Consider the following 51,867-nt stretch of genomic DNA (forward strand, 5'->3'; position numbering starts at 1 on the left):
GGGCGGGACGTGGCGAGCCCCGTTCCGCTGGTGCTCGGCGGTGCGGCCTTCGTCGTGAGCCTCGTGCTGGCTCTTGTCGAGGTGGCGGATGCCAGGGCATCCGATCTCGGATTCGTGACGCTGCCCGTGATCGAGCCGCGCCTCTGGTGGGTGGCCCTGCTCGGGTATGTGTTCACGCCGATCGTAGTGATCGTCGCCGCGGGGCTCGACCGGCTGTGGCAGCGCTCCGGCCTTCGCGACCGGTACTTCACGCCCAAGCCGCTCTACGGCAGGGTGCTGCGGCTGCTCACCTGGGCCGGCCTCGTGCTCGCGCTGTGGCACGTCGTGAACCTGGCGGCGGCTCTCTCCGACCTCTGGAGCAACCCGTGATGCGCCGCATGCTCGGCATAGCGCTCAGCGCCCTGCTCGCCATCGGCGGGGCGGCGACACTGGGTGGCGCTGCAGCTGCGCCGGCAGCCAGCCTCCCCGCAGTGTCGGCGGCTGCGGCCGCGGGCGACACGGCCCTCGACAGCACCGGCCAGGCGGCGATCGACGACGTGCGACGCTGCATCGCCTCGAACAAGCAGCTCAACGTCTTCTACCTGATCGATGCTTCGGGCAGCCTGTTCGAGTCGTCGGAGGGCGACAACGCGACCGATCCTGATTTCGTGCGCGCCGACATCCTGGGCAACAGCCTGCGGCAGCTCGCCGGGCTCGGCAACGGTGTGCAGGTGAACTACAGCGCGGGCTTCTTCGGCTCGACCTACAAGCCCGCGGCCGGCTGGTCGACGGTGACCACGGAGACCGCCGACGCGGCCGCCGGGTCGCTGGCCCAGAGCATCCGGGACCAGCCCTCGCTGAACAACACGGACTGGTCGGCCGGTATCGCCGGTGCCCAGGCGGCGCTGGCCAGCCAGCACGCCGCCAACAACGGCTGCCAGATGATGGTCTGGCTGACCGATGGCGCGCTCGACCTCGGTGGCAGCGACGCCGACAATGCAGCGGCGATCAACACGCTCTGCGGCAACGCGATCGACGGGTCGAGCCAGCCGGCCGAGGGGCTCGGGGCTTTCAACACCCTGCGCCAGAACGGCGTCGTCGTGGTCGGCGTTCTGCTGTCGGTGCATCCCGAGCAGAGTGGGGCGGCCGACCGCCAGTACATGAGGCCGCTGGTCGAGTCGTCGGGCCAGGTCAACGGCACAGCTGTGACCTGTGGGCAGTCCCCGCCGCCGAGCTCGTCGGTGAACGGTGCCCTGGTCGAGGCGAACGACCCGAGCCAGTTGGCCGTGGTGTTCGCGCAGCTGAGCGTGCTGATCAACGGGGGGTACCCGCATCCGTTCGACGCAGACGGCGGCTTCCAGGTCGACCCGGGGGTCGCGAGCTTCACCGTCATCACCTCGGACTCGGCGTGGGTGCTCACGCCGCCCGAGGGGTCGGCGCTGGCAGCCATCTCGGGCTCGGCCGCCTCAGCCGACGCGGCGGTCACGACCACGGGCGGGGCGATCCAGATCGACGTCGACGTCTCCCGTTCGGATCTCGAGGGGCGGTGGATGCTCGCCACTCCGGGAGGCGGAGACCGCCAGCTCTACTACTACAGCGGCCTCACGATCACTCCGGCGCCGGCGAACCAGCTCGTGGCGGGCCTGGCGGGCACCGTGGGCGGGCAGCTCGCCTCGACCAGCGGGCGAGCCCTCGACCTCGGCGACTACGCACAGCCGCTCGAGGTGGCCGTCTCGAAGGTTCCCGCCGACGGTTCTGCTGTGCAGTCGATCGGCACCGTCGCCGTCGCAGCGGATGGCTCGTTCAGCCTGCCGTACACGCCGGGCGCCGACGACGGCGGAGCGGTGAACCTCGAGTACACGATCGACCCGCTCACGACGGCGGCGAACGGGATCGGGCTCGCGCCGGTGAGCGCCCAGCAGCAGGTGGTCGTCACGATTCCGGCCAACTACCCGTCGGTGACCCCGTCGGCGCTGGCACTCGGAACGCTCGAGGGCGCCAAGGGCAGCGCGACCGGAACGCTGACGCTGACGGCGCCCGCCGACGGCTCCGCCGGAAGGGTGTGCTTCCCGAAGGGAGCGACGCCGACGGTCGTGACCGACCCGGCGAACCGCACAGACTCGTGGCAGTGGAGCAGTTCGGCAGCTCTGACCGACGGGTGCGTTGCGCTCGCGCCGGGGCAGAGCGTCGGCGTCGAGCTGGCGGCCTCGAATGCCGTGGCGGCCAACAGTTCGGTGACGGCGACGCTGCCGGTGACGCTCACGAGCGCCGCAGGGGAGAGCCTGCCGCAGACGGTGACCGTGTCGTTCGAGACGACCCGGCCGGTGAATGCCGCGGCGTTCAACCTGCTGGTGCTGGTTCTCGTGCTGCTGGGGCTCGCGATCGCGGTGCTGCTGCTCTGGCTGATGAACCTTCTGACGTCGGGTATCGCGCACGGGCGGCAGCTGCTGCGCGCGTCGTTCCCGGTGACGGTCGACGGTGAGCACGGTGTGGTGGGTGCGCGAGGCGTCGACCTGATGGCGGCGTCGCTCGACGACTTCAGGTACCAGGCGCCGCTCGAGACGGTGAAGACGCACGTCGACCCGGAGCTCGGGGGGCTGCGCACGCATGCGGGGCTGTTCCAGGTGCGGTACGAGATCACGGCGCCGGCGGGGTGGCGGGTGTTCACAGCGCTGGGTGCCGGGCGTGTGGCGGGCGGCGGTGCGCTCGCGGGCGCGGGGCGCGCTTCGGGCGGGCTCGGTGCGCGACGCCGGCGGCTCGTCGAAGCGGGGCACGTGGCCCCGATGCCCGAGCAGCTGAACCGGCTGTGGGCCGTCGTCGTTCGCGAGAACGACCTCGCCGCCGGTGAGCCGGGCAGCGCCATCCCCGGCCGGCTCGTGGTCTACAAGCGCAACGAGCCGAACCGGGCCGACCAGTTCGTCGACCGGATGCTCGACATCACCCGGGACCAGGCGATCTGGCCGCGACTGGCCCGCGCGCGGGCGCTGCTGATCGAGGAGCGCGCCGCGACCGGCGCGGAACGGGCATCCGGAGACCGCCCGACCGTGACGACGCCGAGCGGGCCGGCGCCCTCGCAACGGGGTGGTGACCGGGTCGCGCCCTCGTCTGCGCCGTCATCTGCACCGCCGCCCGTCACCCGCTCGCCCGGGAGCCTGCCGCCGCCTCCGCCACCCCGCGGCGCCGGCGATGCGCCGCCCCCGGCGCCCCGCCGCTGACCCGGCCCTCGACCTCACAGACCCGACCACCTGCCCAGGAGGCACACATGCTCAGACCGTTTCTCATCATCGGCGTCGGCGGTTCCGGCGGAAAGACCCTGCGCGGGCTCCGGCACGCACTCGAACTGCGCCTCCAGCAGGCCGGCTGGCAGGAGGGCCTGCCCGCCGCGTGGCAGATGCTGCACTTCGACACCCCGATCGCGCAGGACGGCGCGGACTACCCGCAGCCCTTCATGCCGCCGCAGAACTACAAGGGGCTCGTGACGGGCGGTGGAGCCTACGAGAGCGTCTTCGGCGGCATCGTGCACGGCAAGAAGATCGCCAATCAGGCGATGGACGACGTCGTTCGCCAGCTTCCCGACCCCAAGAGGGTTCCGGTCGACGTGACGAAGGGCGCGGGCCAGTTCCGCGCCGTGGGGCGAGCCGTCGCACTCTCGAAGCTCTCCGACATCGCGAAGGCCGCCTCCGAGGCGATCAACACGATGAGCGACGCTAAGGCGCTCGGGCAGCTGCGCACTCTCGGTGATGTGCTGAAGGCGAAGAGCGACGGCGGCGTGACGCCGAACCCCACGGTCATCGTGGTCTCCTCCATCGCGGGCGGCTCCGGTGCCGGCCAGTACATCGATGTCATCGAGGCGATCAAGGCGACCGCCAAGACGCAGCCCTGGGCGTACCAGTTCTTCAGCCTGCTCTTCGCGCCCGACGTGTTCGACCAGATCAAGGGCAGCGGCGGCATCCCGAGCAACGCGCTTGCCACCGTTGCAGAGACGATGAACGGCTTCTGGACGACGAACCCCTCGCAGTCGACCATCGAGCTCTTCAAGAGCAAGGGCCTGACTCCCTCGTACGGCGGTGCGCGCGACAAAGTCGGCGGTGCGTACCCGTTCATCATCGGTCGCCAGAACTCGAAGATCTCGTTCGACAACCAGGGTGAGGTGTACTCGGCGCTCGCGACGAGTGTCGCGGCCTGGATGACCGACGACAAGGTGCAGGGCGACATCGACGAGTACGCCACCGGCAACTGGACGGCGAACGTCGGCGCGAACAAGCTCAGCGACGAGTCCCGGTTGATGCGGCCGATCGACCAGTCGCCGCCGTTCTCCTCGCTCGGCTTCGGCCGGGTGACGCTCGGGCGCGAGAAGTTCCTCGACTACGCCGCCGAACGCTTCGCCCGATCATCCGTCGACCGGATGCTGCACTGGCACGCCGAGAGCGACCCCCTCTTCAAGGAACGCACCCGCGAGGAGTGGATCGCCCTGAAGGCCTCGTGGGCCCTCACCGGGTTCATCAGCGCGGCCGGTCTCGACGAAGAGACCGAGGAGCGCAACGACGTGACCGACGCGCTGCGGGATGCACCGGCCCAGCAGCTGCTGCAGCTCGCCTTCGAGAAAGACGTGCTCGACTCGGCCGGTGCCGAGAGTTCGCTCGACCGCACCGGGGGGCTCGACATCTCGATCTGGCAGGAACGCCTGATCGCCGAGCACCGCGACAGGGTCGGGCGCTACCTCGACCGCGACACGGCCAATCGGCAGGCGAAGCTGAACGAGTGGATCGCGACGCAGCCCGACCATATTCTCGCCACCGTCGAGCAGGCGATCGCCGAGCACGGCCTGCCGGTCGCCGTAGAGGTTCTGAACCGCACCGGCCGCGTGCTGAAGAGCGCGGGGGAGTCCCTGCGGCAGGAGGCCGAGCAGCGGCGCGGCTGGGTGGCGCAACTCGACGGGTACATCCACAGTGAGCTGAGCCAGGCGCCGAGCCAGAACTCGATCCGGCCCGAGCAGGATCCCGTTCAGACCGCTGTGCAGCGTGTCGGCCAAGCGTTCGAGTGGGAGTCGGAGGCCCGGCTGCGCGAGAGCACGGCGGCCCTGCTGCACGAGTTGCAGCGTGACTTCCTCGATCCGCTCCGCAGTCACCTGGCGAGCAGTCTCGCCGCTCTGCAGTCGCGGGTCTCCGAGCAGAACCACTCCGACGGCCGCGTCAACGAGTACGAGTTCTGGCCACGCCAAGACGACCAGACCGTGCCGCGCAAGTACGCGCCGGCGCCGAACGAACGGTTGCTGGTCGAGGTCGCCGAATACCCGCGGGAGTTCGAATCCCTCGTCTCCTCCGCCGCGAACGGCGTGCAGTTCGGCGACGCGATGCCGCAGGTGATGGGCACGATCCTGCTCGGCACGATCGGCGACGAGACGGTCACCGATGCGAACCAGCGCTGGCGACTCATCCAGAGCACCCGCTCGTGGAAGCCGGTGGTGACCGCCGAGGCGACCCACGTGGTGTCCGCACCCCAGCTGCCCCGGTTCACCTTCGCCGACCAGCCCGAGGTCTACGTCGAGCGCGCCCGCATCTGGATGCTGCGCCAGGGCACGGCCTTCCAGAGCTACATCACCGAAGACCTGCGCACCTACTTCGACGAGCAGCACGTCGACCCGTCGCTGTTCAAGCGCCGGAAGGACAAGTTCACCGAGCAGCTGCGGGCGGCCCTCGGGTCGAGCGAGCCGCTGGTCAAACTGAACCCCGCGCTGCTCAGCGAGGTGCACGGCAAGTCGGTCGGTGAGGGCACGCGGCTGGTGTTCAGCTCGATCCCCTTCGAAGCGGGAACCGAGATGTACGAGGTGACGAAGCACGCCCTCGTCACACAGGGCGTGTGGGACGACACCGTCTCGAAGGGCTGGTTCCAGGATGCCCGGGTCGACGGCATCGAGATCTTCGCCATGTCGGGCTTCCCCTACCAGCCGTTCGTCATGGACTCGGTGATGGAGCCCATCGCCCGGGGCTGGCTCGCCGAGTCGAACAACGTGAACTCGCGCGCCGCCTTCTGGAAGTGGAAGCGCTCGCGACTGCTGGCCGAAGCCGTGCCGGCCGACCCCGAGGTGATCGAGTCGATCATCCGCGGCTGGTACGTGGCGAAGGCGCTCGGCCAGCTGGCCGTCGACACGAGCGACGACGCCCGCGGGCCCGCCCTCAGCGTGTGGGACGCCGAGCACCGCTCGTACGCCTCGTTCCCGCATCCGCTGCTCTACCCCGGCATCGCCCCCTCGAACGACTACCCGGGCATCGTGCTCGAGTCGCTGATCGTTGCGATGGCGCTGATCAGCTCGCAGGCCTCGCTGCAGCCGCTCTACGCGTACCACGCGCTGATGGAGCTCGGCGGGGCGCCGGGGCAACTGTCGCGCCCGCTCTCGGAGTGGATCCGGTCGGGCGAGCTCGGCGGAGGCGCACCGGTTCCCGATGCCGAACGGGCCGGGGGAGCATCCGCCCCCCTCGCCGCTCGCCAGAGCGCACTGCAGACCTTCCTCGAGAGCGAGCTCGACGACTTCCGTGCCGAGATCGTGACGCAGGATGCCCGCACCAGCGTCTACAACTACCCGGTGAGCTGGGAGATCCGCGACCTGGTCACCCGCGTGCTGGGCGATCTGCGTGACGGGGTCGTCGAGATCAAGGCCGCGAAGTCGGGTATCTAGTGGCAGCTCAGGGAATGTGGCCGAACGGCGCGGTGAGCATCGTGCTGCTGCCGAGCGGCGAGCAGGGTGCGGCGCTGTTCGACCTCGCCCGCGACTGGGTCGGGCTCTCTCTGCTCGCTCCGGCCCTCTTCGTGCGGCCCGAGCGGGTCAGCATGCTGCCCGACAGCCCGCCCAGCGTGCGCGCGTGGGTGATCGGTGTCGACGGCAATCGTGAGGTGCAGCAGATCGATGTCGACCTCTTCGAAGCCCTGGCCCGGGAATCGCTGTCGCTCGTGCGGCTGATCAAGGTGCGTTCCGCCTCGCCGAGCCGCGAGAACGACGAACTGCAGGATGCGATCGGGCAGAGCGTCAGCGACTACATCTCCCTCTCGCTGCCCTCGGTGAACCCGGAATACTCGCACCTCGCGGCCAGAACGTCGCTGATGAAGGTGAGCCTGATCGCGGCGCCCACCGAGTTCCAACTGCGCGAACGAGTCGAGTGGGCAGAGAACGACCAGGGTGTGACGCTCGTGGCGTCGCCCGAAGACCGGTCGAGCCCGTGGGCCGGTGACGCCTTCGTGCGCGACAACGCGCGGTTCGTCGGCTTCACCCTGATGCACATCGCGACGGTCGGCGGGCTCTGGAACGGCGTGCCGACCGGGTCGCTCGAACTGATGCAGTCGTCGGCTCCCTCGGGCGGAATCTGGATGCCTCGGGTCTTCGTCAACGGCGTGATGACCGACGGTCTCGCCCGACGTGTGGCGGCGCAGGTGCTCGACCAGGCGTCAGACCCGCACTCGGCGCTGATCGACCCGTCGCGTGGGGTGCCCGCGGAGGGCACGAGCGCGATCCCCGACGAGCGCATCGACGACTACGTCGGAGCGATGGTGGATGCCGCGTTCCAGCTCGACGACAAGAAGCTCGCCTACCGCGCGCCCGCGTCGATCGGCTCGCTCGCCAAACCGCGCGTCGGGGCCTTCCGCCAACTCGGGCTCTTTCTCGCCTTCGCGGCGGAGAAGATCCTCTGGATGCCGTACTGGTTCGTCGCGTTCTTCCGCGACGGCTTCGCCGCTGCGGTGCAGCGACTGTTCCAGGGCGCCAAGGGGCGACTCGAGGTGGGCGCGGCGACGCGGGTCGACGCGCGCGACCGGATGCTGCTGGCGGCCCGCTCTGCGCTCGTCGAGGCCGAGGCGACCGCCCAGGAGACCCTGCGCTCACCGGCAGCCGCGAGTGCCCTCCGTTCGACCCCCCGCCTCTGGACGGGGCTCCGCGAACTCGTCTTCGGCTCGCTCGACGGCAGCGCAGACCTCGAAGACCGCGGGTTCACGCCCATCGAAGACAAGACGCCGGTCTTCGGGCGGGTCAGCGACGTGCTGCCCGACTCCACGGATGTGTGGCAGTTCCCGGCGTCACCGGTTCCGCCCGGGTTCCCGGCCAGCGTCGGGTCGCAGAACCTGCACGAGGGTACAGAGCTCCGCGAGAAGCTCGGGCGGGCGATGCACGAGACGCGGGTGCTCGCCGAGAAGGCCGACTCCGACTACGACGACGCGCAGGCGGAATACGTCGCGGCATCCGCCCGACACGAGACGCTGCGAGAGTACCTGCTCGCACAGGGCGCGATCGCGCCAGAGGGGGGTGCCGGGGGTGACGGCGGTGCCGGAGGTGCGCCCACGGTGTTGGTGCCCGATGCGTCGCTCGCGGCATCCCTTTCAGAGAACCTGTCGTCGTCACCCGGAGCGGTCTCGGAGTCGGCGGTCGACGATCCCTTCGCGTCGCTTCGACCGTATCTCGCCGAGTTCCTGGCCCTGCCGGCCCGCCTGCAGGCGCTCGAGCTCGCGGGCTCGACCCTGCGCGACACGCAGAACCAGCTGGCGGAGCGACTCACCACCTACCGCGCGGCACTCGACTCGTTCGAGACCTGGCTCAGCCAGCGCGAGCGGTCGTTCCTCTGGCAGATGCTCGCCCGCATGAACCGGGCCCGTGACACGGCCCGCTCCGACCTCGACGGGTTCACCCGGCGCATCTCGGCCACCGAGCTGCCCGAAGACGGCACGCTCGTCAGGCTGCGCCAGACCTTCCACGGGCGGGTACTCACGTCGACGTCGATTCTGCTGCTGATCGCGCTGGTGGCGGTTCTGCTGCCTCGCGCCGTGCAGATTGTGCGCGACTGGCGGTTCTATCCAGACGATTGGATGATCGTCACCTGCGTTGTCGTGCTGATCGTCATATTCCTTCTGGGCTATCTGGCGAGCTACTACCGCGGCTGGTCGGAGTTCGACCGAACCGTGAGCGAGACGATCGACGAGCTGCACCAACTCGGCCGGGCGACGACCCAGGTGCGGAGCGAGCTGCACCGCCTGTCGAGCCTGCACACGCAGAGCATGGACTGGCTCGAACTGCTCGCGGTCTCGCTGTACCGGCCGTGGGCGGTGCGGCCGGCCTGGCTCGACTCGGGGCTGAGTTCGCTCGACACCCTGTCGATGCCGTTCGCGATGCAGGTGGCGCAGGCCTACGAAGGCACCTCGTCGGAGTCGATCCGGCTGCAGCACGCCGCGGCCCGCAGCCTCGTGCGTGTGGGGTGGCGCGCCCGCGCGTTCGAAGAGATGCTCACGGCGATCGGCGCCCGCCTCGGCCTCTCTGCCGAGCAGCTCGGGCTCGACGCCCTCGACCACGACCTGCCGCACGCCTCGAACAACTCGCGGCGCATCGTGCGCGACAACATGACCGACGACGTGCTGCTCGAGTCGGTTGCACGCCTGCACCTCGGCGAGCTCATCCAGGCGGTGCAGAGCGGGGCGCTCTACGAGTCGAAGCCGCGCGTGCGCCGCATGGTCTCCGACCCGCTCGCTGCGCTGCAGGCGGATGCCGCGGGAATCGACCGGGGAGTCGAAGACCTCGAATGGGGAGCGTTCCTCACCGGGGCCCTCGGCGAGGAGAGCGACCCGATCACGCCGCTCAGCGCCCTCGGCATCGCGCCGTTCGAGCTGCAGGACGGGCACCACATCGAGCCCTCGACCTACATCCTCGGGCCCGCCCGCATTGCGTCGTCGCTCGCGTCGCGCCCACGGGTGCACGTGTCGTCGTACAGCGACGCGGTCGCTCGGCCGCTCGATGTCGTGCTGCGGGTGGACCTCGCGGGGCCGCTGCCGCTCGGGGCGGTGCACCTGTGGGGCGACAGCCGCAGGCGGCATCCGCAGCTCGCGCCGCAGCCCGGTGCCGGTGGCGCTGCCGCTTCTGCGTGGGTTGACGGAGGTGCGGGCGCTGGCGCTTTCTCGCCGCGCTGCCCGCGCTGCGGCAAGACGACGTGCCCCGGCGCGGCATCCGGTCGGGCATCCGACTGCGTCAACTCGGGAATCTAGCCCCGGGTCGCCGCCTGTCCCGGGCGGTTCCCGTGACTCGCTAGGCTGGTGCGAACATCTGGAGGAGGTGCGTATGGCCGACGTCGTGGCCGTCTGCGTCGTGCATGCGCTCCGCCCCGACGACGGATCGATCGGCACCACTGCCATCGACAAACGCCCCGTCGACGGCCCGGTACGCGTCAGGCCGTACGGCCTGCACGCGGATGTTCAGGCCGATCGTAAACACCATGGCGGCCTCGACCAGGCGATCTACGTCTACGCGCAGGCCGACGCCACCTTCTGGGAGGGCTCGCTCGGGCGCGACCTGCCGCCCGGCTGGTTCGGGGAGAACCTCCGCGTCGACGACATCGACGTATCGGGCGCCCCGATCGGTTCGCAGTGGCAGATCGGAGCATCCGTCGTCGTCGAGGTCACCTCCCCGCGCACGCCCTGCCAGACCTTCGCCCGCTGGGTGGGCGGGCCGGATGAACGGGGGTGGGTGAAGCGTTTCGCTGCCGCCGGGCGCCCCGGCGCCTACCTCCGCGTCGTGAAGCCGGGCACGATCGCGGCCGGCGACCCCATCGTGGTGCTGTCGTCGCCGCCGAACGCGCCCACCATCGCCGAGGTGTTCGCGGGCACCCGCTCTGTGGGCTAATATGGACAAGTTGTCCCACGGGCTGTAGCGCAGCTTGGTAGCGCACCTGACTGGGGGTCAGGGGGTCGCAGGTTCAAATCCTGTCAGCCCGACAACACGGAAAAGGGTCGCCCTGAGGGGCGGCCCTTTCTGCTTTCCCGGACTGCTTCGGCTTCGCCTCGCGCATGGAGGAATGTATATTGACTGATACTCAGGTAAGTTGATGCTCATTGAATCCACTTCCGAGGAGGTCATCTGCGTCGTGGCTGGTTTGGACGATCGAGTACGAGGGTGACGCTTTCGAGGTCTTCATACTCTCGCTCCCGGTATATGAGCAGGCTGTTCTCGTAGCGGCTATCGAGCATGTCCTGGCGACCTACGGGATCGACATCTGCGCGGGTGAGTGGGGCAAGCCGCTGGGCGGTGGACTCTATGAGTTCCGGGTTCGGAAGTCACTTCAGGCGATTCGTGCAAGCGCCGGTCTCAGTGCTGCGAATAGAGCAGGTGTGGACTGAAGCGTCTTCTGCACGTTCCACGGGGACCGGATCGTGCTGCTGCATCATGGTTACGACAAGAAATCCGACCCTTCGGCGAAGAGGCAGCAACGCGAGATAGCGCGAGCTCGGAAGATGCATGAACAGTGGAAGCGACGACGACGCACTTGATGAAGTATGTGGTTTAGCACATAATAGGGGAGACGGGAGAGAAGACCATAGCAAGAGACTTCAATGAACTCGCCGATCGTGCGAAGGCAGACTGGCCGGATGCCGCCCGCAAGGTCTACACCGAGGCATCCGCCGGGTTCGCGGCCGAGCTCACCGAGCGTGCGGAGCTCGGCAGCATGCTTGCGGCGGCTCGCAAAGCACGTTCCCTCACACAACCTGCCCTCTCCGAACTGACCGGTATACAGCAGGCCGAGATCAGTCGCATCGAACGCGGGACGGGCAACCCCACTGCGGCGACCCTTCTGCGCCTGGCTGACGCGCTGGGGCAGCGCGTGATGCTGGTCCCGTTCAACCGCTGACCCAGACGCCACCAATTCAGTGGGCATAGCCGCGGCGCGGCGCGGCCGGCCTGCCATGATGGAGGCGACGGAAGGCGGAGGCATGCAGCAGACCGGCGGAGCGCAGAGCGGCGCGCAGAAGAGCAGCGGAGCGCAGAGCGGCGTGCAGCGGATCGACGTGGTGGAGATGAGCGTCGGCGAGATGCTGGCGGCGCTCGACGAGGGGCGCGTGACGAGCGTCGAGCTGGTGTGCGCCTACCTCAACCGCATCGCGTACTACGACCGCACGGGGTTGTGCCTGCACGCGATCGCGGTGCTTGATCCGACCTGCCTGGAGCAGGCTGCGGCCTCCGACGCCCGCCGCGCGGCCGGTGGCCCGGTGCGGCCGCTGGAGGGCATCCCGTTCACCGTGAAAGACAGCTACAAGGTCGAAGGCCTGACCGTGGCATCCGGCAGCCCCGCGCTCGCCGAGCTGGTGGCGACCGGCGACGCGGCATCCGTCGCCCAGCTGCGTGCCGCCGGCGCCGTGCTGCTCGGCAAGACGAACATGCCGCCGATGGCCGCGGGCGGCATGCAGCCGGGCCTCTACGACTACGCCCGGAGCCCCTACCACCCGCAGTTCCTGACGGCCGCGTACGGGTCGGGGTCGTCGAGTGGATCGGGTACGGCGACGGCGGCGAGTCTCTGCGCCTTCGGCATGGCGGAGGAGACGGTGTCGTCGGGGCGGGCGCCCGCGTCGAACAACAGCCTGGTGGCGTACACGCCGTCGAGGGGAGTGCTGTCGATCCGCGGCAACTGGCCGCTGCGGCCGACCTGCGACGTCGTCGTGCCGCACACGCGCACGGTCGCCGACCTGCTGCTGCTGCTCGATGTGCTCGCCGTCGGCGACGACGACCGGAGCGGCGACTTCTGGCGTGAGCAGTCCGCGGTCGCCCTGCCTGCGCCCGAGGAGGTGCTGCCTCATCCGGTCGCCAGGCCCCGCCCGAGACGGCTCGACGGGCTGCGCATCGGGGTGCCGCGCCTCTACATCGGCGAGGATGCCGCGCCGATCGACCCGCCGGCCATCCGCCCGAGTGTGCGGGCGCTCTGGGACCGAGCGGCCGACGACCTGCGGGCGCTCGGTGCGGAGGTCGTCGAGGTCGACTTTCCCGTCGTGTCGAACTACGAGGAGGACCGGCCCGGCGCCGAAGGCCTGGCCGACCGCGGCCTCGTTCCCGCGAACTGGCGCGCCCTCGAAGGCGGAACCGTCACCGCGATGGCGCTCGACGCCTTTCTGCGCGACAACGCCGACCCGACCCTGTCGAGTTGGGCCGATGTCGACGGTGACACCGTCTTTCCTGTTGCCGATGCGCCGGTTCCGGTGTGGATCACGCGCGCCCGCGGCGGGTTCGACTGGCAACGGCTCGCCGAGCTGGTCAAGCAGGGGCTGCCGGCGACGTTCGACGAGGTGCCGGGCCTCGCGCAGCTGCTGACCGGCCTCGAGACTGCCCGGCGGGTCGATTTCGAAGAGTGGATGCTCGCCCAGCGCCTCGATCTCGTCGTCTTCCCCGCGGCGGGCGACGTGGGCCGGGTCGACCTGTTCACCCGCCCCGAGAGCCTGGAGGCGGCCTCCCGCAACGGCGTGGTCTATTCGAACGGCAACCGCGTGATCCGGCACCTCGGTATACCGACCGTCACGGTTCCGATGGGGTTCATGGCCGACCTCCAGATGCCGGTGGGGCTCACCTTCGCCGGTGCGGCCTACAGCGATGACCGTCTGCTCGACTACGCGTCGGCGTATGAGGGCGCGACGCGGCGGCGGCAGCCGGCGTTCCTGACGCCGACGCTGCCGAGCAACCAGATCGATGTGGCGGTCGGGCTGGCTGGGCAATCTCCGACTCCGGATGCCGCGGGGCTGGTCGAGTCGGCTCTGGATGCCGCGGGGCTGCCCGCATCGTCTGCGATGGCGTCGAGCCTGACGGTCGTGTCGATCGAGGCGCGGGGCCGGTCGTGGGAGGTGGAGGTGCGGGTCGATGACGCCACTGCTGCGGATCGCGCATCCACCACTCGCGTGTGGGCCGACGGCCACATTCTGCGCGCGGTGCCGGGGGAGCCGGGCGTCTTTCGCGGGAAGGTGTCGCTGTCGCGGGCCCGTCTCAGCGCCGAGATGATGATCCTGGTCGCGACGGGCCGCTCGTCGGCGTCACTGATCATCGAGCCGCTGCCCCAGTAATGAGCGAATGTCGGAAGGCTTCGCTAGCATCGGGGGCATGAACGAGACACGCCATGCGGCCGACCGCCACGACCTCATCGAGGTGTTCGGCGCGCGCGAGAACAACCTGAAGAACGTCTCCGTCGAGATTCCGAAACGGCGGCTCACGGTGTTCACGGGGGTGTCGGGGTCGGGCAAGAGTTCGCTGGTGTTCGGCACAATCGCGGCGGAGTCGCAGCGGCTCATCAACGAGACCTACACGGCGTTCGTGCAGTCGTTCATGCCGAGCCTCGGGCGCCCGGAGGTCGACGGGCTGACGGGGCTGACGACGGCGATCATCGTCGACCAGGAGCGCATGGGCGCGAATGCGCGGTCGACCGTCGGCACCGCGACCGATGCGAATGCGATGCTCCGTATCCTGTACAGCCGGCTGGCCGAGCCGAACCTCGGGCCGTCGTTCCGCTACGGGTTCAACAGCCCGGAGGGCATGTGCCCGCGCTGCGAGGGGCTCGGCGAGGTGAACGACATCGACATCGACGAGCTGGTCGACCGGTCGCTCTCGCTCGAGCAGGGTGCCATCAGAGTGCCGGGCTACACGCCTGACGGGTGGTACGTGCGCATCTACACGGAGTCGGGCTTCGTCAACGGAACGAAGAAGATCAGCGACTTCACCGCCCAGGAGCTCGACGACTTTCTGTACCGGCCCGCCGCCAAGGTCACGATCGCGAACACGAACATGACCTACGAGGGCCTGGTGCCGAAGGTGCAGCGCTCGATGCTCTCGAAAGACCGGGATTCGATGCAACCGCACATCCGCGCGTTCGTCGACAGGGCGGTGACGTTCACGACCTGCCCCGACTGCGGCGGCACCCGGCTGAACCCCAAGGTACGGGGCTCGACGATCGACGGGCGCAGCATCGCAGACTGCACGGGCATGCAGATCAGCGACCTCGCGATGTTCGTGCGCGGCATCGGCGAGGCATCCGTCGCGCCCATCGTCGACACGCTCTCGCAGACGCTGGAGTCGTTCGTCGAAATCGGGCTCGGCTACCTCAGCCTCGACCGCCGATCGAGCACGCTCTCGGGTGGTGAGGCACAGCGGGTGAAGATGGTGAGGCACCTGGGGTCGAGCCTGACCGACGTGACGTACGTGTTCGATGAGCCGACCGTCGGGCTCCACCCGCACGACATCCAGCGCATGAACGGGCTGCTGCTGCGGCTCCGAGACAAGGGCAACACGGTGCTGGTGGTCGAACACAAGCCCGAGACGATCGGGATCGCCGACTACGTGGTCGACCTCGGGCCGGGGGCCGGCGCGGGTGGTGGCGAGATCTGTTTCACGGGCACGGTCGAGGGGTTGCGGGCGTCGTTGACGCTCACCGGGCGGCACCTCGGCGACCGAACGCGGCTGCGCGAGGCGACCCGGCCGGTGGGCCCGGTGCTCGAGATCCGCGGAGCAACGCGGCACAACCTGCAGAACGTCGATGTGGATGTTCCGCTCGGCATACTGACGGTCGTCACCGGGGTCGCGGGGTCGGGTAAGAGCTCGCTGATCCACGGGTCGATTCCGCGCGGTGCGAACGTGGTGTCGGTCGACCAGACGCCGATCCGCGGGTCGCGGCGCAGCAACCCGGCGACCTACACGGGGCTGCTCGAACCGATCCGCACGGCGTTCGCGAAGGTGAACAAGGTCAAGCCGGCGCTGTTCAGCGCGAACTCGACGGGGGCGTGCCCGAACTGCAACGGTGCCGGGGTCATCTACACCGACCTGGCGATGATGGCCGGGGTGGCGACGGTCTGCGAGGAGTGCGGTGGGGCGCGGTTCCAGGCGCAGGTGCTCGAGTACCGGCTCGGCGGGCGCAACATCGCGGAGGTTCTGGCGATGTCGGTGGGGGAGGCCGAGGCGTTCTTCGCGGCGGCCGGTGCGGGGGCTGCGGTCGGCGCTGGGGCTGCCGATGCTGCACAGGCGGGGGCGGGTGCCGCGGCGAAGGCGGCCCACGCGATCCTCGAGCGGATGCGCGACGTGGGCCTCGGCTACCTGAGCCTCGGCCAGCCGCTGACCACGCTCTCTGGAGGCGAGCGGCAGCGTCTCAAACTCGCCATCCACATGGCGGAGAAAGGCGGCATCTACGTGCTCGATGAACCGACCTCCGGCCTGCACCTCGCCGACGTTGAGCAGCTGCTCGCCCTCCTCGACCGGCTCGTCGAATCCGGCAAGTCGGTCATCGTCATCGAGCACCACCAGGCGGTGATGGCGCATGCCGACTGGATCATCGACATCGGCCCCGGAGCCGGGCACGACGGTGGCCGGGTGGTGTTCGAGGGCACCCCCGCAGATCTTGTGGCTGCGAGGTCGACGCTCACGGGCATCCACCTCGCCGAGTACGTGGGGGCGAGCTGATGGCCGACGCAGACGACGGCTTCGCCGGTGGCGGTGTTCCCGCGGGTGGTCTTCCGTCGGGTGGCCTTCCCTGTGGTGGTCTCGCGGAGGCCGAGCTCGAGGCGGCGATCGCACGCGGGTACGCCGAGCGAGACCGCGGGAACATGGCGCCGACGATCACCTACTTCCGAAGGCTCCTCGACGAGCATCCCGGCAGCGCCCGCCTGCTCTACGAAGTGGGCGGTGCCCACGACACGGCCGGCGAGGAGCAGACCGCCCGCGTCTTCTACGAGCGGGCTCTGGATGCCGGACTGAGCGGCGACGTGCTGCGCCGCTGCCTGCTGCAGTACGGCAGCACCCTCCGCAACCTCGGCCTCTTCGACGACTCCCTCGCCGCGCTGGAGCGGGCCCGCCGGGAGTTCCCCGACTCGGACTCGGTGCGGTTGTTCCTCGCCCTGTCGCTGCACGCCGCCTCCCGCAGCGACGCAGCCGTTGCGGAGCTGCTGCAGCTCGCCGCCGACCGCATCACGACCCCCGAGGTCGCGCGCTACGCTCCCGCCCTCCGCGGCAACGCTGCGTACCTCGCAGACCTCGACCTAGCCCGCCCTCCCGCGCCGCCCGCCGACCCCGTCGACTGATCGAGACGAGGGCGGGAGGGGAACGACGGAGCGCATAAGTCGCCCGCGCTGCGATTTCCTGCCGCGGCGAGGGCGGAGGGTGGGCAGGAAATCGCTCGGTTCGTCGAAAGCCTCGATCGACGCATTTCGAAGCGCGCCTCGAGTTATCACAGAATCAGGGACGCTCTTCACCGTGCAGTGAATCACTAAAGCTTTCGAGGTGAACCTCGGCGGGGTCGTACCGGCAGGGAGGGCCGCACTTCGTGGTCACCGTGTGTGCTGTCATAGCTACGCAGGGGATGACATTCGAAACGCTGTTTCTCTGCCCCGTGCTCGAGCTTCCGCAGGGCGGTCAAGCGAGCAGCCTGAACCATAGCACGGAATGAACATCAATCAGAAATCGATGCCAGCGCACCGCCCGGCGACTACCGTGGAGGCATGGCAAGCGAAGCGGTGATGCTCGATGTTCCCGGCGCCGGCGACGGCGAGGCCCGGCAGGTGCGGCTGTCAAGCCCGAGCCGGGTGCTCTGGCCCGATCCCGGCATCACCAAGCTCGACCTGGCGAACTACATCGTCGCGGTCGGCGATGCGTTCGTGCGGGCCAATGGCGACCGTCCGATCTCGCTGCAGCGCTTTCCCGAGGGCATCGACGGGGAACAGTTCTTCTCCAAGAATCCGCCGAAGGGAGCGCCGGACTTCGTGCGCTCGGTGAAGGTCGTCTACCCGAGCGCCCGCTCGCATCCGCAGCTCGTCATCGACGAGCCCGCCACGGCGGTCTGGGCCGTACAGATGAACACCGTCGTCTTCCATCCGTGGGCGTCGCGTGCCGAGACGAGCGACTTTCCCGACCAGTTGCGCATCGACCTCGACCCGCAGCCGGGCACCGACTTCGACGATGCGATTCCTGCCGCATTCGAGCTGCAGAAGGTGCTCGACGAGGCCGGTCTCGTGGCGTTCGTGAAGACATCCGGCAACCGCGGCTTGCATGTGTTCGCGCCGATCGAGCCGACACACGAATTTCTCGAGGTGCGTCACGCGGTGATCGCGGCCGCCCGCGAACTCGAACGACGCATGCCCGACACGGTCACGACCGCGTGGTGGAAGGAGGAGCGCGGCACGCGCATCTTCGTCGACTTCAACCAGGCCAATCGCGATCGCACCATGGCGGGCGCATACAGCCCGCGCGCGCTCGCCCACGCGCCGGTCTCGACGCCGCTCGAATGGAGTGAACTCGGCAGCGCTGACCCGAAAGCGTTCACGATCGGCACGGTTCCCGAGCGGCTCCGGATGATCGGGGATCCGTGGGAGCGGATGCATGACCACCCGGGCACCATCGACGTGCTGCTCTCGTGGTGGGAGCGCGACCTGGCCGCCGGTCTCGGTGAGCTGCCGTTCCCGCCGGACTATCCGAAGATGCCGGGGGAGCCGCCGCGGGTGCAGCCGAGCAGGGCCAAGAAGGTGGAGTGAGGCGGCCGCGCCGGGCGTGCTGCGCGGCGGTTTGTGCCACACGGCCGGTCGCCGCAGTCATCCCGAATCTGAGACTGTGAGGCTTTGTTCAGGAAGGCAACGTATTTTGAGGGCTTCGTCCCGCTGAAAGCCTCTGGTTGCGGGCGTTCGACGAGATGATCCCGCGTCTCGCCTTTCATATCCGATTGCATCTTCGCTCTGTGCGGTTGCTTACCCCGACCGCCCGGAGCCTCGCTGAGCCCTGAGGGCTCGCTCCATGTGGATGCCCGTGCGCCCGTTTCTGAGGCGGCACAGGTCGGCCGACCATTGGAAGACATGCAGCCCGAACCAACCGATTCCCCCCGCCGTTCCGCCCGCCGCGCATCTGCGCAGTCGGCCCCGAATTTCGAAGTACCTGTTCCGCCCGCGGCTGGTGCCGCCGCCGATGCGGTGGTGGATGCCGCCGCCGATCGTGTCGCGGATGCCTCCGCAGGATCCTCCGTCGCCGCGTTGCCGGTTGAGGCCGCCGCTGGCTCTGCTGAGATGGCCGCTCCCTCTGGCGAGGTGGCCGCTCCGACGGTCGCGTCGATCGGACCCGACGCCTTCCCCACCCGCCGCTCGCTGCGGGCCCAGCGCAACCGCGCGTCGAGCGGGTTCGTCGCCGGGCCGAAGAGGTCGGACGCTGCGGATGCCGCCCCGATCGCCGCGGTCGTGCCAGCCGCGACGGTAGCCGTGGTGCCGGCCGCGACCGTTCCGGTGGTTTCGACCGCCGCGATGGCGCCGAGCGTGCCCGATGCGTTGGCTGCCGAGGCTGAAGACGTCACACCGGTGGTGGAACTGGTCGATGCTTCAGAGGCTTTGCCCAGCATCCCGCTGGTCATCGAACGTGACCACGCCGAGGCCGCCGACCGCAGCACCCGCGCGGCCCGCAGCCGCAGCGCCCACGGCACCCGCCCGGCCCGCAGCGAACGCCCCGCCCGCGGGCGGCTCCGCAGCCGCAAGGTGCTCGTCTCCTCCGCGATCGTCGCCACCGGGGTGCTCGTCGGCTCCGGATTCGTCGTGCAGACGACCGTCTCGGCGAACCAGGCCGCGGCCGACAAGGCGGCATCCACAGCCCGAACCCAGGCCGACGTCGTCGCCCGCGTCGAGCAGTCGAAGATCGACGCCGAGGCGCAGAACGCGCTGTCGAAGGCGAACGCCGTCGTCGACCAGGCCGCGACGAAGGTCGATGCCACCCCGCTGATCGCCTCGATCGCGTCGCTGACGAACTACACGCAGCTCGACACGCAGACCGTGACCGCCCTCACCACGCAGACCGTGACGCAGGCCGACACGGTCGCGGCCGCGGCAGCCGAGGCCGACCGCGTCGCCGCAGAGGCCGCTGCCGCAGCCGCCGCGAAAGCCGCTGCCGACGCCGCTGCTGCCGCCGAGGCCGCCGCTGAAGCGCTGGCGCAGGGCAACACCGTCGCCGGGGCGAAGGCCACGGCATCCCGTCTCGCCTCCTCGAACTACGGCTGGGGCGACAGCCAGTTCTCGTGCCTGTCGTCGCTGTGGTCGAAGGAGTCGGGCTGGCGCTACGACGCCTACAACGCCTCGAGCGGTGCCACGGGCATCCCGCAGGCCCTGCCCGGCAGCAAGATGGCGTCGATCGGCAGCGACTGGGAGACCAACGCGACCACCCAGATTCTCTGGGGCCTCGCCTACATCAAGGGCTCGTACGGCACTCCCTGCGCCGCCTGGTCGCACTCGCAGTCGGTCAACTGGTACTGACCCAGCGCCCCCTCGCGCGTTCACGCTCGCGCGGTCGAAACCCCGAAAGTCGCCGGTTCTGGATGCTCAGACCGGCGACTTTCGGGGTTTCGGCGCCCTGCGCGGGCCGCGTCAGGGTCGCGGGGCGTTGAGGTTCTGCATCTCGGTGCCGGGGGAGGCGGTGACGCGGGTCGGCGGCTGGTAGCTGCGGAAGGCATCGACGAGTTCGTCGATCGAGTCGGAGAAGCGGAGCATGCCGGTGTAGCGCGGGTGCGTGAAGCCACGGTCGCGCATCGTCTCGACGAGGGTGATGAGCGGGTCGTAGTAGCCCGCGACGTTCAGGAAGCCGCAGGCTTTTTCGTGGATGCCGAGCTGCGCCCACGTCCACTGCTCGGTGATCTCCTCGAGCGTGCCGGGGCCGCCGGGCAGGGCGAGGAAGGCGTCGGAACGCTCGGCCATGATCGTCTTGCGTTCGTGCATCGTGTCGACGATGACGAGATCGGAGACGGTGTCGTTGATCTGCTCCCGGTCGTGGAGGGCCTGCGGAATCACGCCGGTGACGTGGCCGCCGGCGGCGAGGGCGGAGTCGGCGACGGCGCCCATCAGCCCGACATGCCCGCCTCCGTAGACGACGCCGATGCCGCGCTCGGCGAGGACGCGGCCCACCCGTCGCGCGGCGTCGAGATAGACGGGGTCGTTGCCGGTGCTCGATCCGCAGAATACGGCGATCGTGAACGGGCGTTCGATGCGTTGGGCGCGTGCGTCGGCGTCAGCGTCTGCGTCAGGTGTCATGAGGGTCCTCCGCTCCCATTCAACCCGACCCCGGCGTGACCTCGCGCCACGGGGACCCTCCAGGCCCCGATCTCGCCGCCCCTTGCCACGCTGCCCGGGTCAGGGCCGCTGGCGGAGGAGAGAACCGACCTCGCTGTGCGCCTGAAGATGCGCTGACGCCTCTTCGGAGAGAAGGCGGACGAGATACACGATCCTGCGCCGCATGTCTTCCGAGCCTCGCAGGATGTTCTCGTGGTGAGCGACCCTGTTGCGGAAGGTCCGCAGGCTTGCGAGCGAGGTGTTCAGTCGACGACGATCCGTGCCCGAGGGGAACGCCTTGTACAGGTGAGGAACCCAGACCGTCTTCTCATGTGAGTCGGCGACCAGAAACGTCCAGAACCCGAACATGAGTTCCGCGATGACCTTGCCGGGTACAGGTGGAAGCCCGTTCGTTGACGCCGCGGCCGCGCGAGCCCGCTCGAAATTCTCGCGGGGGATGCGGTTCGAGTCGGTCTGCAGACCCGAGGCGCGGTTGCGCCGTGCTGTGATCGGGAAAAGCGCCGAAAGCGTCCGCGCATCAGTCCAGTGAAACTCGCCTGCAACCGTCGCACGCTGGAGGGCCCGGTCGCAGGCATTCCGCAGGCCGACTTCGAGGTGGCTCAGGTCGTGGAGGAACGCGGCGCTCAGTTGGGCGTTCCATTCGTACAGAGCGAGTGCCCTGTTGCGGTCGCCACCAGAGGCGGAGAGATACGTTGTGAACCGCCCGGCGCTGAGCCACTCTTCGACCCAGCCCGTGCTGTCGAGGTTCTGAGCCACGAGGATCCTTCCGGGGTACCATAGATGTGTAAGCCCCCGCTGACCGCTGGTTCATGTTACTCGGGCTGCGAACTGAAGGCTCCGGTATTCCGCCTCGGCGGACCCGGAGTCTTTCCCTTTCTTCGAGGTGGCGCAGGGGTCAGACCAGCACCTCCGAGAGGTCGTAGGCGATGGGGCGGTCGAGCTGGTCGAAGGTGCAGGAGCGGGCGTCGCGGTCGGGGCGCCAGCGGTCGAACTGCACGGTGTGGCGAAAGCGCATGCCCTCCATCTGGTCGTAGCGCACCTCGACCACGAGTTCGGGGCGGAGGCGCACGTACGAGACATCCTTCGAGCCCGAGAACCGGCTGCGATCGGTCTCGCCGCGCACGACCTCGCCCGCTTCGTCTCGCAGCACGTAGGGATCGAGCTCGTCGATGAGCTCGAGGCGGCGCGCGTCGCTGAACGCTGACGCGCCCCCGATGTTCAGCAGGTCGCCCTCGTCGGAGTACAGCCCGAGCAGCAGCGACCCCACGCCCCTGCCGCTGGCGTGCATCCGGTAGCCGAGCACGACGACATCTGCCGACCGGTGGTGTTTCGTCTTCAGCATGATGCGTTTTCCCGGTGCGTAGGGTGCGGCGAGGGGTTTCGCCACGACCCCGTCGAGGCCGGCTCCCTCGAACTCGACGAGCCAGCGGCCGGCGAGGGCTTCGTCGGTGGTCACCTGGCTGAGGTGCACCGGATGCTCGACCTCCGCCAGCAGCGATTCGAGGGCCGCGCGGCGCTCGCCGAAGGGGCGGGCGGCGTAGTCGTCGTCGCCCTCGCCGTCATTCACGCTGAGCAGGTCGAAGGCGACGAACATAGCCGGTGTCTCGTCTGCCAGCTTCTTGACGCGACTGGCTGCCGGATGGATGCGCTGGCTCAGCGTCTCCCAGTCGAGTTTCTCGTGCCCGGGCTCACCCCGGCGCACGACGATCTCCCCGTCGAGCACGCAGGGCCCGGGCAGGAGGCGCGCGAACGCCTCGACGAGTTCGGGGAAGTAGCGGGTGAGCATCTTCGATCCCCGACTGCCGATCTCGACCTCCGTGCCGTCGAAGTAGACGATGGCGCGGAAGCCGTCCCATTTCGGCTCGTAGCTCAGCCCGCCGGCGACCCGGTCGGGGTGCGGCACGGTGTCGACGGCCTTGGCGAGCATCGGGGTGACGGGGTTCTCGGGGGAGTAGCGCATGCCTCGATCTTGCAGCACGGTGCGCCTCGGCGACAGTGGGTTGCGAGGGTCAGAAGCGATTGTCGCGGGCCCAGAGCGCGGCGCTGGTGCGGTCGGCGACGCCGAGGTGACGGAAGATGCTGCCGACGTGCGCCTTGACGGTGCGTTCGGCGATGCCGAGGTGGGTGCCGATCTGCTTGTTCGACATGCCGCGGGTGAGGAGGCGCAGCACCTCGGCTTCGCGTGTGCTGAGCGCGGGGCCCGGGCCTGGGCCTGCTGTCGGGACGGGCGATGCGGCGCGCGGGAGGAGGGCGCGGGCGACGCGCGGGTCGAGCGGTGCGTCGCCGCGGGCAGCCGCGCGCACGGCGGAGAGCAGCACGGCGGGCTCGGCGTCCTTCAGCAGAAAGCCGATGGCGCCGGCCTCGAGCGCCTCCCGCACCCGCACATGGTCGTGGAACGAGGTCAGCACCACGATGTTCGCGTCAGGGCGGGCGGCCAGGATGCGCCGGGTGGCCTCGGCGCCGCCGATGTCGGGCATCGAGAGGTCTATCAGGGTCACGTCGGGGGCGAGTTCCGCCGCCATCCGCACGGCGTCGAGCCCGCCGCCCGCTTCGCCGACGACGGCGAGGTCGGGTGTGGAGGAGAGGAGCGAGATGAGCCCGCCCCGCACGAGCGGATGGTCGTCGACGACCAGCACGGTGGTGCGGGGTGGGGGCGTCGTCGGTCATCAGCGCGGCACCCTCAACCGCCAGTGCGTGCCGGCGCCCGGCGCGGTGCGGAGCGCGAGCTCGGCGCCGGCCTCCGAGACCACGTCGGCCAGAACGCGAAGCCCGAAGTGCCCTTCGGCGGGGGCCGCCAGCACCGACGCGGCATCGAACCCGGCTCCGTCGTCGACGATGTCGAGCTGCGCGACCGCGTATCGGGCGCCCCCGGTGGAGGCAGGCCCAGCCGTGTCGAGCGCGGGTGCGCCGTCATCGGGTCGCGCGGCGCTGCGGGCACTCGCGGTGTTTGACGCCGCGGCGACGCCGACGGGGTCGGCCATGCCCGCGTGCATGCGCCGGGTGTTTGACACCGCGGCGGCGCCGACCGGGTCGGTCGTGCCCGCGTGCGCAGGCCGGGCGTCCGTCGGCAGCGGCAGCGAAGACGGCGGCAGCGGCAGCGAAGACGGCGGCAGCGGAGACAGCGGCAGCGACCGCGCGTCCGGCAGCGGAGACGACGGCGGCGGTCCGAGCGCGATCGTCACGTGGGCGGCGCCCGAGTGCTTCGCCGCGTTGACCAGGCACTCCTGCGCCACCCTGAAGACGAGGCGGGACTGCCGGGCATCCAGAACCAGCGTGTCAGCCACGGCCACCTCGACCTCGACACCGCGCGACCGGAGGCCTGCGGCGAGGTCGTCGAGCGCCGCGCCGATGCCCGCCGTCTCGAGCGAGGGCGGGTAGATGTCGACCAGCAGCGAGCGCAGGCCGCCGATCGTGCCGCGCACGGTGCCGGCCGAGCGGGTGAGGTCGGCCGCGAGGGCTGCGTCGCCGGTTGTGGATGCCCGCTCCGCCGACCCGGCGAGGGCGAACGAGAGGCCGGCGAGGTCCTGCACCACGCCGTCGTGCAGCGTTCCGGCGATGCGGCGGCGCTCGGCGGCCGACGCGTCGAGGGCTCTCTGCAGCAGCTCCTCGCGCTGCTCGCGGGAACGCTCCAGCAGTCGCAGCAGCCTCCAGAGCACCGGTGCCAGCAGCAGAACGAGCAGCACGATACTGCTGACGGTGAGCGCCGCAAAGCCGCCGAAGAGCTGTTCGGTGCGATCATCCACCTCGTCGTAGCGGAAGTACGCTTCGAAGAGGAACTCCTGGCCAGAGGGCGAGTGCACGGCACGGTAAGTCTCGAGCAGCTTGCCGGAGCCGGTCTCGAAGACGTTCTCGGGGGCATCCAGATTGCTGACCTCGGCGCGCACGCCCGGCTCTTCGAGCGCCTCGATCTCGTCGTCGCCGAACTCGAAGGCCTGCCCGATGAGCGCGCTCTCGTCGGAGTAGACGATCGCGCCGCTCGGGGCCCAGATCTTGACGCGGGAGACCGACAGGTTGAGCACGTGGGCCCGCACGACCTCGTCGATGCGCGAGAGGGCGGCCGGGTCGCCGACGAGCAGGCCGTCGGTGAGGTCAGGTTCGATGAGCCCGCCGGCGATGAGGTCGGCCCGTTGGGCGGCGCCGTTCACGGCCTCCGTCTCGGCGAGGGCTCGGGCGGCGAGCAGGCCGAGCACCACGACGAGGGCGATGACCCCCAGCGCGGCCAGGCCCACCCAGGCGAGCAGGCGGCGGCGGTCGAGTTCTGCTCGGTCGGTGCGCGTGGTGCTTCGGGAGAGAACGATCCACGGCGTCGGGGCGGTGGTCACAGCGCTGTCGCCCCCCTTTCCCCGTGTCGCGGCCGGCTTCCCCGGGGCCGCGGCCAGCCCAGGGGCCGGTGTTCACCGGCGCGATACTGCGCAGCGATTCGCGGCCGGCTGCCCGGCTCGTACAATCTAACTGGCGGATGTGCGCGCTGCGAACCCCGGCACCGCCGGTTCAGCAGATTATGCGCAGACGACACGATTCCCGAAGGAGCACGACACGCATGGCAGGTAGCACGGGTACGAAATGTCCCGTCTGTGGTAAATCCATAGGTGTCGGCCTGGTATCGGGAACCCTGATCCAGCACGAGAACAAGAACGGCGAGCGCTGCGCAGGCACCGGCATGGCGCCGGTGGTCGCAGCTCCCCGCGGGTCGGGTTCGGCGGGGTCGGGTCGCGCAGGCGGCGCGGCAGGCTCAGGTGGCTCTGGATCGGGCCGCTCGTCGGCAGCCGGTTCGCGCACCGCGGGCGGCTCGGGTTCTGCGCACAAGCCGTCGTCGGGCACGAGCATCAGCGGGGGCGGGGCCGGAACGGGCGGCGCCGGAGCCGGGGGCCGCGCCGCCGCGCCCGCGCGCCGCGGGGTCACCGTGCGCAAGGTCGAGGTCGACCAGGACTGGCTGCGGGCCCGGGAGGAGAAGCAGGAGCGCCTGCGCCTCGAGCGTGAGGCCCGTGCGCGTGCCCGCAACGAGATCTACTCGACGGGCATCGGCGAGGAGGATGTGGCGGAGGCGGGCGATGCGGGCGACGTCGGTGATGCGAGTGACGCCGGTGCTGCCGGTGACGCCGGTGATGCTGTCGACGTTTCTGCTGTCGACGGTGCTGCTCTCGACGGGGCAGCCTCGACGGGCGAGTCCGTGTCTTCCGACGCGACTCCGGATGCCGCTACCGCAGCCGAGACAGAGGCCTTCGACCTCGGCACGACGGAGATCGAGCCCGACGAGACTCCCACCGAGCGCTGAGGCACTGCCGGGCATCCGGAGTCGAGCGCTGAAGGCGCCCACGGGCATCCGGAGCCGCCGACGGAGGCCGTGGCGAGCGCCGGCGCAAACTGTTCACCCCGATGTCGGCGGGCAGTCGTAGGGTGAAGCCATGAAACTTGGCATCCACTTCGCGAACTTCACCCTCCCCGGCGGCCCCGGGGCACTCGGCCCGACCCTCGCCGCCACCGCGGAGGCCGCCGAGGCGGGCGGAGTCTCGCTCTTCACCCTGATGGACCACTGGTTCCAGATGGAGAGCCTCGCCACGTCGTACGACCCGATGCTCGAGGGCTACACCTCCCTCGGCTTTCTCGCCGGCAAGACCGAGACGATGCGGCTCGGTCTGCTGGTCACCGGGGTCACCTACCGTCACCCGGGCCTGCTCGCCAAGATCGTCACGACGCTCGATGTGCTCTCGGGCGGCCGCGCGATGCTCGGAATCGGCGCAGCCTGGTACGAGCGCGAACACCTGGGGCTCGGCGTGCCCTACCCCGACATCAGCGAGCGGTTCGAGCGCCTCGAAGAGACACTTCAGATCTGCCGCCAGATGTGGAGCGACGACAACGGGCCCTACGACGGCAGGCACTACCACCTCGCCGAGACGATCTGCGTGCCGCAGCCGCTGCAGAAGCCGCACCCGCCCGTGTTGATCGGCGGCAGCGGTGAGAAGAAGACACTGCGCCTCGTCGCGAAGTACGGTGACGCCTGCAACCTGTTCGACGTGGGGCTCGAAGGGTTGCAGCACAAACTCGACGTGCTGCGCGGGCACTGCGACACCGAGGGTACGGACTACGACGCGATCGAGAAGACGGTCATCGTGTCGGCTGAGGGGTTGGATGCTCCTGACGAGTTCCTCCGCACGATGGAGCAGTACGCCGGCATCGGTGTCTCCCTCGTGACGACGGTGCCGGCCGACCCCGACCCGGCAGCCTGGGTGTCCCGGGTGACGGAGTCGCTCGTTCCGCGTCTCGCGGCGATCTGAAAGGCAGAACGATCATGCAGGCCATCAGCCCCTTCCTCTGGTTCGACGACCAGGCCGAGCAGGCCGCCGAGTTCTACACCGGCATCTTCGACAACTCGCGCATCCTGAACATCTCCCGCTACCCAGAGGGTGCCGCCTACCCGGCGGGCACCGCCATGAGCGTGAGCTTCGTGCTCGACGGGCTCGAGTTCCAGGCGCTGAACGCGGGGCCGCAGTACCACTTCAGCGAGGCGATCTCGTTCTTCGTCTCCGCCGACAGCCAGGAGAAGATCGACCACCTCTGGAACTCCCTGCTCGAAGGCGGCGGCAGCGAGGGGCAGTGCGGCTGGCTGAAAGACCGGTTCGGCCTGTCGTGGCAGATCGTTCCGCCCCAGCTGGGGCAGCTGATGAGCGACCCCGACCCCGAGAGGTCGTCACGCACGATGCAGGCGATGCTGCAGATGCAGAAGATCGTCATCGCCGACCTGCAACGGGCCCACGACGGCGACGACGACGGCGACGGTGCGTGACCGGATGCCCGACACGACGCGCTGTGCCACGGTCTGACGCGACCATCCCGACCAGAGCAGACCTGATCCGCCCCGACCGACCCGACACGGTCGGCTGAACCCGACCCCACCCGACCTCGAGCGAAAGCGAGACCATGACCGAGAACACTGATACCAGCGCGTCCGACATCCTCGCCGACTCGTTCACTCGCGTCAGCGGCTCCGTGCACTCCGTGTTGCGCGGGGTGACCCAGGCCGACCTGGCGGCACGCGTCGACCCCGAGGCGAACACGATCGCATGGCTCGTCTGGCACATCGCGCGGGGCCAGGATGCCCAGGTGAGCGCCCTCGCCGAGACCGATGAGCTCTGGACGAGCGACGGCTGGTACGAGAAGTTCGGCGTGCCCTTTGCCTCGTCGGCCTCGGGCTACGGCCAGAGCCCGGCGGATGTCGCGGCCCTCGACGACATCGGCGCAGACCTGCTCGGGGGCTACTTCGACGCGGTGCACGCCCGCACCCTCGAGATCGTCGGGTCGCTCGACCCGGCGGAGTTCTCCCGGGTCGTCGACGACTCGTACGATCCGCCGGTCACACTCGCCGCGCGGCTGGTTAGCGTGGTGAACGACTGCACGCAGCATGTCGGCCAGGCCTCGTTCATCAAGGGGTTCGCCCGTCGATCCCGCGGCGCATCCTGAGCCGCTGCGACCAAGCATCCTCATCCACTGCGACCAATCGGGCAGGTTTCGCAGGCCGGCTGCGTTGCATCCGGGGCACGCACATCGCTGAAGGGAACACAATGAAGGTTTGGTTCATCACCGGAACGTCACGGGGCTTCGGCCGCGAATGGGCAGAGGCAGCCCTCGAGCGGGGCGACAAGGTCGCCGCAACCGCTCGCAACACCGACTCCCTGAACGATCTCGTCGAGAAGTACGGAGACGCCATTCTGCCGATCTCCCTCGACGTGACCGACCGCGCGGCAGGCTTCGCCGCCGTTGCCCAGGCGCACGAGAAGTTCGGTCGGCTCGACGTCGTCGTCAACAACGCCGGCTACGGCCACTTCGGTTTCATCGAAGAGATCACCGAAGACGAGGCCCGGGCGCAGCTCGAGACCAACGTGTTCGGCGCTCTCTGGATCACGCAGGCGGCGCTGCCGTTCCTCCGCGCCCAGGGCAGTGGTCACATCATCCAGGTGTCCTCGATCGGCGGCATCTCGGCCTTCCCGCTCGTCGGCATCTACCACGCCTCGAAGTGGGCTCTCGAAGGGTTCAGCCAGGCTCTCGCGCAGGAGGTCGGCGGTTTCGGTATCCACGTCACGCTGATCGAGCCCGGCGGGTTCTCGACGGACTGGGCCGGCTCATCGTCGTCGACCTCGGAGCCGCTGGCGGACTACGCCGAGCTGCACGAGAAGGTGGCCGAGGGTCGCAAGGCACGGAACGCGACGCCTGGCGACCCCGCGGCCTCGGCTGCGGCGATCCTGAAGATCGTGGATGCCGAGGAGCCGCCCCTCCGCGTCTTCTTCGGCACTTCCCCGCTCGGCATCGCGAAGGCCGACTACGCCTCGCGCATCGAGACGTGGGAGAAGTGGAACGACGTGTCGGTGCTCGCCCAGGGCGGCGCCGCCTCCGAGTAGGGGGAGGAGTTGCCGGGTGCCAGCCATCGTTTGGCGCCCGGTACCCGGCTCACGGCGCCCGGCGGCCGCTTCGTGGATGCTCGGCTAGCCTTGGGGCATGGCTACCCCCGACTTCGTGCTGGCCCTCCGCGAGAAGGTCGGGCACGCTCCGCTCTGGCTGATCGGAACCACCGCGGTCGTCACGCGCGGCAGCGACATCCTTCTCGTCAAGCGCAGCGACAACGGTGCCTGGACGGCGGTCACCGGCGTCATCGACCCGCGCGAGGAGCCCGCCGATGCCGCCGCTCGCGAGACCCTCGAAGAGGCGGGCGTCACAGCCGTCGCCGAACGACTCGCGTGGGTGCACACCATCCCGCGGGTCGTCTACGACAACGGCGACCAGACCGACTACCTCGACTTCACCTTCCGCATGCGGTACCTCTCGGGGGAGCCTTACCCGGCCGACGGCGAGAACTCGGAGGCGCGGTGGTTCGCGCTCGACGCGATGCCGCCGATGTCGGAGGACATGGCCGCCCGCATCGCGCATGCCTTGGCGCCTGCGGTCGCCACCGAGTTCGTGGTGGACGGGGCCGCCGTTCGGCCCTAGCCGCAGCGCTTCCACCTTCCCGACCGGCTCCGCGCGCAGATCATCCGGCGTGGAGCGCGAATGGGCCGCGGAAAGTCGGTGTGGCTACGAGTCGAGTGCCTGCTCGGCGACACGGGCGCGGTCGGTACCGTCGAGCCGGCCTGTCGCAAGTTCGATCTGCAGCTGCTCCCTGAGCGCTGTGGCTTCGGCCACGCTCAGCGACCGGGCGGCCAACACGGCCTGTGCCGCCAGCAGGCCCTGCAGGTGTTCGAACGCCTCGCGCGACCCGGTGACCGCTTCGCTCAGCGCTTCGACGCTCGCCAGGTCGGGACGCCGCTGCAGGATCGCGAGGGCCATCACCCGCTTCGCCTCCGACCTGTCCCGCAGCAGCTTCTGCACGTCGTCGCGCCGTAGCGCCGGGCGTTTCGCCAGCCGGTGCCCGCGGTCGACCGCTGCCTGCAGCCCGGCGGCGCCGCCGTCGTGGCCGGCGCCCCGCTCGCCCTCGATCGACCGGGCTCGGCGTTCGTCGGCGTGTGCGTCGGCCCAACGGCTGTCGGCGAGGTGGGTGTCGCCGCAGCCGCTCCCTGCGAGGCGACGGCAAGCGCCTCCCGCCGCAGCTCCCGGGCGCGTTCCCCATCGCCAGATGCCTCGGCGCCCTCTGCCTCGCGCAGCCGAGCGGCAACTGTAGCGAGCGCGCGCCGCAACCCTTCCGCGTCGCTCCCGCCCGTCTCCATGCGCCCAGCGTACGGCGATATCGCGGCGTGCGATGACTCGGTCGCAGGCAGTGGTTCGGTCTCTGCCGTCATCGGGCGCTGGACCCAGCTGATGGTCAAGAGATAAGATGAGCGTTCATCGTTTCTGACGTCGACGACTCCGCCGACAGGAGGAGGATGTGATGGGTGAGGCGCCCATGTATGGCAGGCGATGGCCCGACGGGCGGGCGAGGCCGTACGACCCGCTGCCGAAACCGCCGTACAACGAGGCGAAGGCGCTGGCGATCGGCCGGCCACTCGGGCATCTCGAATCGGAGAGGCTGGGGCTTCGCGGCTACTCGATCCACTCGGTCAACGGAGTGCCCGAGCTCATCGAGTCGGGATACTGCCCACTCGACTGGGCCAGTACCGCACCCGATGTGCGGTCGACGTCTGTGCAGACCGGATTCGCGGTGAGGGTGGGCGTCGACGCCGAGCAGGAGCGACGACAGCTGCTTCTGCATGCGGCGAACCACCTGCACAACTCCCACCCGTACTGGAAGTCGAAGATCGGGAAGAGCGAGTACGACCCGGAGTGGTACGGCGTTCGGGAGGCGCTGGAGGAGGCGGTCGAGTTCCCGCTCACGATCGATTTCGAAGGCCGCGCGACGGAGGTGCAGGCGTTCGACCACCTCGGCGACCGATTCGCGCGGCTGGCGCTGCCCGATCAGGGCGTGATCGTGACGATCGCGGGGCTGCCCGAGGTCTTCGGGGAGCGCTTCACGCTGCGCCTCCCGCGTTCCGAGTGAGCGCCGCCGCGAGGCGCGCCACATCTCAGACGAGGCCGAGCTCGCGCAGGCTCTCCGCCGTCTCGACGATCGTCTGCTCTGCCGGGCGCGGCGCGAAACCGAGCTCGCGCTTCGCCCTGTCGTTGTGGATGACCAGCGGCGCCGGCTCGTCACCCGGCTCTTCCTCGGTCGGCACCTGGGAGGCGAACGCTCCGAGGCGAGCCCGCAGCACCTTCGCCACGTCGAGGAACGTCTTCGTCGGCCCGTCGGCGAGTGCGAGGTAGCGCCGCCCGGCCGCCGCCGGGGTGTTCATCGCCGCGATGTGCAGGGCCGCGACATCCCGCACGTCTGCGATGCCGAAGCGCTGCCGGGGTGTGTGGGTCATCGCCCCGGTGAGCATCGCGGTGAAGACCTGCAGCGACGACCGGGCGTCGGTGGTGAGCGTCGGGCCCGCGATCCAAGTCGGGTTGATGACCGCGAGTGAGAGGTCGCCGCCCTCGCGCTCGATGAAGTCCCAGGCCGCCCGTTCGGCGACGGCCTTCGAGAGCGGGTAGGCCGCGAGGCCGGGTGTCGACGGGTCGGTCCAGTCGTCTTCGGTGTAGTCGCGAACCGGTTTGGGGGAGTACCCGATCGCCGCGAACGACGAGGTCAGCACGACGCGCCGGGCGCCCGCATCCCGCGCCGCCCCGAGGAGGCGGAGCGCCCCGTCCCGGGCCGGAACGACGACCTCCTCGGGTGTCGTGCCGAGCAGCATCGGCGACGCGAGGTGGTAGACATCCTCGATCCCATTGGCCGCGGCGGCCCAGCCCTCATCGGCTGTGAGGCTCGCGAAGACGACCTCGAGCGCACCCCCGCCGAGCATGTCGGCCGGCACCCCGGCCCGCACCAGCGCCTCGCGGAGGCCCGCCTCACCCGCCGGTGAGCGGAGCGTCGTGCGCACCTCCGTTCCGCCGAGCAGCAGGTCGGCGATCAGCCGTGTCGCGAGATAGCCCGATCCACCGGTCACCAGCACGCGGCTCATGAGAGCACCGCCTCGAGCTGGTCGAGCAGCACATGCACGCGACTGGCGGCCGCTTCTTCGCCGGGTCCATCGCCGCGATCGCGCGCATCCCAGAGACCCGCCTTCGCCTCGAGGTAGCGCAGGTGCACCTGCAGCGTCGCGATCTCCTGCTCGATGCGCTTCGCGTGCCGGGTCAGGATGTCGCGCTGCTCGCCGGCGGCGGAGCGCCCCTTCGCGCGGTTGGCCTGGTAGGTGCGCATGTCTTCGATGCCGACACCCATGGCCCGCAGGCAGGCGAGCACCTGCAGGTCGTCGAGGTCCTGCTCGCGGTAGCGGCGATGGCCGCTCCGCTCGTCGCGGGCGATCGGGCCGATCAGCCCGATCTCTTCGTAGTACCGCAGGGTCGGTTCGCTGAGCCGACTGCGCTGCGAGGCGTTCTGGATGGTCAACAGTGTCATGGCTCCATCAGAACAGACCTCAAGCGCTTGAGGTCAAGCACAGTTTCTGAAGCAAGTAGATATATATACTATCCGATAGCTATACTCTCCATTGTGAAGATGTCCGAACTGAGTGCCGTGAGCGGCACCCCCACCGCCACGATCAAGTTCTACCAACGAGAGGGTCTCCTCCCGCCGAGCGACAAGACGGCCCCGAACCAGGCGGACTACGGGCCGGCGCACGTCGCCCGGCTGCAGCTCATCCGCGCGCTTCTCGGCGTCGGCAAGCTCAGCATCGCCGCGGCGGCCGAGGTCATCGGCTCGATCGACTCTGCCGAGCCGGTGCTGTACACGTTCGAGGCCGCGCAGAACGCGCTCTCTGAGCACCTCGACGAGAGCGATGTGACTCCGGATGCCCTGGCCATCGTCGACGCGGCGACCACCGGCTGGCGGGTCAGCCCCGGCAACCCCGGCCGGCTGGCCGCCGCGCGGGTGGTCGACACGTTCGGCGCGCTCGGCCAGGCAGACGAGGCAGGCTGGTTCGATCGCTACGCCGCCGCGGCGCTGCTGGCCGCCGAGGCCGACCTCGACGAGATCGCCAGTCGCTCCGGCCGGGACGCCCAGGCCGAGACGGTAGTCGTCGGTACGGTGCTCGGCGATGCGCTGTTCTCCGGGCTGCGGCGGGCCGCACAGGAGCACGTGTCGAGCGGGCGTCATCCGGCACCGCCGCACGCAGCATCCACCCGACCGAACGGAGCGTCATGACCACCGCCACTGCCCCCGCGCCCACCCGGCCCCGCACCCTCGTCTCGCGGGTCAGTTGGCACCGGCCGCTGCTCGCCCTCGCCGCGGCGATGGGCGCGCTCGCTTTGATCGCGGCGATCGGCTCAGTCGTCGACCCCCGCGAGATCACCGGCGTACCGCTCTGGAACAAGCCCCTGCTCTTCGCCGTGTCGGTGGGCGTCTACGCGCTCACCCTCTCGTGGCTGCTGGGCATGCTGACGCGGTTCCGACGTGTGGTGCACGTGTTCGGCACGATCGCCACCATCGGCCTCGCCATCGAGATGGTGATCATCGTGGGGGTCGCGCTGGCCGGCACGACCAGCCATTTCAATGTGTCGACGCCCCTGGCCACGGTGCTCTGGGGGGTGATGGCCGTGTCGATCGTCGTGGTGTGGATGCTCGGCATCCCCGTCGCGGTGCTGCTGTTCCGCACCGATCTCGGCGACCCCGCACGATCGCTCGCGGTGCGGGCGGGGCTGCTTCTCGCTCTGGTCGGGATGGGGCTCGCGTTCCTGATGACCGGGCCGCAGGGGTCGCAGATCACGGACTACCAGGGGATCGTCGGCGCGCACACCGTGGGGGTCGCCGATGGCGGACCCGGTCTGCCGCTCGTCGGGTGGAGCACGGTCGGCGGGGATCTGCGCATCCCGCACTTCATCGGCATGCACGCGCTGCAGCTGGTGCCGCTCGCCGCCCTCGTGCTCGAGTTGGTGGCGCGGCGGGTGCCGGCGCTAGCGGTACTGCGCGAGGCGAGGGTGCGTGCCGGGCTGGTGGCCGTCTTCGTCGCCCTCTACGTGGGGGTGCTCGCGCTCGTCACGGTTCAGGCGCTGGCGGGGGAGCCTCTGGTGCATCCGTCGGGCACGACCCTCGCGGTCGGCGGAGTGCTCGCGGCGGCGGCGCTGGTGGCGGGCGGAATCGTTCTCGCGGTCGGGCGCCGGCCGGCGCAGGGCCGGTGACGGCTCAGACGCTCCGCCGGTCGTCTGCAGGGCCGGTGACGGCTCAGACGCTCCGCCAGTCGTTGCTCTGCAGGTGCGAGCCCGCCTGCGGCCCCATCTGCAGCATCCCGCCGTCGGCGACGAACGACGCCCCGGTGACGTAGCTCGCCTGCGGCGACGCGAGGAACGCGATCACGGCTGCGATCTCGCGCGCGTCGCCGGGCCGGCCGAGCGGCACGCCGGGGCGGCTGGCGTCGTGCGGGTTCTGGTCGGTCATCCCGGTCATGGGCGTCGCGATCTCGCCCGGTGCCACGGCGTTGACCGTGATGCCGTACTGCCCGAGTTCGAGTGCCGCGGTCTTGACGAGGCCGCCGAGGCCGTGCTTGGCCGCGTCGTAGGCGCTCGAACCGACCCGCGGCTGGTGTTCGTGCACGCTCGTCACGGCGATGATGCGCCCGCCGTGCCCGCCCGCGATCATGCGCTTCGCTGCGTGCTGGATGCCGACGAACGCACCGCCCAGGTCGGTGGTGATGATGTGATTCCACTCGTCGTAGTCGAGGTCGAGGAGCAGGGTCGACGCACCCGTGCCCGAACTGCTGACGAACACGTCGAGCCCGCCGAGCTGGTCGGCCAGGCTGTCGACGACCTCTCCGGTCGACGGGATGTCTGTCAGGTCGAGGTGCGCAACGAACGCCCGCGCGCCGAGGCTGCGCACCTCGTCGGCGGTGGCTTCGGCCCCGTCGCGGTCGGTGTGCCAGGTGATTCCGACGTCGAGCCCGTCGCGCGCCAGCGCCACCGCTGCGGCCCGGCCGATGCCGGAGTCGGAGCCCGTGACGATCGCGGTGCGGAAGGGGGCGCCGGCCCAGTCGTCGCCGGCCGCTGCGCTGTTCGGTGTGTCGCTGCTGTTCGGTGTATCGCTCATGCGGGCCACGCTAGGCGCCCCCTTCCGCCGCGTGAAGGGCTTGCGCTCGCCCTCCGCGTGCTGCGCGGCCCGTCGTACCGGTGCCGTCGGTGCTAGCATTGCTGTCAGAGGGAAGGTGCTCATGGGTACTCTGACGGTGCGGAATCTCGACGACGATGTGCAGCGCCGCATCCGTCGGCGCGCCGCCGAGAACGGGCGATCGATGGAGGCCGAGGCGCGTGCCATTCTGAGCGCAGCCGTCTCAGACAATCGTCTGGTGGCGACCTGGCTCGCCGCCGTCGCCGACATCGGCCTCGACGAGTTCGCCGTGCCGCCGCGGTCGGCGCCGAGACAGTCGGATCTCGCATGATCGTGCTCGACACGAACGTGCTCTCCGAGCCCCTCCGCAGGCAGCCCGACGACGCCGTTCTCGAATGGCTCCAGGTCGCGGCCGGAGAGGCCGCCATCACCTCGATCAGTGTCGGAGAGCTCCTCGTCGGTGCTCGACGCCTTCCCGTGGGCCGACGCCGCGATGCGCTGCTCTCGGCCGTCGAGAACATCGTCGACAACTTCGGTGCGGAGATTCTCGCCTACGATTCGCGCGCGGCGACCGCCTATGCCGCTCTGCAGGAGCGCCGTGCGGCGATGGGGCGACCCCTCAGCGTTGAAGACGGGATGATCGCGGCGATCTGTGTATCCGCCGGCGCCAGCCTCGCCACAAGGAACACGAAGGATTTCGTCGGTCTCGGCCTCGACCTGATCGACCCGTGGGCGAACGTCTGAAGCGTGCGTGGCTGGCCGATAAGGCTGGAGTAGGGCGGGGGTCGCGGGCAGAATGGGGGGATGAGCGAGCCGCACCACCGCATCTTCAGCACGAGTTTTGCGAGCATCCATGCCCTCTACGTCGCGAAGGTCGAGCGCAAGGGTCACAGCCGCGAGGAGGTCGACGAGGTCATCGGCTGGCTGACGGGATACGACCGGGGGGGCATCCAGAGTGTGATCGACGACGGTGCCGATCTGCAGGCGTTCTTCGCGGGGGCCCCGGCGTTCAACCCGGATGCGGTGCTCATCACCGGGCTGATCTGCGGAATTCGGGTGGAGGAGATCGAGGGCCCGTTGATGCAGAGGATCCGCTACCTGGACAAGCTGGTCGACGAGGTGGCCCGCGGCAAGAAGATGGCCTCCATCCTCCGCTCCTGACCCACGAGCGAGGACCGGCACGGCCTACGCTGGAGCGGTGCGGGAATAGAACGGGGCCGCCACCCGTTGAGCCGAATATCGATGCAAACGCATAGAAAAGAGAGCATCATGCAGTTCGGAATCTTCAGCGTCAGCGACGTGACGACCGACCCCACGACCAACACCACCCCCAGCGAACAGCAGCGCATCAAGGACATCGTCACGATCGCGCAGAAGGCCGAAGAGGTCGGCCTCGACGTGTTCGCGATCGGGGAGCACCACAACCCGCCCTTCTTCTCCTCCAGTCCCACGACCACGCTCGCCTACGTCGCCGCGAAGACCGAGAAGCTCCTTTTGAGCACGAGCACCACGCTCATCACCACCAACGACCCGGTGAAGATCGCCGAAGACTACGCGATGCTGCAGCACCTCGCCGACGGCCGCGTCGACCTCATGATGGGTCGTGGCAACACCGGCCCCGTCTACCCCTGGTTCGGCCAGGACATCCGGCAGGGCATCCCGCTCGCCATCGAGAACTACGCCCTGCTGCACCGGCTCTGGCGCGAAGACTACGTCACCTGGGAGGGCAAGTTCCGCACGCCCCTGCAGGGGTTCCAGTCGACGCCCCGCCCGCTCGACGGCGTGCCTCCCTTCGTCTGGCACGGCAGCATCCGTTCGCCTGAGATCGCCGAGCAGGCCGCCTACTACGGAGACGGGTTCTTCGCGAACAACATCTTCTGGCCGAAGGAGCACTACATGCAGCTCATCGGCTACTACCGCTCGCGCTTCGAGCACTACGGCCACGGAACCGCCGAGCAGGCGATCGTCGGCCTCGGCGGCCAGGCCTTCATGGCGAAGAAGTCGCAGGACGCGGTGAACCAGTTCCGCCCGTACTTCGACAACGCGCCGGTCTACGGCCACGGCCCGTCGCTCGAAGACTTCACCGAGCAGACCCCGCTCACCGTGGGCAGCCCGCAGCAGGTCATCGACCGCTACGCCGGCATGCGCGAGCACTTCGGCGACTACCAGCGCCAGCTGTTCCTGATGGACCACGCCGGCCTGCCGCTCAAAACGGTGCTCGAGCAGCTCGACTTCCTGGGCGGCGAGGTCGTGCCCGTTCTCCGCAAGGAGCTCGAGGTGAACCGGCCGGCCGGCATCTCCGACGGCCCGACGCACGCCTCGCTGGTCGCGGCGCGCGACGCGGCCGAGGCTGCCGCGGCCGAGTCCGTGGTCGCCGGTGCTGCGGCAGCGTCTCTCTCCGATCTCACCGAGAGCAGGTAGGCGAATGAATGCCCGCTCCCTCGTCGTCGTCAGCGCCGGCCTCAGCCAGCCCTCGTCGACGCGCCTGCTCGCCGACCGTCTGGCGGCGGCGACGCTCGATCGCCTGTCGGCTCTGGATGCCCCCACCACCGTCGAGGTCATCGAACTGCGCGACCTCGCCCACGACATCACGAACAACTTGCTGACGGGCTTCGCTGCGCCGAAGCTGCAGGCGGCACTGGACGCGCTGTCCCACGCCGACGGGCTGATCGCCGTGACGCCGATCTTCACGACCAGCTACTCGGGCCTGTTCAAGTCGTTCATCGACGTGATCGAGCCCACAGCGTTGACCGACCTGCCCGTTCTGATCGCCGCCACCGGCGGCACGGAGCGGCACTCGCTCGCCCTGGACTATGCCGTGCGCCCCCTGTTCACGTACCTGCACACCGTGGTCGTGCCGACCGCCGTGTACGCGGCGTCGAGCGACTGGGGCAGCGGGGCTGCGGCCGGCGGCGCTGCTTCTGGCGGCGGCGGCCTGGCCGCCCGCATCGGGCGCGCCTCGTCGGAGCTCGCGACCCTGGTCGCGGCCTCCGACCGCTCCTCCCGCGTACTCGACCCCTTCGCCCTCCCCGCCGGCTTCAGCCCGACCGGCGCCTAGCCGGCCCCGCCCGATGAAGAACCGGCGTGGAATCGAGACACGCAACGTGACATAATGTCGTTGTTGGCCCATTGCGGTGGTGCCAGAAGTGAACCCCGGGAGATCTCGTTCGACGAGGCCCGGGGTTCTGCGCATTCAGATCTCGGCGAGATGCACCTGCGATCCGAGGGCCCTGAGGTGGCTCGGGTTGCCCCGTCTGTGCTGCGTGACTGCGCCGCACAGGGTGTCGGCGATCCAGAGGAGCGGTTCCGCCGGTCCCGGCACGTGCTCGATGCGCGTGCTGGACTCGAGTTGGCGCTTCGACCGCAGCGCGTCGACAAGAGCACGGTCCAGTTTGTCTGATGGTCCCCTCGACTCGAGCTTCACCAGTCGTACGTCTCGAGCCTGCAGTTCGTCGCACAGGCGCTCGAGGCAGAGCCGTCGACGACGCTCACTGCGCACTGAGGGCTCACTGGCGCACACCACGACGACGTGGTCGAGATGAAACGACGTGACAAGGGAGACGAGCCGGTCGCGGCCGTGGGTATCCTCGTCGTGCCAGTGGACCTTCTTCGCACCGTGTCGGAGGTGAGCGCGCAGAACTGCGCGCAACTCCTCGTGGATGATCTCCGAATGAGTATATCTCGTCTTAACGATGAGGCATGAGCGTCTCTCTGCCGCGAGAATGGACCGATGAACGAACGTGAACCGAGCGCCGGAGCCGTGCAGGCGCTCGCGCCCGCGCCGATCGACCTCGCGGCGTGGGCGCGGCGCGAGCACTGGGCGTACTACCGCGAGCGGGTACCGTGCTCGTGGTCGATGACCGTCGAACTCGACGTGACCGGGTTCGTCGCCGCCCTGCGGGCATCGGGCCGCAAGACCTACATCGCGCAGCTGTGGGCCCTGGCGACCGTGGTGAACCGGCACGAGGAGTTCAGGATGGCCGTCGGAGACGACGGCTCGCCCGCGATCTGGCCGGTGCTGCATCCATCGTTCACTGTGTTCAACAGCCGGCTCGAGACGTTCGCCGTTCTGTGGGCCGAGTACGACCCCGACTTCGCGCTGTTCCATGAGCGGGCGAGGAGCATCCTCGAAGAACACCGGAGCCCGACCGGCCTCTTTCCGCAGGGAGAGCCGCCCGCGAACGCCTTCGACGTGTCGAGCCTGCCGCGCACCCCGTTCAGCGCGCTGCACATCCAGACACCCGGCGGAGTCGACCACCTGCTGCCGATCTTCACGCTCGGCCGCCACATCGAGCGGGATGATCGCACCCTCCTCCCGCTGGCCCTGCAGGTGAACCATGCAGCGGTCGACGGCTTCCACGCCTCACGCCTGCTCGGTGATCTGCAGGATATGTTCGCCGATCCGGGCTGGCTCGGCCCGATGGGCTGACATCCGACAGTGTCGCGGGGCTGACCGCATGACTACGCTGGAGGCGTGACGGAACCGGGGGGCCCAGCGAACTGGCGTACCCGCGCGACCACTCTCTCGCGCAAGGTGCCGTCGAAATGGCTGGCGACCGCCGCGATCGGGCTCTTCCTGGCCGGGTCGGCCGCGTTCGGCGGCCTCGAGACGGTCGATGCGGATGCCCTGCCCGAGGTCGCGGCAGGTAGCGCGTTCGACGGGGCCCAGCTGCGCATTACGGTCGATCGTGCCGTTCTGGTCGACGGCTTTCCGGAGCAGAACATCACCCCGGCCGAGGGCAGACGGTTCTTCGTGGTCGTCGCCACGGTCGAGAACCTCTGGGACCGACCGGTGAGCACGTACAGCAACACGGGAGCGGCGGACAACCTTCGACCGGTCGGCGTCGACGGCATCACCGCGGAGACGAAACCGACCGATGTGCTTGTGATCAGCGATGCGACGCGCTCGCCGCGCCTGCAGCCGCGGGTTCCCGTCGAACTTGCGTTCCTCTGGGAGGTCGCGCCCAGCGCCGCCGCCGACCTCGACCAGGTGCGCGTCGACATCTACGACAAGGTGTACACGGCCAACGGCTTCGTCACCTACGGAGCCCGGTACGACAGCCCGTTCCTGGCGGCCGTGACCACGGTTCCCCTCACCGACAACGGCGCGGGGGAGTCGTCGTGACCGCGGCGACGCCGACCTGGCGGCACGTCGCGAACGGTGCAGCGCTCCTCGGTTTCCTCGTGGTCGCCGGCGTCGTGCTGCACTCCGCGCCGACCGACGAGCAGTGGCAGGCGCCGATCCCGGTGAACGGTGCGATCGGCGAGGCACTGACCGGGCGCAACATCCGCGCGACCGTCACGAACATCCGGGTGGCCGATGCGGTGACCGCGAGCAACGGGTGGGCGGGTGAGACGACGGGTGTCTGGGTCGTGGTGGATGCGCGGGTCGAAGCCGTGGTCACCGACTACGGTGCGAGTCTCAGCACCGCGCAACTGAAGGTCGGCGACACGGTGTACGGGGCATCCGAGCGCCCCGCAGAGGGTTCGATCGAGGGTGTCTCGTTGAGCGTCGGCATCCCGCACGCCGGGCCGCTGTTCTTCGAGGTGCCCCGCGACGCCCTCTCGGGCGAGGATGCACGCGCCGCCGAGGTGCAACTCGCTGCGACCTCCGACCCGCGCACGGACTCCCTCATCGTCGTTCCCGTCGATCTCGCCTCCCTCACCTCCGAGCCGCGCATCGTGACCTCCGAACCGCAGTGGGGGAAGGGATGATCGGGGGCTGGCTGAGGCGCAACGGGCTCGCCCTCGCCGCTGTCGTCGTGCTGGTTCCGCTCACTGTGGGCATCACCTTCTCGAACGAGTGGATCTCGTACTATGCCGAGCGACCCAGCCAGCCTGTGGTGGTCGGCGCAGGGGCGGCGGCCGACTTCGCGGGAACCGGCTGGCGCATCGAGGGCAGCCGCCGCATCGCGGCCGACAGTGCGGAGGGGGCAGACGCCTCGCTCCCGGCGGGCAGCCAGCTGGTCGTCGTCACCGTCGGCGTGACCCCGCGGGAGCTCGACGACGAGGGCACGTCGCCGTTCTGCGAGGTGCGGCTGCAGGAGGCGGGCGGCGGTGAGCTGGCGCGCAGTTGGGGCGATGCGTCGTTCGAGCCGATCGACTACCGGGTGTCGGAGGAGGCCGAGACCGCCTGTACGAGCGAGCTGACCACACCGTACCGGTTCGAGGCGCTCTTCGTCATTCCCGCCGAGGTGGACACGGCGTTGGTGCTCCGGCTCGAGGTGGTCGAGGAACTGCCCCGCTACCTCGCGCTCACGCTCTGAGCTGCGGCGTCAGCCACCTCGCGGCGCTGGTCGAGCTTCACGAGGCAGAAGTTGTAGGCCGCGGCAACCAGGCAGAGGCGGAGCGGCTCGACGACGACATCGACGGCGAAGCTCAGTATCTGGTCGAAGTTCATCCACCACGAGTTGAGATCGTGCGGGCCGATCACCCGCACCGCTGCGAAGTCGAGCCAGGCCGATGCGCTCTCGAGCACGGTGTAGCCGAGAATGTAGATGCCCATCGGCACGACGCCCGCCCGCCAGATGAGCAGCAGGGCATCCGCGAACGGTCTCCACCGGCCGGCCCAGTCCGATCCCAGGTCTCTGAGGCGGGTGCTGACGACCGAGGGCAGTGCGTCGAAGCGTGCGCGGGCCGAGGAGAGAGCGCGGATGCGGGGCTCGGGCAGGCGGAGCCGCGGCGTCGCCAGCGCCCTCCCGTAGACGATGCCGGCCAGGGTCAGCCACGCGATCGGCAGCAGCACGAGCCCGCCCGTCTCGGTGATCGCCCACTGTACGGCTTCGACGATCCACTGCACCGGAGCGAATACGCCGACGACCGCCTGGCGCAGGTCGTCGAGCCAGCGCATGGCCTGGCGGTCGGCGATCCAGCCCTGCACGTCTTTCGTGTAGGCGGTGATGAGGAACAGGGTGAGGTAGACCCAGACGGCTTCGAGGTAGACGGCGACGAGGTTGGTCCATCGGGGGAGCCGGTCGCTGAAACGCTTGATGAGGTAGCGCCCGGTGAAGGCGACGACGATGGTACCGACCGAGAAGGGGCTGAACTCGATGCTCAGCACGGAGTTCGTGTGCGTGCCCTCGAAGAAGTTGATGTTCTTGAGGGCGGCTTCGGCGTAGGCCTGGGTGTCGTCGGCGAGGAGCTGCCAGGCGGCGTAGAACGCGAAGAACGGCAGGATGCTCACCAGGAGGATGTCGTAGAGCTTCTGCCGCGGGGCGGAGGGCACGTTCACGGTGGTGCGGTCGACGGCGTCTTCGCCCTTGTCGCGCAGGTTCATGAAGCCCGGCAGCGCGGGCCGGAGCGTCAGGAACATCGCGATGTAGCTGCCGAGTCGCGCCAGGATGGCGAGCGGCATGAGCAGCAGCCCCACGAGTGCGCTCGTCGCCCCGAAGAACGCGGCCACCTCGATCAGCAGGTAGCGCGCCAGCCAGCCGGCCAGATACCACGCCAGCAGCTGCGGCCACCGTGCGGCCACCAGCCGCACCGTGCGTGACAGGATCGAGAACACGCCCCCACCCTAGCGGCGCCCGACCCTCCCGTCCCGGTTTCCTCCCCTGCACAGGTCGCCGGTCGGCTGTCTTCTCCACAGATGCCGCTGCGGCGCACGGGGGAACCTCAGCACCGCGTACGGTCGCAGACAAGACGATTTTCAGAGGTTGACCAACTACAGTTGGTCAACATGACCGAGACGGTGAATGTGCAGGAAGCAAAGACGAGGCTCAGCGAGATTCTCAGCCGGGTCGAGCGCGGCGAGGAGTTCATTCTGGCGCGCGGAGGTAAACCCATCGCGACGCTCCGGGCCGTCGAGCCGGTGTCCCGGCGCGTGCTCGGCTTCGCACCGGGGCCCGACCTGCCCGATTCCTTCTGGGACCCGATGACAGAAGAAGAACTCGCCGAGTGGGGCATGTGATGAGGCTGCTTCTCGACACGCATGCGGCGTACTGGGCCATCCGCGAGCCGACGAGGATACCGAGCCCCGCTCGCGACCTCGTCGAAGACATGGGTAACGAGGTGCTGGTCTCCGCCATCACTCCGTGGGAGTTGGGCATCAAGTTCCGAAAGGGCCTCCTTCCCGGGGCAGGGCTCTTCCTGGAAGCGCTGGAACGCCATCTGCGGTTCCTGCGGGCGACCGAGCTTCCGGTGACGCTCGAGCATTCCCTGGCCACGGCCCACCTCGAGTGGACGCATCGTGATCCGTTCGACCGGATGCTCGCCGCACAGGCGATCGTCGAGAACGCGGTGCTGGTGACGGCCGACGCCGCCTTCTCGTCACTGGCCGGCCTTCGCACGGCCTGGAAGTGACGAGAAGGGGCGACGAGGGGCGCTAGACGAAGGGCGTCGCCGAGTCCATGAGCTTCGAGCGGATGAGGAAGCGCACGCCCTCCGGCGCCTCGACCGAGAATCCGCTGCCGCGACCCTTCACGACGTCGATCGTCAGGTGGGTGTGGCTCCAGTACGCGAACTGCTCCGCCGACATCCAGAAGTCGATCGTCTGCGGCGGGGCGCCGCCCGGGGCGATGTCCAGCACACCGAGCAGCACATCGGCGTCGGAGGTGATGAAGTCGCCCGCGGGGTAGCACATCGGTGAACTGCCGTCGCAGCATCCACCCGACTGGTGGAACATCAGCGGCCCGTACAGCTCCCAGAGCTTCCGCAGCAGCAGCACACTCGCATCGGCCAGGGCGACCCGCGACTGGGTCTCGTTCGGCAGCGTGACCGCCGCATCGACAGGCATCGGTGCCGGCTTAGAAGAAGCCGAGGGCGTTGTCGCTGTACGACACCAGCAGGTTCTTGGTCTGCTGGTAGTGGTCGAGTGCGAGCTTGTTGTTCTCGCGGCCGATACCCGAGCTCTTGTAGCCGCCGAATGCCGCCCCGGCCGGGTAGGCGTGGTAGTTGTTGACCCACACGCGACCGGCCTGGATGTCGCGGCCCGCCCGGTACGCCGTCGTGCCGTTCCGCGACCAGACGCCGGCGCCGAGCCCGTAGAGGGTGTCGTTGGCGATCGAGATGGCGTCGTCGTAGTCGTCGAACGAGGTCACCGCGACGACCGGCCCGAAGATCTCCTCCTGGAAGATGCGCATCCTGTTGTTGCCTTCGAAGATGGTCGGCTGCACGTAGTAGCCCTCCGACAGGTCGCCGCCGAGGTCAGCGCGCTCGCCGCCGAGACGCAGTTTCGCGCCCTCCTGCTTTCCGATGTCGAGGTAGCTGAGGATTTTCTCGAGCTGGTCGTTCGACGCCTGCGCCCCGACCTGGGTGTCGGTGTCGAGCGGGTTGCCCTGCACCGCCTTGGCCGTGCGCGCGGTCACCGTGTCGAGGAAAGAGTCGTAGATCGGCTTCTGGATGAGCGCGCGGCTCGGGCAGGTGCACACCTCGCCCTGATTGAACGCGAAGAGGGTGAAGCCCTCCTGCGCCTTGTCGTAGAACGCGTCGTCGGCGTCGGCCACATCGCTGAAGAAGATGTTCGGCGACTTACCGCCGAGTTCCAGCGTGACGGGGATCAGGTTCGCCGACGCGTACTGCGAGATCAGCCGGCCCGTGCTGGTCTCGCCGGTGAAGGCGATCTTGCGGATGCGCGGGCTCGACGCGAGCGGCTTGCCGGCCTCCACCCCGAAACCGTTGACGATGTTCAGCACTCCGGGCGGCAGGATGTCGCCGATGAGCTCGATCAGTACGAGGATCGACACGGGGGTCTGCTCGGCCGGCTTCAGCACGACCGCGTTGCCGGCGGCGAGGGCGGGAGCGAGCTTCCACACGGCCATCAGGATCGGGAAGTTCCACGGGATGATCTGGCCGACGACCCCCAGCGGCTCGTGGAACTGGTACGCCACGGTGTCGTTGTCGAGCTGGGCGTGGTCGCCGTCCTGCGCACGGATGGCGGCGGCGAAGTAGCGGAAGTGGTCCGACGCGAGCGGCAGGTCGGCGTTCAGCGGTTCGCGGATGGGCTTGCCGTTGTCCCACGTCTCCGCCACGGCGAGCAGCTCGAGGTTCGCGTCGATCACGTCGGCGATGCGGTTCAGTACCGCGGCCCGTTCGGCGGGGGAGGTCTTGCCCCAGGCCGGTGCGGCGCTGTGCGCGGCATCCAGAGCCTTCTCGATGTCTTCGGCCGTGCCGCGGGCGACTTCGGCGAACGGCTTTCCGTTGACGGGGGAGATGTCTTCGAAGTACTGGCCCTTCACAGGCTTGGTCCACTCGCCGCAGATCCAGTGCTCGTAGCGCGGCTTGAAGGTGACTTTCGCATCCGGTGTTCCGGGGGCTGCGTAGATCGTCATGTCGGTTTCCTTAGACGTCGTTGTCGTGAGGCGAGCCCGCTTCGGGCCACCGCGACCAGCCTAGGAAGGCCGGGGTTGCGGGAGGGTTGCGAACGGTTGCGGCGTGGTCGGCCAGAGTCTAGGAGGTTCCGCCGCTCAGGGCGGTCAGCGGCGTCTAGCGGCGCTCGGCGGCGAACTCGGCATCGATGTGTTCGATGCGTGAGACGACGGATGCCCGTTTGGGCGAATGCGTCGGCAGCCGTTCGAGGCAGGCCAGCCACACCCCGCGGTCGGAGGCGCACTCGTCGGTGCGGGCGTAGCCGAGCAGAACGTCGGCCGAGGCATCCGTCAGGAGGGATTCCCGCACGTTGCGGCTCACCGCGCGCCTGATCTCGAGGACCCCCGGCGCCGTCGACACGGCCAGCACCTCCCCGGAGTAGGCGCCGAGCGCAACGCGGTGCGCACCGCGCTCGAGGAATGCGAGCACCCGGTGCGCGTCGAGTTCGAGGGGAACGGGCATCCGGTACGGCCTCGACAGAGGGGCGAGTGCCGGGTGCAGCTCGGCCAGCACCGAACGGAGGCGCACCATCTCCGCGCGGAGCGTGGCGACGGAGTTGTCGGCGACGTAGAGCTTCTGGGCGAGCTGTTCGGCCGAGAGACCGTGCCGGTGCCACGCGAGCAGGGTGAGGATTTCGCTGTGCCGCGCGCTCAGCTCGATCGTGCGGCCGGCGTAGCTCAGGCGCCCGACTTCACGGCCGAGCACGCTGAGCAGGGGGGCGCTCGCCGGCGGGGAGGGGCGCGGTGGGGGAGCTGCTGCCGGTGTGGGCCGACCCGATGCGGCCCGACCCGGTGCGGCCGCGCGGCGCTCGGGCCGGTGCGCCCGGGCGGGGGTCAGCTGCTGGATGCGCAGCTCGGCTTCGGCAGCGGCGACCGCGGCTTCCATGAGGGGCAGGGTCACCGGCGACACCGCGTCGTGGCCGCCCGTGATGTCGATGACGCCGAGCACCTCACCCGACGCCGGGTCGTGCACCGGCACCGCCGAGCAGCTCCACGGGTGCACGATGCGGTTGAAGTGCTCGGCGCCGCCGATCTGGATGCTGCGGTCGAGGGCGAGAGCGGTGCCCGGCGCGCTCGTGCCGACGACCCGTTCCGACCAGTTGGCGCCTTCGACGAACGCCATGCCCTCAGCCCTGCTGCGGAGCTCCCGGTCGCCGTCGATCCAGAGCAGCCGGCCGGCCTGGTCGCCGATCGCCACGATGAGGCCGCGCTCGAAGGTGTGCGCGATCAGCAGGCGATGGATGACCGGCAGCACGAGGGCGAGCGGATGCGCACTGCGGTACTCGCGGAGCGCCTCGTCGTCGAGGTCGAACGCCGGGGTGAGCCTGTCGGGGTCGACGTTCGACCGCAGGGAGCGCTGCCACGACTCCTCCACGAGCCGCCGCACTCCGGCCCCCGTGGTGGCGGCGGGGAAGGCGGCCGACCGGAACCCGCCGACCACTTCGTCGTGCGCGCGCTCAGCGACCGCGCGGGGGGCGGGGGTGCGGCGGGCGGCCACGGTTCTCCGATCGTCGCTGATCCAGGGAGGGTGTTCGAGCCTTCAGGATACCGCGTCGCCCCCGAAACGGGCCGGGCGGAGCCGCTAGGGTTTTCGCATGGTCATCAGGCTCTTCGACATCGACACGGCGACCGCCCTGGCCCAGATCCTGCCGGTCATCCTGCTGGCGCTGATGGTCGAACTGCGCCGCACGAAGATCCACCGGCGCGGGCGCCGGAAGGGGCGCACGAGGGCCCTGATGGGCGTGTTCTTCATTCTGTTCGCGCTGATCGAGACCGTTCTGGTGCTCTCGATCGACGGGCGGGTGTTCCCGTTCCAGTGGAGCGACCTGATCGCTGCGCTGATCATCTTCGCCCTGCTGCTGATGCTGTTCGTGCTCACCTTCCTGCCCGAGTTCGAGGAGGACAGGCGGCGCCGGGAGCATCTCGCCGACCCCGTGCACGAGGCCGAACGGCTGCGCCACGACGGCCCGGCGGAGCACGACGACCCGGATGGGCTCTAGCGGCGCTCGACCCTGACGGGCTCTAGCGGCGCTCGACACTGACGGGCTCTAGCTGCGGGCAGCCACCCGCCCGTCGGACTGCAGCCGGGCATCCGGCATCGACGCCGCAGCCACGACGGTCGCCACCGTGCAGACCAGCACGGCGATGAAGGCCGCTCCAGACGCCAGGGCGACCGTCGCCGGGTCGCTGTCGCCGCCGGCCTTCGAGGCGTAGATGCCGTTCGCGATCGCTCCGAAGATGGCGACACCGACCGCGCTGCCGATGGAGCGGGCGAAGAAGTTCGTGCCCGTGACGACCCCGCGCTCCTCCCACTCGACGCTCGACTGGGCCGCGATCAGGCCGGGTGTGGCGACCAGGCCGAGGCCCAAGCCGATGACGAAACAGCTCACCGTGACGATGACCAGGTCGGGGTTCGGGGCGGCGAGAGCCAGCGAGAGCGACCCGGCGACGGCGATCACGAGCCCGATCAGAATGGTGCGCTTGAACCCGATCCTGAGATAGAGCTTGCCCGACTGCGAGGCGGCGATCGGCCAGCCGAGGGTGATCGCGGCGACCGCGAGGCCCGAGACGAGCGGGGAGATGTGCAGCGCACCCTCGAGGTAGGTCGGCACGAACGACGTCACACCGAGCAGGATCGCGCCGACGCCGAGCGAGATCAGCGTGGTGGTCAGCAGCAGCCGGCGCGAGAACACCCAGAGCGGCAGAACGGGCTCGACGGCGCGCCGCTCGACGAAGACGAACACCACGAGCATGGCGCCGCCGAAGGCGAAGGCCCCGATGCTGGCGGGGGAGTCCCAGGCCCAGGCCTGTCCGCCTTCGAGAACGGCGAGGATGAGGGCGGTCAGCGCGACGGTCAGAACGGCCGAGCCCGCGTAGTCGATGCGGTGCTTCTGCTTCTCGATCTTCTCGTGGAAGCGGCGCACGATCATCCAGCCCGCGATCAGGCAGAGCGGGATGTTGACGAAGAAGATGAAGCGCCAGGAGACGAACTCCGACAACAGGCCGCCGAGAAGCGGGCCGGCCACGGAGGCGATCGCCCAGACACTCGCGAGGTAGCCCTGCACCTTCGCCCGCTCGGCCACGGTGTAGATGTCGCCCGCAATCGTCACGGCCATCGGCTGCACGGCACCCGCACCGAGGCCCTGGATGACGCGGAACACGATCAGTGCGGGCATGCTCCAGGCCAGGCCGCAGAGAATCGAGCCGGCCAGGAACAGGCCGATACCGATCAGGATGATCGGCTTGCGCCCCACGGTGTCGCTGAGTTTGGCGTACACGGGCACGGAGACGGCCTGTGCGAGCAGGTAGATGGAGAACAGCCACGGGAACTGCGAGAAGTCGCCGAGGTCGCCGACGATCGATGGAACGCTCGTCGCGAGGATCGTGGCGTCGATGGCCACCAGGCCCGTCGCGAGCATCAGTGCGATGAGCAGCGGCCCCCGTTCGGAACGGAACCCGACGCCGGCACGGTGCTTCTCGTTCTTCGTGGTGCTCATGGGTACCTCAAGTGCAGAACGGTTCGCCGTTATTCCTTGTCGGAGTACAAGTTGTTGCGGTGCGGATCAGGAGCAGGGGATGACAACGCCTGTGACAGGGTCGTTGCAGAACGATTCGGGCTCGGGGAACGTGATCGTGGGGGGCGGGAACGTCACCCACCCCGGGTCGGAGCCGGAGCTGCTGCTGCCGCCGGAGCCGCTGCCGGAGCTGCTGCTGCCGCCGCCGCTGCCGCCTCCGCCGGAGCCGCCGCTGTTGCGTGCGGCGTTCTGCGCGGCGGCTGCGGCTTCCGCCGCCGTGTCGGCTTCGGCCTGGCCCGCCGCCTGCCCGGCCTCGACGGCCGCGATCGCAGCGGTCAGTGCGACGAGGGCGGAGGTGGGGTCGGCGGGCGTGCCGGCGCGCGACGCGGCGGCCGCGCTGGCGGCCGCGTCGAGGGTGGCGGAGAGCGCGCCGCGGGACTCGGTGGTGGCGAGGGGGGAGGCGTCGAGCGCGGCCTGGCCGCGCGAGATCACCGAAGCTGCGGTGTCGGCGATGGCCGTGCGAACCGTGGCCGCCTGGGTGTCGAGGGTGGTCGCGGCATCCAGAGCCTCGGTGTTCTGCTGCTCGAGAGCCGTGCGCGCCGTCGAGAGCGCCGCCGTGTCGGCCACGATGCCCGTCATCGCCGTCGAGCCGGTGCTCACCGAGGTCACTGTCGCGCCCGGCGCCGCAGCTGTGTCGAGGGTCGCCGTCAGTGCCGCGCTCGCCGAGGTCGCTGCGGCCAGGGCGCCTCCGTCGGCGTACGGCGCGAGCATGGCAGGTGCCTGGGAGAAGGCGCTCGTCATCGATGACGCGGCAGAGACACTCGCGGCGACCGTCGCCTCCGCGGCGGTGTGGGCGTCCTGCGCGAGATCGTAGAGGCGGAGTGCCTCGGCGCGGGAGCTCAGTGCGCTCGTATAGCGCTGCCGACCATCCGCGTCAGCGACGATCGCGACAGCCGTGAACACCGCCAGGGCGACGACGAGGGCGACCAGGGCGACGACGCGTGACCGCCGCTGTCGATCGTTGCCCGGCTCGGTCGAGACCGTCATGGTTCCCTCTCTTCTGCCGCGACATCCACCCGCCCCGGCACTCCGCGGCTCACCCTAGCCGACCCCCGGAGATCGCCCGGTGTCAACGGAGGTGTCGGCGGCGGCGCGTACGCTTTCGGTATGACAACTCTTCTGATTCTCGGCGCGAGCGGCGACCTCACCGAACGACTTCTGCTGCCCGGGCTCGGCAGCCTGATCGAGGGCGGCGTCGATGCCGACCGCGAGGCGGTGTCGGGGCTCCGGCTGATCGGCTCGGGGCGCTCCCCGCGCTCGAAGGAGGAGTGGCAGAAGACGGTCTCGACCGCCTTCGAGGGCGTCTCGGCGACTGACGCGGCGGCCCAGGAGATCATCGACTCGGCGGAGTACGTTCAGGGCGACCCGACCTCGAAAGACGACCTGACGAAGATCCTGGGCAACGCGGACGGCCAGCTCGTCATCTACTTCGCGCTGCCGCCCGCGATCGTGTCGAAGGTCGTGCAGACCCTCGAGACGGTCGACCTGCCCGAGGGAACGGTCTTCGCGCTCGAGAAGCCGTTCGGGTCTGATGCGCGCAGCGCCGCCACCCTCAACCGTCACCTGCTGAAGCTCGTGCCCGAGGAGCAGATCCACCGGGTCGACCACTTTCTCGGCATGTCGACGGTGCTGAACATCCTCGGCCTCCGCTTCGTCAACCGGCTCGTCGAACCGATCTGGAACAACGAGAACATCGAGAAGGTCGAGATCATCTACGACGAAGACCTCGGGCTCGAGGGTCGGGCGGGCTACTACGACACATCGGGTGCGCTCATCGACATGCTGCAGTCGCACCTGTTGCAGGTGTTGTCGATCGTGGCGATGGAGGCGCCGACGCGCATCGACCCCGTCGACTTCCGCGCGGCGACGGCGGCGGTTCTGCGCTCGACGGCGGTCTGGTCGGGCGCTCCGGTGCTGCAGGGAACGGATGCCGTCAGCCGCCGTGCGCGGTACGGGGCGGGCACGGTCGGTAGCCGGCACATGCCGGCGTACAAAGAGGAAGAGGGTGTCGACGCCTCGCGGCAGACCGAGACGCTCGCGGAGCTGGTCGTCGAGGTGAACACCCGCCGCTGGGCGGGGGTGCCCTTCGTGCTGCGGTCGGGCAAGGCCATCGGCGAGCCCGTGAAGCAGGTCATCCTCACCCTGAAGCCCGTCGGCTTCGTGCCCGACGGTCTGACCGGCGCCGAGTCGCCCGAACGTATGGTGATCGGGCTGCGGCCGCCGACCCTCGCCTTCGAGTTGACGCTGAACGGCGACGGCGACCCGTTCAGCCTGTCGCGGCATGACCTCTCCACGGAGCTGGAGCCGTCGCCGCTCACGGCCTACGGCGAGGTGATGCGCGGGGTGCTCGGCAACGATCCGACGCTGTCGATCCGCGGCGACGTGGCCGAGACGTGCTGGCGCATCGTGGCGCCCGTGCTCAACGCGTGGAAGCGTGGCGATGTGCCCCTCGAGGAGTACCCCGCCGGCTCGCAGGGCCCCCGCGCCTGGCGCGACGACGTGACGGAGTAGCCGCCTCGCGCTGCGCCCCGCCGGAGCCCGCCGCGGGTCCGCCCCAGCCGGCCTCGCCCGCCGGCCGTCGCCCGGGCGGGCCCGGGCGGGAGCGGACGGGCAGGGCGAGGCAGCCCGGGGC

Annotated in this window: 49 protein-coding genes and 1 tRNA gene; 34 read left to right on the plus strand and 16 right to left on the minus strand. The window is 69.6% G+C overall.

The window, feature by feature from the left end; genetic code table 11:
* The 12 genes from C5B96_RS17440 to C5B96_RS17865 all read left to right on the plus strand — a co-directional run.
* Positions 1–369 (plus strand): hypothetical protein (locus tag C5B96_RS17440; protein ID WP_158507192.1); only part of this gene is annotated, 369 nt, incomplete at its 5' end.
* Positions 369–3,194, plus strand: coding sequence for a hypothetical protein (locus tag C5B96_RS13765; RefSeq protein WP_104245932.1), 2,826 nt, complete (start codon positions 369–371; stop codon positions 3,192–3,194). The genes C5B96_RS17440 and C5B96_RS13765, both read left to right, overlap by 1 nt.
* Before the next feature lie 47 nt (positions 3,195–3,241).
* A complete protein-coding gene (locus C5B96_RS13770) occupies positions 3,242–6,655 on the plus strand; it encodes a tubulin-like doman-containing protein (protein WP_104245933.1) in 3,414 nt (1,137 codons plus the stop codon).
* Complete coding sequence (locus C5B96_RS13775; RefSeq protein ID WP_146078188.1) at positions 6,655–9,993, plus strand: hypothetical protein; 3,339 nt, start codon at positions 6,655–6,657, stop codon at positions 9,991–9,993. Before C5B96_RS13770 ends, C5B96_RS13775 begins: the two co-directional genes overlap by 1 nt.
* A gap of 73 nt (positions 9,994–10,066) precedes the next feature.
* Positions 10,067–10,627: an MOSC domain-containing protein gene (locus C5B96_RS13780; protein ID WP_104245935.1), complete on the plus strand. Its 561-nt coding sequence runs from the start codon at positions 10,067–10,069 to the stop codon at positions 10,625–10,627.
* A gap of 18 nt (positions 10,628–10,645) precedes the next feature.
* Positions 10,646–10,719: transfer RNA gene (locus tag C5B96_RS13785), tRNA-Pro, on the plus strand.
* Positions 10,720–11,318: 599 nt separating this feature from the next.
* Positions 11,319–11,630, plus strand: coding sequence for a helix-turn-helix domain-containing protein (locus tag C5B96_RS18135; protein ID WP_369826487.1), 312 nt, complete (start codon positions 11,319–11,321; stop codon positions 11,628–11,630).
* 82 nt (positions 11,631–11,712) lie between these two features.
* Positions 11,713–13,821, plus strand: a complete 2,109-nt coding sequence (locus C5B96_RS13795) for an amidase (protein ID WP_233189208.1) — start codon at positions 11,713–11,715, stop codon at positions 13,819–13,821.
* Between the two features lie 37 nt (positions 13,822–13,858).
* Positions 13,859–16,201, plus strand: coding sequence for an excinuclease ABC subunit UvrA (locus C5B96_RS13800; protein ID WP_104245937.1), 2,343 nt, complete (start codon positions 13,859–13,861; stop codon positions 16,199–16,201).
* Positions 16,201–16,818 (plus strand): tetratricopeptide repeat protein, encoded by a 618-nt coding sequence (locus tag C5B96_RS13805; RefSeq protein ID WP_104245938.1) that lies wholly within the window; start codon positions 16,201–16,203, stop codon positions 16,816–16,818. The genes C5B96_RS13800 and C5B96_RS13805 overlap by 1 nt, the downstream gene beginning before the upstream one ends.
* A gap of 417 nt (positions 16,819–17,235) precedes the next feature.
* Entirely contained in the window at positions 17,236–18,264 is a 1,029-nt protein-coding gene (gene ligD / locus C5B96_RS13810; RefSeq protein WP_199176660.1) for a non-homologous end-joining DNA ligase, read from the plus strand.
* A gap of 315 nt (positions 18,265–18,579) precedes the next feature.
* Positions 18,580–20,013 carry a hypothetical protein gene (locus C5B96_RS17865; protein WP_233189209.1) on the plus strand — a complete coding sequence of 478 codons (1,434 nt, stop codon included), beginning with the start codon at positions 18,580–18,582 and terminating at the stop codon, positions 20,011–20,013.
* Between the two features lie 111 nt (positions 20,014–20,124).
* Here C5B96_RS17865 and C5B96_RS13820 read toward each other — a convergent pair whose 3' ends face one another.
* The 5 genes from C5B96_RS13820 to C5B96_RS18025 form a co-directional block, all read right to left on the minus strand.
* A complete protein-coding gene (locus C5B96_RS13820) occupies positions 20,125–20,784 on the minus strand; it encodes a TIGR00730 family Rossman fold protein (RefSeq protein ID WP_104245939.1) in 660 nt (219 codons plus the stop codon).
* Positions 20,785–20,883: 99 nt separating this feature from the next.
* Positions 20,884–21,579, minus strand: a complete 696-nt coding sequence (locus C5B96_RS13825; protein ID WP_104245940.1) for an Abi family protein — start codon at positions 21,577–21,579, stop codon at positions 20,884–20,886.
* A 139-nt stretch (positions 21,580–21,718) separates the two neighbouring features.
* Positions 21,719–22,783, minus strand: a complete 1,065-nt coding sequence (locus C5B96_RS13830) for an ATP-dependent DNA ligase (RefSeq protein WP_104245941.1) — start codon at positions 22,781–22,783, stop codon at positions 21,719–21,721.
* Positions 22,784–22,832: 49 nt separating this feature from the next.
* Positions 22,833–23,459: a response regulator transcription factor gene (locus C5B96_RS13835; protein ID WP_104245942.1), complete on the minus strand. Its 627-nt coding sequence runs from the start codon at positions 23,457–23,459 to the stop codon at positions 22,833–22,835.
* Between the two features lie 30 nt (positions 23,460–23,489).
* Complete coding sequence (locus C5B96_RS18025; RefSeq protein WP_104245943.1) at positions 23,490–25,145, minus strand: histidine kinase; 1,656 nt, start codon at positions 25,143–25,145, stop codon at positions 23,490–23,492.
* Between the two features lie 218 nt (positions 25,146–25,363).
* Here C5B96_RS18025 and C5B96_RS13845 point away from each other — a divergent pair, with 218 nt between their 5' ends.
* The 6 genes from C5B96_RS13845 (at position 25,364) to C5B96_RS13870 (ending at position 29,802) form a co-directional block, all read left to right on the plus strand.
* Positions 25,364–26,098, plus strand: coding sequence for a hypothetical protein (locus tag C5B96_RS13845; RefSeq protein WP_146078189.1), 735 nt, complete (start codon positions 25,364–25,366; stop codon positions 26,096–26,098).
* 130 nt (positions 26,099–26,228) lie between these two features.
* Positions 26,229–27,098 (plus strand): LLM class F420-dependent oxidoreductase, encoded by an 870-nt coding sequence (locus tag C5B96_RS13850; protein WP_104245945.1) that lies wholly within the window; start codon positions 26,229–26,231, stop codon positions 27,096–27,098.
* A gap of 14 nt (positions 27,099–27,112) precedes the next feature.
* Complete coding sequence (locus tag C5B96_RS13855; RefSeq protein ID WP_104245946.1) at positions 27,113–27,607, plus strand: VOC family protein; 495 nt, start codon at positions 27,113–27,115, stop codon at positions 27,605–27,607.
* Between the two features lie 134 nt (positions 27,608–27,741).
* The gene (locus tag C5B96_RS13860) at positions 27,742–28,281 is read left to right on the plus strand and encodes a DinB family protein (protein ID WP_104245947.1); all 540 of its coding nucleotides are present in this window, start codon (positions 27,742–27,744) and stop codon (positions 28,279–28,281) included.
* A 101-nt stretch (positions 28,282–28,382) separates the two neighbouring features.
* Positions 28,383–29,216 (plus strand): SDR family oxidoreductase, encoded by an 834-nt coding sequence (locus tag C5B96_RS13865; RefSeq protein WP_104245948.1) that lies wholly within the window; start codon positions 28,383–28,385, stop codon positions 29,214–29,216.
* A gap of 97 nt (positions 29,217–29,313) precedes the next feature.
* Positions 29,314–29,802 (plus strand): NUDIX domain-containing protein, encoded by a 489-nt coding sequence (locus tag C5B96_RS13870; protein WP_104245949.1) that lies wholly within the window; start codon positions 29,314–29,316, stop codon positions 29,800–29,802.
* 84 nt (positions 29,803–29,886) lie between these two features.
* Here C5B96_RS13870 and C5B96_RS13875 read toward each other — a convergent pair whose 3' ends face one another.
* Entirely contained in the window at positions 29,887–30,180 is a 294-nt protein-coding gene (locus tag C5B96_RS13875; protein WP_104245950.1) for a hypothetical protein, read from the minus strand.
* A 496-nt stretch (positions 30,181–30,676) separates the two neighbouring features.
* Between C5B96_RS13875 and C5B96_RS13880 the strand changes: the two genes are divergently transcribed.
* Positions 30,677–31,282 carry a hypothetical protein gene (locus tag C5B96_RS13880; RefSeq protein ID WP_104245951.1) on the plus strand — a complete coding sequence of 202 codons (606 nt, stop codon included), beginning with the start codon at positions 30,677–30,679 and terminating at the stop codon, positions 31,280–31,282.
* 25 nt (positions 31,283–31,307) lie between these two features.
* Here the strand turns inward: C5B96_RS13880 and C5B96_RS13885 are convergent, their stop codons facing one another.
* Both C5B96_RS13885 and C5B96_RS13890 read right to left on the minus strand, forming a co-directional pair.
* Positions 31,308–32,282 (minus strand): NAD-dependent epimerase/dehydratase family protein, encoded by a 975-nt coding sequence (locus tag C5B96_RS13885; RefSeq protein ID WP_104245952.1) that lies wholly within the window; start codon positions 32,280–32,282, stop codon positions 31,308–31,310.
* The gene (locus tag C5B96_RS13890; RefSeq protein WP_104245953.1) at positions 32,279–32,719 is read right to left on the minus strand and encodes a MerR family transcriptional regulator; all 441 of its coding nucleotides are present in this window, start codon (positions 32,717–32,719) and stop codon (positions 32,279–32,281) included. Before C5B96_RS13890 ends, C5B96_RS13885 begins: the two co-directional genes overlap by 4 nt.
* 99 nt (positions 32,720–32,818) lie before the next feature.
* Between C5B96_RS13890 and C5B96_RS13895 the strand changes: the two genes are divergently transcribed.
* Both C5B96_RS13895 and C5B96_RS13900 read left to right on the plus strand, forming a co-directional pair.
* Positions 32,819–33,463, plus strand: a complete 645-nt coding sequence (locus C5B96_RS13895) for a MerR family transcriptional regulator (RefSeq protein WP_233189210.1) — start codon at positions 32,819–32,821, stop codon at positions 33,461–33,463.
* Positions 33,460–34,437 (plus strand): hypothetical protein, encoded by a 978-nt coding sequence (locus C5B96_RS13900; RefSeq protein WP_104245955.1) that lies wholly within the window; start codon positions 33,460–33,462, stop codon positions 34,435–34,437. The genes C5B96_RS13895 and C5B96_RS13900 overlap by 4 nt, the downstream gene beginning before the upstream one ends.
* Before the next feature lie 43 nt (positions 34,438–34,480).
* Here the strand turns inward: C5B96_RS13900 and C5B96_RS13905 are convergent, their stop codons facing one another.
* A complete protein-coding gene (locus C5B96_RS13905; RefSeq protein WP_104245976.1) occupies positions 34,481–35,338 on the minus strand; it encodes an SDR family oxidoreductase in 858 nt (285 codons plus the stop codon).
* A gap of 121 nt (positions 35,339–35,459) precedes the next feature.
* Here C5B96_RS13905 and C5B96_RS13910 point away from each other — a divergent pair, with 121 nt between their 5' ends.
* The 5 genes from C5B96_RS13910 to C5B96_RS13930 all read left to right on the plus strand — a co-directional run bounded on the left by C5B96_RS13910 (position 35,460) and on the right by C5B96_RS13930 (position 38,414).
* Positions 35,460–35,687, plus strand: a complete 228-nt coding sequence (locus tag C5B96_RS13910; RefSeq protein WP_104245956.1) for a plasmid stabilization protein — start codon at positions 35,460–35,462, stop codon at positions 35,685–35,687.
* Positions 35,684–36,100, plus strand: coding sequence for a type II toxin-antitoxin system VapC family toxin (locus C5B96_RS13915; protein ID WP_104245957.1), 417 nt, complete (start codon positions 35,684–35,686; stop codon positions 36,098–36,100). Before C5B96_RS13910 ends, C5B96_RS13915 begins: the two co-directional genes overlap by 4 nt.
* Positions 36,101–36,160: 60 nt before the next feature.
* Positions 36,161–36,517, plus strand: a complete 357-nt coding sequence (locus tag C5B96_RS13920) for a DUF2200 domain-containing protein (RefSeq protein ID WP_104245958.1) — start codon at positions 36,161–36,163, stop codon at positions 36,515–36,517.
* A 108-nt stretch (positions 36,518–36,625) separates the two neighbouring features.
* A complete protein-coding gene (locus tag C5B96_RS13925; protein WP_104245959.1) occupies positions 36,626–37,777 on the plus strand; it encodes an LLM class flavin-dependent oxidoreductase in 1,152 nt (383 codons plus the stop codon).
* A gap of 4 nt (positions 37,778–37,781) precedes the next feature.
* Positions 37,782–38,414: an FMN reductase gene (locus C5B96_RS13930; RefSeq protein WP_104245960.1), complete on the plus strand. Its 633-nt coding sequence runs from the start codon at positions 37,782–37,784 to the stop codon at positions 38,412–38,414.
* A 135-nt stretch (positions 38,415–38,549) separates the two neighbouring features.
* Here the strand turns inward: C5B96_RS13930 and C5B96_RS17185 are convergent, their stop codons facing one another.
* Positions 38,550–39,005, minus strand: a complete 456-nt coding sequence (locus C5B96_RS17185; protein ID WP_146078190.1) for a hypothetical protein — start codon at positions 39,003–39,005, stop codon at positions 38,550–38,552.
* Positions 39,006–39,086: 81 nt separating this feature from the next.
* Here C5B96_RS17185 and C5B96_RS13940 point away from each other — a divergent pair, with 81 nt between their 5' ends.
* From C5B96_RS13940 to C5B96_RS13955, 4 genes are read left to right on the plus strand one after another with little or no spacing between them, the layout of a single operon-like run.
* Complete coding sequence (locus C5B96_RS13940; RefSeq protein ID WP_104245962.1) at positions 39,087–39,785, plus strand: CatA-like O-acetyltransferase; 699 nt, start codon at positions 39,087–39,089, stop codon at positions 39,783–39,785.
* Between the two features lie 45 nt (positions 39,786–39,830).
* Complete coding sequence (locus tag C5B96_RS13945) at positions 39,831–40,481, plus strand: hypothetical protein (protein WP_104245963.1); 651 nt, start codon at positions 39,831–39,833, stop codon at positions 40,479–40,481.
* On the plus strand, positions 40,478–41,071 hold the full coding sequence (locus C5B96_RS13950) for a hypothetical protein (RefSeq protein ID WP_104245964.1): 594 nt from the start codon (positions 40,478–40,480) through the stop codon (positions 41,069–41,071). Before C5B96_RS13945 ends, C5B96_RS13950 begins: the two co-directional genes overlap by 4 nt.
* Positions 41,068–41,622 carry a hypothetical protein gene (locus C5B96_RS13955; RefSeq protein ID WP_104245965.1) on the plus strand — a complete coding sequence of 185 codons (555 nt, stop codon included), beginning with the start codon at positions 41,068–41,070 and terminating at the stop codon, positions 41,620–41,622. Before C5B96_RS13950 ends, C5B96_RS13955 begins: the two co-directional genes overlap by 4 nt.
* Here the strand turns inward: C5B96_RS13955 and C5B96_RS13960 are convergent.
* Complete coding sequence (locus tag C5B96_RS13960; protein ID WP_104245966.1) at positions 41,601–42,863, minus strand: hypothetical protein; 1,263 nt, start codon at positions 42,861–42,863, stop codon at positions 41,601–41,603. The two genes, C5B96_RS13955 and C5B96_RS13960, sit on opposite strands and share 22 nt — an antisense overlap.
* A 171-nt stretch (positions 42,864–43,034) precedes the next feature.
* Between C5B96_RS13960 and C5B96_RS13965 the strand changes: the two genes are divergently transcribed.
* Positions 43,035–43,265, plus strand: a complete 231-nt coding sequence (locus C5B96_RS13965; RefSeq protein ID WP_104245977.1) for a type II toxin-antitoxin system Phd/YefM family antitoxin — start codon at positions 43,035–43,037, stop codon at positions 43,263–43,265.
* Positions 43,265–43,657 (plus strand): type II toxin-antitoxin system VapC family toxin, encoded by a 393-nt coding sequence (locus C5B96_RS13970; RefSeq protein ID WP_199176661.1) that lies wholly within the window; start codon positions 43,265–43,267, stop codon positions 43,655–43,657. Before C5B96_RS13965 ends, C5B96_RS13970 begins: the two co-directional genes overlap by 1 nt.
* Positions 43,658–43,679: 22 nt before the next feature.
* On the opposite strand, the gene C5B96_RS13975 is transcribed toward C5B96_RS13970, so the two are convergent.
* The 3 genes from C5B96_RS13975 to C5B96_RS13985 all read right to left on the minus strand — a co-directional run bounded on the left by C5B96_RS13975 (position 43,680) and on the right by C5B96_RS13985 (position 47,158).
* Entirely contained in the window at positions 43,680–44,090 is a 411-nt protein-coding gene (locus C5B96_RS13975; RefSeq protein ID WP_104245968.1) for a DUF779 domain-containing protein, read from the minus strand.
* Between the two features lie 10 nt (positions 44,091–44,100).
* Entirely contained in the window at positions 44,101–45,624 is a 1,524-nt protein-coding gene (locus tag C5B96_RS13980) for an aldehyde dehydrogenase family protein (RefSeq protein ID WP_104245969.1), read from the minus strand.
* Positions 45,625–45,778: 154 nt separating this feature from the next.
* A complete protein-coding gene (locus C5B96_RS13985) occupies positions 45,779–47,158 on the minus strand; it encodes a helix-turn-helix domain-containing protein (RefSeq protein WP_233189211.1) in 1,380 nt (459 codons plus the stop codon).
* A 97-nt stretch (positions 47,159–47,255) separates the two neighbouring features.
* Here C5B96_RS13985 and C5B96_RS13990 point away from each other — a divergent pair, with 97 nt between their 5' ends.
* A complete protein-coding gene (locus C5B96_RS13990) occupies positions 47,256–47,660 on the plus strand; it encodes a hypothetical protein (RefSeq protein ID WP_199176662.1) in 405 nt (134 codons plus the stop codon).
* Positions 47,661–47,708: 48 nt separating this feature from the next.
* On the opposite strand, the gene C5B96_RS13995 is transcribed toward C5B96_RS13990, so the two are convergent.
* Positions 47,709–49,157 carry an MFS transporter gene (locus tag C5B96_RS13995; RefSeq protein WP_104245971.1) on the minus strand — a complete coding sequence of 483 codons (1,449 nt, stop codon included), beginning with the start codon at positions 49,155–49,157 and terminating at the stop codon, positions 47,709–47,711.
* 66 nt (positions 49,158–49,223) lie between these two features.
* Entirely contained in the window at positions 49,224–50,222 is a 999-nt protein-coding gene (locus C5B96_RS17445) for a hypothetical protein (protein ID WP_158507193.1), read from the minus strand.
* Between the two features lie 120 nt (positions 50,223–50,342).
* Here C5B96_RS17445 and C5B96_RS14005 point away from each other — a divergent pair, with 120 nt between their 5' ends.
* The gene (locus C5B96_RS14005; RefSeq protein WP_104245972.1) at positions 50,343–51,746 is read left to right on the plus strand and encodes a glucose-6-phosphate dehydrogenase; all 1,404 of its coding nucleotides are present in this window, start codon (positions 50,343–50,345) and stop codon (positions 51,744–51,746) included.
* Positions 51,747–51,867 lie beyond the last annotated feature (121 nt).

Source organism: Subtercola sp. Z020, from assembly GCF_002931235.1.
GTDB lineage: Bacteria > Actinomycetota > Actinomycetes > Actinomycetales > Microbacteriaceae > Subtercola.

Excerpts from the sequence above, each read along its gene's own strand:
- C5B96_RS13850 (WP_104245945.1), top strand. The coding sequence starts at position 26,229 with ATGAAACTTGGCATCCACTTCGCGAACTTCACCCTCCCCGGCGGCCCC.
- C5B96_RS13975 (WP_104245968.1), bottom strand. The coding sequence starts at position 44,090 with ATGCCTGTCGATGCGGCGGTCACGCTGCCGAACGAGACCCAGTCGCGG.
- C5B96_RS13970 (WP_199176661.1), top strand. The coding sequence starts at position 43,265 with ATGAGGCTGCTTCTCGACACGCATGCGGCGTACTGGGCCATCCGCGAG.
- C5B96_RS13925 (WP_104245959.1), top strand. The coding sequence starts at position 36,626 with ATGCAGTTCGGAATCTTCAGCGTCAGCGACGTGACGACCGACCCCACG.
- C5B96_RS13990 (WP_199176662.1), top strand. The coding sequence starts at position 47,256 with ATGGTCATCAGGCTCTTCGACATCGACACGGCGACCGCCCTGGCCCAG.
- C5B96_RS13885 (WP_104245952.1), bottom strand. The coding sequence starts at position 32,282 with ATGAGCCGCGTGCTGGTGACCGGTGGATCGGGCTATCTCGCGACACGG.
- C5B96_RS13880 (WP_104245951.1), top strand. The coding sequence starts at position 30,677 with ATGGGTGAGGCGCCCATGTATGGCAGGCGATGGCCCGACGGGCGGGCG.
- C5B96_RS13915 (WP_104245957.1), top strand. The coding sequence starts at position 35,684 with ATGATCGTGCTCGACACGAACGTGCTCTCCGAGCCCCTCCGCAGGCAG.
- C5B96_RS13905 (WP_104245976.1), bottom strand. The coding sequence starts at position 35,338 with ATGAGCGATACACCGAACAGCAGCGACACACCGAACAGCGCAGCGGCC.
- C5B96_RS13920 (WP_104245958.1), top strand. The coding sequence starts at position 36,161 with ATGAGCGAGCCGCACCACCGCATCTTCAGCACGAGTTTTGCGAGCATC.
- C5B96_RS13865 (WP_104245948.1), top strand. The coding sequence starts at position 28,383 with ATGAAGGTTTGGTTCATCACCGGAACGTCACGGGGCTTCGGCCGCGAA.
- C5B96_RS13940 (WP_104245962.1), top strand. The coding sequence starts at position 39,087 with ATGAACGAACGTGAACCGAGCGCCGGAGCCGTGCAGGCGCTCGCGCCC.
- C5B96_RS13780 (WP_104245935.1), top strand. The coding sequence starts at position 10,067 with ATGGCCGACGTCGTGGCCGTCTGCGTCGTGCATGCGCTCCGCCCCGAC.
- C5B96_RS13870 (WP_104245949.1), top strand. The coding sequence starts at position 29,314 with ATGGCTACCCCCGACTTCGTGCTGGCCCTCCGCGAGAAGGTCGGGCAC.
- C5B96_RS13965 (WP_104245977.1), top strand. The coding sequence starts at position 43,035 with ATGACCGAGACGGTGAATGTGCAGGAAGCAAAGACGAGGCTCAGCGAG.
- C5B96_RS13820 (WP_104245939.1), bottom strand. The coding sequence starts at position 20,784 with ATGACACCTGACGCAGACGCTGACGCCGACGCACGCGCCCAACGCATC.
- C5B96_RS17445 (WP_158507193.1), bottom strand. The coding sequence starts at position 50,222 with ATGACGGTCTCGACCGAGCCGGGCAACGATCGACAGCGGCGGTCACGC.
- C5B96_RS13800 (WP_104245937.1), top strand. The coding sequence starts at position 13,859 with ATGAACGAGACACGCCATGCGGCCGACCGCCACGACCTCATCGAGGTG.
- C5B96_RS17865 (WP_233189209.1), top strand. The coding sequence starts at position 18,580 with ATGCAGCCCGAACCAACCGATTCCCCCCGCCGTTCCGCCCGCCGCGCA.
- C5B96_RS13930 (WP_104245960.1), top strand. The coding sequence starts at position 37,782 with ATGAATGCCCGCTCCCTCGTCGTCGTCAGCGCCGGCCTCAGCCAGCCC.
- C5B96_RS13910 (WP_104245956.1), top strand. The coding sequence starts at position 35,460 with ATGGGTACTCTGACGGTGCGGAATCTCGACGACGATGTGCAGCGCCGC.
- C5B96_RS13900 (WP_104245955.1), top strand. The coding sequence starts at position 33,460 with ATGACCACCGCCACTGCCCCCGCGCCCACCCGGCCCCGCACCCTCGTC.
- C5B96_RS13845 (WP_146078189.1), top strand. The coding sequence starts at position 25,364 with ATGGCAGGTAGCACGGGTACGAAATGTCCCGTCTGTGGTAAATCCATA.
- C5B96_RS13955 (WP_104245965.1), top strand. The coding sequence starts at position 41,068 with ATGATCGGGGGCTGGCTGAGGCGCAACGGGCTCGCCCTCGCCGCTGTC.
- C5B96_RS13895 (WP_233189210.1), top strand. The coding sequence starts at position 32,819 with ATGTCCGAACTGAGTGCCGTGAGCGGCACCCCCACCGCCACGATCAAG.
- C5B96_RS13805 (WP_104245938.1), top strand. The coding sequence starts at position 16,201 with ATGGCCGACGCAGACGACGGCTTCGCCGGTGGCGGTGTTCCCGCGGGT.
- C5B96_RS14005 (WP_104245972.1), top strand. The coding sequence starts at position 50,343 with ATGACAACTCTTCTGATTCTCGGCGCGAGCGGCGACCTCACCGAACGA.
- C5B96_RS13855 (WP_104245946.1), top strand. The coding sequence starts at position 27,113 with ATGCAGGCCATCAGCCCCTTCCTCTGGTTCGACGACCAGGCCGAGCAG.
- C5B96_RS13860 (WP_104245947.1), top strand. The coding sequence starts at position 27,742 with ATGACCGAGAACACTGATACCAGCGCGTCCGACATCCTCGCCGACTCG.
- C5B96_RS13830 (WP_104245941.1), bottom strand. The coding sequence starts at position 22,783 with ATGCGCTACTCCCCCGAGAACCCCGTCACCCCGATGCTCGCCAAGGCC.
- C5B96_RS13890 (WP_104245953.1), bottom strand. The coding sequence starts at position 32,719 with ATGACACTGTTGACCATCCAGAACGCCTCGCAGCGCAGTCGGCTCAGC.
- C5B96_RS13995 (WP_104245971.1), bottom strand. The coding sequence starts at position 49,157 with ATGAGCACCACGAAGAACGAGAAGCACCGTGCCGGCGTCGGGTTCCGT.
- C5B96_RS13980 (WP_104245969.1), bottom strand. The coding sequence starts at position 45,624 with ATGACGATCTACGCAGCCCCCGGAACACCGGATGCGAAAGTCACCTTC.
- ligD (WP_199176660.1), top strand. The coding sequence starts at position 17,236 with ATGGCAAGCGAAGCGGTGATGCTCGATGTTCCCGGCGCCGGCGACGGC.
- C5B96_RS13795 (WP_233189208.1), top strand. The coding sequence starts at position 11,713 with ATGCAGCAGACCGGCGGAGCGCAGAGCGGCGCGCAGAAGAGCAGCGGA.
- C5B96_RS13770 (WP_104245933.1), top strand. The coding sequence starts at position 3,242 with ATGCTCAGACCGTTTCTCATCATCGGCGTCGGCGGTTCCGGCGGAAAG.
- C5B96_RS13765 (WP_104245932.1), top strand. The coding sequence starts at position 369 with ATGCGCCGCATGCTCGGCATAGCGCTCAGCGCCCTGCTCGCCATCGGC.